The following is a 55,985-nucleotide window of genomic DNA, read 5'->3' on the forward strand; positions in this document are numbered from 1 at the left end:
GCAGCATTGATGAGTTCCGTTTTGATATAACCGCCCTGTATAATGGTATTCCCGAGCATCGATTTTTCTACGCTATCCTCAAAAGCCAAAGTCCCCAAATCATCCTCCACGCTATCTTTTACTTGCTCTATTGCGGGGCTATCTGCTGTAAACCTGATTTTACCGCTAATCTCCCCGCTGTCCAAATCGAAATAAGTCTGCCCGTTTACTGATGATATTCTACCTGTGGTAATTTGTCCGCCGTGCAATATCGTATTGCCATACATAGCCTCTGCACTTCTCTTTCCTGCTACGGGTGTGTAAAGCAGATAGCAGAGAAAATAATAGTGCTGAGGTCTTTCATCGAATTTTATTTTTTCCGTTGTTACATACCAACTGCCGATATTCCCTGTCTTTTCGCATTTCGCATAAACATAATAGACTTGATTGAGTAATCCTGTCTGGTAAAATTCTAATAAGTTCCAAGTTTTAGGATTGTCTGCTATGCTAAAATGTACTAAGTTTCCTGCGGTTATGTGGATATTGGCAGGGTTACCTCTTACATTAGGATTCAGCGTAATATTTTCTAATGCAAACTGCTGGCTTCTTGCTCCTATGGCTATCATATTAGCCTCTATGCTGTTGGGTTTAATATGCTCGGTATCAAAATAGCCGTCTGTATCAAAGATATTTTCTTTTAGTTCTTTAAGGTTGGCATACCCCCTTCGGAAGTTGTCTTTGTTGATCTTCTCTATGGATTTTATAACGGTTTGGTTGTCCTTTATATCGCTTACTATGCTTTCTACAAAAGATATAGAATAGGTGTCGGCTATGTCTATATTGTATTTGTATTCTTGTAGTAAGTCCTCCCTTAGTGTGATAATTCTGCTGGTCTTATCCACGCCCAAAGCCTCGTCTTTAATCGAGATATAATCTCCTACGGAAAAGAATTTTGTCCCTGTATTTCCTTTGTCTTTAAGAAACATAGGGTCTATATCCAAAGCATATTTCAGGTTGTTTACCGAGCGTTTTTCGTACTCTTTCAGCCCCTCTTGCAATAGTTTGTTTTCGGCATTGGTAATATACCTATCAGGCATCGTAATATCAAGGAGCGTAAACTCATCTCCTACATTAAACTGAAAAGCTGTTGCCTTTGCATCGGGGAAGGCTTGCCCTCTTTCGTCTTTGAATTGTTTAAGGCTGAAAGTCTTTGTAGAATGGTCGTATTTTGACAATTCAAATTCGTACCCTGCCAAATTCCCTTTGTTGAAATGCAGTTTAGCGGCTGTTCCCGCAATGAGGTACTTGGTGGTTACTTTGTCTTTTTCCTTTTCGTTAAGGTCAAAATCCATATTGCGGACGACCAACTTTTGCACGCCGTTTTCCAAAGTCCCCACGGCACTTACTATCCCCTTGAAGGTAGGCTTTATATCGTCAAAGGTTTTTATGCCTTCTATTAAGCCGTATTGCTTCACTTTCGCCCCATCTTCTATGTACTCTCTTCCGTAGGAAGTGGGCAGTTTCAGGCGTTCGGAGAAGTTTCGGTAATCTGCTTTCAGGTTTTCTGTGCTTCCGTAAACATACAGTCTTGTGATGACTTCATCGTTCACATTGTCCCTACTCAAGGAGTACAAGCCGTTTCCTTTGCCGTATTCAAAGGTGAAAGGTAGAGTCTCGCCGAATTTCTTTATGTTCAGCACACATCTTTTATGGGTGATGTCTTCTGCTATTTCAAATTCCGTGTCGTATTCTTTACAAATCTTCTGCAACACGGCAAGGCAGTTTTCATCACTGAATGTTAGTGTTTTGGTTTCGCTGTTTTGCGGATATTCACCAAGCGTCCAAGTAAAATCATCTACTTGATTGATATTACTGATGAGTACCTGCAAAAAGGTTTCTATCGTGGAAGTAAGCGGAAAATCCCCCGTAGTCTGGTAGCCCTGTGTATCAAGATTGAAATAAATTTTCTTCCTCAGGCGGTACTGCATCCCCTCAAAGGTTAAGTCATAGGTATAAAAACCCTGCTCCTTTTTCACTTTTGGTGCAGTGTTGAGCGTATAGCGTTTGTTTCTTAAATCTATATAATCATTGATATGAAAATCAAGAACCGTCTTGCTCTCTACCGTCAGCGAGATAGAGTCTTCGCCCAAAAGTGTTTTGGTGTATTCTGCTTTGGTAACGCTTCTGAGTGGATTGCGGTTGTTAAGATTGAGATTGCTCCGTGCTTGTGTAACGATTATTTCTCCCATATTATCTCAGCGTTTGTTTGGAGGTTGGTAATGTTTTCTATATTTCCTGCAATGGTGATGTAGTGGGTTATCCTGTCGGACAAGTTTTCGTTAATGGATATTTGCCCTTTCTGTATGCGGTTTCTGCCATCTATGTTAATCTCTACCCAAGTAGGCGTATTAAAGGACAATTGTAGATTCTCTCCTCTTAACTTCAAAACCTTTTTCACCGGATTAGGCTCTTTTATTTTGAGAGAAAAAGTCCCTACCATGTCATTGCCCTTAAACTGTTTTTTAAGCTCTGTTTTATCCTCTAAATAGACATCATAAACTAAAACCTGACCGCTGAACTCCACGAGCAGCCGTACTGTTCCCTCTTTGTCGAACTCGGAAAACAGGGTGTCAAAATTGCGTTTCATCTCCACCCAGTCGTTGCCCTCTACCCAGCCATTCAGTTTTATTTCCCTTTCTTCATATCTTGCAGGGGACAAATCTATTGCCGTACCGTGATATTCTGCCCAGTCGTACTGCTTCCGCTTCTTGGGTTTTAGCTTATCCAAAAGTCCCTCAGAGGAGGAGATATAGACCTTGCAATCCTGAAAATATTTGCCATTGAGGCTGTATTTAACCATTTCCATTGAGCTGTTTTTTTATGATTTTTAAATCTCCCGTAGTCTGGATTTTTGCCTTGTCCGAATACAGATAAACCGCAACATTGCTGTCTTCTGTACATTGGATTTCTACTTCTGCATTGTCCAGTACATTTACCAACAAAAAGGCATTCCCTTTGGTGGTTATTTCAGCCTTAGAGTTGTGCCTTACGATAAGTGTTGCTACGGCAAAGTCAGAGTAAGTTATTTCAGCCTTAGAGTTTCCAAATAACGCCGTTCTCATTACATTGGATATATTCCCCTCAAAGTCGGTGTAAAGTCCGTATTCTTGGGTTTGAGCTTTAAACTCACGCAGTATTTCCAAAGAGGGAAAGTCTTTACGCATTGCCCAGTCGTCCCCCCTGAAATACATATCGCACAAGGTCGAAAGGGTAGGGGAGTTTTTCATATCCCTTTGCCATTCTTTGCACAAGCCTTTCCGTGCGGCTTCTCTTATTATCTCTTTTATTTCCATTGGTTATATTATTTTAGTTTTTGAAATAATATTTCATTTATTGAAATATTTTTATATCTTTGCACTATGGTTATCATCTCAAAAGCACCCATCAACGAATACCTCCAAAAGTATCCTGCACATAGGGAGGAACTCTTAAGGTGGTATGGCGTTGTCAAAACGGCTGATTGGTCTAACTTTGCCGATATTAGAAAGACATTCAACAGCGTGGACGGCGTAGGAGACGGTTTATATGTGTTCAATGTGAAAGGTAACCATTGCCGTGTGGTAGCGAGGATTATATTTTCGGTACGCACTGTTTTTATAAAATTCGTAGGCACCCATAAAGAGTACGACAAACTAAATATGAGAGAATTATGAAAATCAACAACGAAAAAGACTATCAAAAGTATCTTCACGAGGTGGATGCTTTGATGAAAAAAGGCGAAGAAAATCTTTCTAAATCCGAGCTTAAACGCATTGGAACGCTCTCTGCCAGCTTGGAAGCGTACGAAGACACCGTTTATCCCATTATCAAACCAGAGGGGCTTATCGGTATGGTAGAAGTGAAAATGTTTGAGAAAAAGATGTCTCAAACCGATTTTGCCAAAGCCTCTGGCATAAGCCTTCCGAAAATCAACCAAATCATCAACGGTAAAAGAAAAGCGGACATCCCTTTTGCAAAGGCTGTACATAAAATTCTGGATATTCCTGCGGATTATATACTTTCTCATCTTTAAAGTCCTTTGGGTCTTAGGTCGTTTCTGTCCATTTTTCTGTTCATCTCCGAGAGGTCTCTCCGCATCTGATGGAGATTTCTGGTATTGGCTTCAATCTTTGAAAGCTCAAAAACCATTGATTTTAACTGTGTCTGGCTTTCTATGTTTTTGTTGGATACCTCTTGCATTTGCAGTTTGAGTTTGGTCATATCGGCAAAGGCATTCAGCTTGGTAGTCTCTAAATTCTTTGCAAATTTGTCTAAGCTCTCTTTGTATTCTGCTCCGATGATTGAAGTATTGGAATTTGATTTTCCCCCCTGCATTATTTTCAGGATTTCAGCTACATAAATACGAATGGCGTTAAACTGCCCTGCCAATACTCCTGCCGTTTGCTCGCTCATTCCTTTGATGGCTCCTTGCAGAGAGTTTGCACCTCCGTCCACGCCTGTATCTTTAAAAAAGTCGTCGAGATAATTCAGTGCAGATACAAAAGGCTGAATCTTTTCTTTGACTCTTCTTTTCCAATCCTCTTGTTCCCACTTAGAAAGCCCATCAAAGCTTCCTGTTACCTTACCATCTTTGTCTACCCTAAACCCTAATTTATAGACTAATTCATCAATCAAACCCTGTATATAAGGAGCAAGCAATTTCTGTTTTAGTGCGTTTTTAACGGCATTACGCATCACATCTTCTACAGCTTTATCATATTCCTTTGCACCATCTACGCCTTTGGACCAAGCATCATAAAGGACATCTCCGAGTTTATCCGCCAAGCCCTCAGTCGTAATCCCAACAATGGCGTTTTTCATATTGTCTGTAATGTCTTTTATTTGGTCGTTGATGGCGTTAGCCCTATTTCTGTAATCCGCTATTTTATCTTTATCGGCGTGTTTTTTTCGTGCCTCCTCATCAGCCATTTGGTTAAGCAGTCGTTGTTGGCTTTTCAGGTTGTCGATCATCGCATTTTGCTCTTTATATTTCGCTTCCCCCAAAGTTCTTTTCAGCTGTCTTTCTAAACTACTGTATGCGTTTTCTAAGTTTTTTACTTCTGCCGCCCAAGCTTTGATGTGACGTTCTTTTCTTTTGTCCCCCGATAGAGACTTAAATATAGCCCCTATAAGCTGGATACCCGCTTTAATCATTCCTGCTGTCCCTCCTTGAGCTATTGAAGTGGCAAAATCTAAAGCTGCATTACCGACATTCATAATACCTTCGACCGCATCATTAGTTGCTTCATCAAACCCTCCAAAAGCATCGGCTACATCTCTTACACCGGCACCGAGAGCATTAAATATCTCTTTGGCATCACCTAAATCAGAGATAAGTTTCTTTTTAGCGTCTGCTAATTTCTTATCCGCTATTAGACCACGTTCCTGTGCTTGGTTTAATTTGTCTTGTGCATTCCTTGCTTGTTCGGAATCTGCACCAAATTCCGCAACAGCCTGATTATATTCTTTTTGAGCTTGTTCTACATCCTTATTGGCATTGGTAAAGTCCTCTTTGGCTTCCTTAAAGTGGTCAAAAGCACTGATGAGCTTCTCAAAAGGATTCTTTTCTCCTGCGGATTTTACTTTGTCTATGGCTCCCTGAAGTGTAGCAGCATCCTGTATAGAGAGTGTTCCTTTGGACTTCTCTTGAAATTCCAAAAGCTTATCCAATATGCGTTTAAGCGAGGCATCTGTTATTCCCTCCAGTTCAGAAAAAGCATATTGCCACTCTTGCGATTTCTGAATCATATCCATTGAAAGTTTGTTAAGCTCTTCTTCCATCGCCTTACTCACTTTCCTTTTGGCTTCGCCGTCGTTTTGGCGTTCGGCTTCCTCCCTTAATGCTGCATACTTTTGGATGATTTCCAGTCGTTTTTCTTCATAAGTTTTATGCTCTTCCAACAACTGCTTGTAGCTTTGCTTGAAATTCTCCTGCACCTTTTCTATTTCCCCTTGTAGGTATGCCTTTGCTCCCGCGTCTATCTCTGCTTGGGTCAAGGCTTGCATTTTCTGTTTTAAGTAGTCCAGTTTCTCGGCATCGGTTTTAATGTCGGACAAGTCGTCGGTTACGCTCTTTCTGAACTTGTCCATTACCTCTTTAACCCCGTTAAGCCTGTTGATTTCATCGGTTATTCGGGCTAAATTATTGGCGGTTTCTTCATCGCCTTTGCCGCTTTCTACAACTTCTCTAAGGGCTTTGGCGGTATCTTCCAAATAACCGATATAGGACTTGTCTTTGATTTTCGGAAACATCTGGTCTGTGACTTCTGCGGAATAGCCGTTTGCAAGGAGTTTATCCCTTACTTCTATTTGGCGTTTGGTTTCCTGCATTTGCTCGTCAAAGGATTTTTTCCCGTATGCCTTTTTAACTTCCGCAATTTGCTTTTGCAGGTCTTCCTCCTGTTTTAACAGCCTTGCTATTTCCTTTTTGTTGGTGGTCAGCGTTTTGTTGTTCAACTGCTCCTGTACATCGGACAATTGCTTTTCCAAGTCGCCTAACGAACCTTTTATGGCGTTTTTGATGCCTGTTTTAACCCGTGTTTTAACGGTTTTATGAACGCTGTAATTGTATTTTTCTAATTCTCGGTTAGCCTCTGCTATTTGGGCTAAAAAAGGTTTTGCTGCCGCATTGGTTTTCCCACCAGCCATTGCATTAATAGCCTCCTCTGCTGCGTTTTTTTGGTTCTCCCAGTAGGCTTTGTTTTTAGGTAGGTTCGCCTCAGCATTCTTTGCGTTTTCAATTCCGCTGAGCGTCCTATTTACTTTGTCTAATTCATCTAAAAGAGTTTTTACCGATAGAGAAGCAAGAAGGTCTTTCATTCCGCTTACGAGCTTTAAGCTTTGAACAGATTTCTCATTTGCTTTTTGTATCTCATTCGTTAGTTTACCTCGTAATTTTAATGAGTGAAGTACCGCTGTTTTATAATTCTCATAATATTCTTTTAGCTCTGCACGGTTCATTTTAGACAGCTTATTTTGAATAAGCATATTAGCCTTTTTCCGCTCATTTTTCTTTAATAACTTTTCTTCTATGTCCAACTCTTCTAACTTATCCAAATATCTCTTAGAATGAAACACTGCATTCTCATCCTTAATTTTTTGTGATGCTTGATATTCTATTTCAGCTTCTCTTTTCAGCTCCTCTATTTTCTTTTTAGAATCAGCTATCTGTTTATCATATTTCGCTATTTCTTTATCAAATTTTGCATTGGCAATTAGCTCGTTTACCTTTGCAATCTCCATTTTCTTAAACAATTCAAGGTCTAAGTTTTTGAGATACGGACCGTATAACTCTTGCAGTTTTCGATAAGCTTCGTATTGGTCATATTGGCTGGCGTTTGCATTTCGGATAACAGAGATATATTCCTCGGTTTTACGAGTAAGTTCCTCCATTTCCTTTTTATTCTTTTCGGTTTGTTCATTAAACCTCTTTTGGGCTCTTTCTGCAGCCGTAGAATGGTCCACAAGTTTAACATAAGCATAGACAAGTCCTGTAATAGCAACAATGGCTAATACAATAGGGTTGTTCAGCATCGTGGCATTTAGCAAGGCTTGGGCTTGTGCCAATAATCGTGTTACAGAAAGCCGTGCCATTTGGCTAAGCGTTAATCTCTGCTCGGATAAAGCACTCGCATTTTTAGTAGCTACGGCTAAGGCTTCTTGAGCAGAAGCTACTTTTGTAGTTGCAACATTGATTTCTTTGGTCGCTATTGAGGCTTTCATAAAACCCTCTGCTGTTTTATCAGCTTGGGCAGCTGCTAATTTTGCTTGAGCAGCAGTTAATTCTGTTTGTGCTAATTTTAAGTTGGCTACAGCTTGCCTTTCTGTTACCAACGCTCTTCCTATTACCATTTTCTCGGAAAAGCTCATTGTCTCTATATTTTTAGTGACAACCATATTGCGGTATTGCTCTGCTGCCGCTACTACCACTAATGCCCCCCTGTATGCTCCGTAAGCCAATGTAACCCCCTCTATAACATTCAAGACCTCTTTGTAATGCTCTACCAAGTAATTCAGCCCCTGTATTCCGCTGTTCAATAATCCCTCTTGGCTTTCGCCTATATTGTTGAGCATTCGGTCAAAAGCATCCTGTAAGTTAGAGATTTGACCCGTCAAAGACTTGGACTGCTTCTCCATCAGGTTAAAGAACATTCCACCTTGATCGGTCATATTAAACAAGACTTCTTTCACATCGTTAAAGCCTATTTTTCCAGCAGAGACCATTGCTTGGATTTCAGCCGTATTGGTACGGTATTTATTCGCCAATTCTGCCAATAGAGGGATTCCTGCTTCGGTAAACTGGCGTAAATCATCACCCATCAGCTTGCCTTTGGCTTTTACCTGCCCATAGACCAACAAAATACGATTCAACGGCACACCAAGTCCCGCTGCTATATCTCCCATTCTCCTAAGGGTATCCGTGATTTCTTTTGCGGGTACTTGGTAGGCTAACAACTGCTTTGCTCCGCTTGCTACCTCTTGAAGTGAAAAGGGCGTTTTCGCCGCCAAGGTTACCATATCGCCCATCAGGGCTTTGGCTTTTTCTCCGCTTCCGAGCATCGTGGTAAAGGCTATTTCTATTTGCTGGAATTCGCCCCTTACCCTTATCAATTCTCGTGTGAAACCCATTAACGCCTGTGCAGAGAAATACCCTGCTATCCCTACGGATAGTTTCTTGAAGGCATTGTCTATTTGTCGGGTTTGCTGTTGGGTTTGTTGGGTAAGACCAAGAATATCACGCCTCATCTTGTCAATATCTCTACGCCATTGGGTCATGTCTATTCCAGCTCCGAAATAAAGCCCTCCATTATTGTTATTCATAGGGTTATTAATTTACTTACAAAAATACTTTAAGTAACCACCCTTTACAATAGAAAAATCAATATATTAGATAACTGAACAAAAGTTTTTATTTTAAAAACCGCTTTTTGAAACAAAACAATAAAAGCACCTCGAAATGAAGGTACTTTTGTTAAAATTAAAAAATGGTTTAAGATGCAATTAAATGCTTTTGCAAAATTTTATGTATAAATACACGCCCTTGTTCAGTCCATACGGTTTGCATACTGGTTTGCGTAATGCCGTTGCCGTCGGTGTAAGTGTGGGTTCTGGTCTTTGTATAACCTTTGTTTTGATACTTATGATATAATAACCATGTGCCACCCTGACGATATTGCACTTTTAACCCACCAAATTTTTTATTGTTTTTTTTTAATATTTTTTTCAGAGGTTAGTATTGTCGCATAAAAAAGCCCTGCACTCAAGGCTCAAGAGTACAGGGCAGGGTGTAATTAAAACATAAGAAATTTATATATTTACAATAGGCTTTTGATCTCCTCTGCCTTATGAACAATATAGCAGGCTAAATCTTGTAAATTTTTCTCTGTAAAATCAAAATACAACACTTTGTCTGACAAGCATTTCCGATAACGAATAACGCTTATACCCATTGCCTGTGCTGCAATGTCGGCTTTCATTCCAAAAGCATCGGTAATGCTAATGATTTTTACCTTAATCTCTTCGGGCGTTAGCTCAATATTCTCCATAATATAAAAATTAAAATCCCGACAATCAGTAATAAGGTTTCCAAAGAAATCTCAAAGGAAATAGAGCCCTCAAACTCACTTTCGTAAAACGATTTTATTTTTGCTATGATTTTTTTTAACATAGTTTTTATATATTTGTACCATAAAAGCAATGAAAAAGGGAGGAGGATTTCTCCTCCCGAGTTCCTACAAAAATAAAAGATTGAGTACTCTCTTTACTACTAAAAGGAATTTTAAGCACCATTCCTTTTTCTTCTTTTTGTAGTGCAATTCAAATTTAATTTTCATTGCTTTTTGTTTTTCATCATCATTCGGTGATGTGTCCGAGTAACTGACTTTCAATTACCTTACAAAGATATAGAATATTTTTATTCTATACAAGTTTTTCAGCGACTTTTTTTGTATTTTTTTCTTTCCAGACACGAAAAAAAAACCACCAAAATGGTAGGGCAAAAACATTGGTTTTATTTATAGTAGTGATATTTCTTGAGAAGATTATTTTAAATCTAATAATTCTTTTGCTTTTATGTAGATTGTTTCATAGATTTACTTAAACCACTTTTCTATTCATAACACCGCTTTTTGTAAAGTTTCACGAATAAAAGAATTTAAAGACATCCCTATATTGGTTGCTTTTTCTATCACTTTAGTATGAAGTTCGGGGCTAAGCCAGACATTAAAACTTCCGCTATACGATTTATATAAAGGTAAATTATGCTCTTTGCAATGAGCAATATAATCCTCGACAGCGTTCATAAAATCCTCTTTCAACTCCCTAATGGTATTCCCTTCATAGGTAATCAAAGTGCCTTTCTCTAATCCTAAAATCTTGCCGTAGAGTGTATTGTCTTCATGCTGAATTTCAATACTTCCGATAAATCCTTTATATTTAAGCGTCTCCATTTTCTCTTCGGCTCACTTTTTTGCAACTATTTTTCAGTTATAAATATACAACAAAATTCCTATTGTGCAAATTTTTTATTGATTTTTTTAAATTAAAAATGGTTCACAACATAACTACTTATAGCGTTCCAACATCATCTTCAAATCTTCTGCAGATTGTTCTTTTAAAGAGATTTCTTTTTCTTCTTTTTCCTCAATACCATAGTTTGGTGCGTCTATCAGCATACGCTGCACAATACGCCAATCTACCCCCCAAAGCAAGTAATCTAAGGTCCAACCGAAATGGTGGCATATTTGCCCCATAACGCCATAGATTGATTTTAGTCCTCTATCGGCTTCGCTTTGGTCGGTCTGTTGCCGTTCATCAATGCGATAGAGAGCATAAAATTTGCATAATCGGATTCCTTGATTAAGTTTTGTGCAAAATATTGAATATCTTTTGCCGTAAAGTGCTTCTTCACCTGCCGTTGTATCCACCAAGAAATCAAAATATTGTCTGTAAAACAAATAGCAACTACTTTTGTTACTTTATCCAAATTATTCAATACTGATTGATATTGTAGGGCTAACTGCTCTTGTAAATCATTGGTGTTAAGTGAGTTTTCATCTAAATACATCGTAATGAATATCTTTGATAGTTTAAACAAACGCCCTAAGGTCATTTTTTTTGCTTTATACACTTTCGGTTTTCCCCATAGATTTTTTATCTGGATTTTAAAGCCGTCGTTTGTTAATAATTTTAATTCTTTTTTTTCGGCGTTTAGTTGTTCTTCTTTAGTCATAGGCTGTGCTTAGATTTAGACAAAAATACCTACCCACAATTGCAGGCAGGCATTTTTGACAATTAAAAAAAACAGATTTTTATTTCTCTTGAATTTCAAATCGAGATACTCCTGATTTGGTAGGGTTCAGTACATTGGCTTTTATATCTAAAGCCATTAGGTTTTTCTTCCCAATATCAGAGGTAAATTTACCCGTAATTTGAACTCTCGGAAACCTTAAAATAGCTCCTACTTGATTCTCTATTTGTAAAGATTTTTCAATGGTTACTCCTTTCATAGGTGCTTTATAGACTTTATTGCCTGCCGTTCCTGTTACTGTCCCACCCATAACCTTTGCTACAGTGTCTAAATCATATTCGGGGATTTGAAATTGAATATTGATTGCTCCTTGTTTGGTTTGAACATAGATGGGATTATCGTGCTCTTCCACAAAAAATTTTGTTTCTTCACCATCTTCGAAGTTAATTTTACAAGAATCTTCTGCTGTGTTTCCCAATACTTCAAGATTAGCAGACATTCCTCCGTCTGAGGCAATATCTCCTATTTTAATAGAAGCAATGCCTATTTTTACTTTTGTTGCCATAGTTTATATATTTTTTTTGTTAATTGTTTTTGTTAATAAACAGGGTAAGCCATTAACTGTACCCTGAAATTGTAATAATTTTCGTTTTGTTCTTCAATATCTTGATGCATCTCTACATCAAGAGTATAATCCTCTTCCCAAACATCGCTTATCACTTGATAAACTTTCTCAGCGATTTCCTTTAGTCGGCGGTTGTCTTTGTGATATTGCGTAATCCCACCTATTGTTACAGATTTTTTCGGTACATAGCAATTGATATTAAACACCCCATTCTGCAACAGTCCATTATCCATCGTTAGAGAGTTGATGACAATATCCTCTTTGTTGCCATCAGTTGGGCGGTTGTCTTTGTAAATTCGTCCATTGATGAACTCATTTACTTTTGCTTTCAATAGCAATTCCAGAATCCATTGTTTGCCGTCTAATACTGTCCGTTTCATCTCAATTGTTTTAATAATAATGGCACTTGTATTTTCGCTAATTGCTCGGCACTGGTCAGCACCACACGCCCTTTGCTTTCTACATAGGCTCCGTACTTCATTCCTGCGACAACAACCAAAGCAACACCTCTAAATTTCGGTGCCACTTGATAGGCTAAATCTCTCCCGTACTGCAATGGGTTTTCGTTGCTTGGCACCATCCCTTTAGCGGTCAAATGAAAATCCTCCGTTACCACCTTGCCATCAACCACAATGATAAAACCGATTGAATTTCTTAGGTTCGCCGTTTGGTCTTGGTAGTTTCCATCTTCCTTAGCCTTATTTATACACTTTTCACCTACAAAGCTCAAAACTCTTACAACTTTACGGGAATAGTCTTCCTCTGCTTTTTTTAGAACAGCATCAATATCGCTCATTCTGAATTTTGGCACTAAACCCATATCCGTGTGTGTAATTGTTCTTGGCTAAATCGTTGTACAATCGCTTCTAATCTCATTTCGCTACCATTCCAGACTTGGATTTTAGCCCCTTGCTTGATTTTAGGACAATGTTTAGAGGCATAAATCACCGCTGAATAGGTGTAGGCTTCCCCGTCTGTTTTCGTGATTTTACCGCCTCTACCATTGATTTCGTCTCTACAATAACCCACATTGACCCATTCCGCCTTACCTTGTTCAAACTCGGCGGTGGCTTGGTCAAAAGTACCTTCTAACTCTTGATACACTTTCAATATGTAAGGGTATTGTTTTACCATTCGTTTGAAATGTCTGTAATCGTTGGTTTGGGTAATAAGTTAGGCCTCCCTAATCGCTGTGACAATAGACTATAATAACTCTCCATTGCCTTTTTGTCATACGAAATAGAATATCCTCCCTCTCTTACGTTCTCTGGCATCAATAACATCTCGGGTAGTATATTATAGAAAAACAAATCTACTTTTTCGGCGTTATTTGATGCATATTCTTCCGTTGCTATTAGATTAAGTTTGGATAGTTCCGCTTCAATCAAAGCATCAGAATAAATCACCGACCATAGGCTTAGTTTCTCTACAATATACTCCCCGATAGTCATTAGAACTTGGTTTTAAGAATAAGATTCTTTCTCGTGTTATTTAATACGGGCATCGCAAATGCTGTTGCCTTAGTCGAAATCAAAATAGGGTCTTGGTGCCCAAATGTTTTCACTAAAATAAAATCATCTTTGACAGACTTACTCATCACATCTGCAAAATTTATCGTAAACTCCTGCGTAGTAGTATATTGTGTCGCTCCCAAAATCGGAGATGCCGATAACAATATATTCCCAGATTCCCAGCCATTTACAGATTCTACCGCCCCTGCTTTCGTTTCATACCCCATATAAGACTCCCACAATCTGAAAGTCGGTAGCCCCTTTCCTTGCAATTGAGCATTTAATTGTTCTACAGTAATATTTGGTAACACTGTTGAATTATTTACAGGTACACCAAATACAAACTGCCTTGCACTTTTGTTATCCAATACTTTGTTTAATACATCACGCTCAAGCGTAACAGTTGTATACCGATAGCCTTTTCCTCTGGCTTCCTCCTGCAAGGCTTCCAATTCTTTTATCGGATCTGCATCAGCGGCTGTAAACCAGTTTTTCTGTGCATTTTGAGTCTTGACTTTGAAATCAATAGTAAGGTTAGCAACGCCTCCAGAGTTATTAGCCACTGTCGTTTTGAATTTTCCATTTGAAACCAACTGCTTCGCCATCCATTCCAAGCGAGCATTCACTCCATCCACAACGAAGGTAAGGTCTTCATAGATTTTTCCAATCAATCGGTTTTTAATCGATTGATTATTCGGGTTCAATGCTACGGCATTTCTCAACTGCTGCACCGTATAAAGGTCTTTTTCGTTCATATCCCGTGCAATTTCTATCTTCGGAATTTCACCTTTGATAGACTCTACAAAATCACGCCCTTTTCTCGGTGCTTTAGAACCGATAGCAACGATGTCTGCCATTATCTTTGCTCCTTCAGTTCCCTCTAAGGTACTGTACTGCAGTGTCGTGTTGTATTCCAGCGGCATAAAAGTTCTATACTGCAATTCTCCTAAAGGGTAGGCATTCAAAATAGCTTGCAGATTTGCCTGAGAAAATTCAGGGACTATATTATTAGCATTTATCATAAGTTATTAGTTTTTAGATTGTTAATTTTATTTTATCATTAAATAAAAGAAATTCTCGCAAGAATAGGTTTAATAAATCCTACTCCTGCTTTCTCTTTATCAGGTAATGCATCTTTCCTTGCTGTTCCTGCCATTACTACGGCAACCAAAGGCATATCGTCAATTACCACATCATGAGCTGTTAGCCCAATAGCCCCCACCACATTGGTCGCAGAGAAGACCTCATTCAAAGGCTTAAACTTTCCATCAGTTGCCGGCACTAGTAATGTTCCCGCTGGCACTACGCCATCTGTAAATCTTGCAGAAGCTTCTGTATTATCAATATGCACTCCGCCTGGGTAGGTGGCATCTACTTGGTCGAAGACTACAATTTGTCTTCCTGCTTTTTCAGATTTTTTTACTTGTTTCATTTTTCATTAAAGTTTTGGTTAATATAATTTTGAACATCGGCGTCTATTTGCCCTTCTACTGCTTTATTCCCAAACAAAGGATTTGCTTGGCTTTTAAGCAAATTATTACTCAATGTTTGATTATAAGCGTCTTGGCATTCTTTAAGCTGAGATGCAAACACATTAAGCTGTTCGTCATTATCAAAGGTTTTCCCTTCGATATGTAACTTGTAGAAGTTCTCATTTACCCCCAATTCTTTTAACTTTGAAGTGAGCTTCTCTGCATTAGATTGCTGGATTTTTTCCGCTTGCAACTTTTGTAAGCTATCGGACAATGTCTTGTTGCTTTCCATAAGTGCTTGAGCCCATGCAGGCATTTCGCTATCCTTTGTCCCTTCTTCAGGTTTCTGTTCAGGCTTAGTAGTTAGATTTTTATCATCCCCCTCTTTCGCATTTTCCAGTTCCTGAATTTTCTTTTGCAAAGTTCTATTTTGGTCGGTTAAAGACTGGTAGATACGCAGATCGCTTTCTACATCTTCTACCGCTGTATCGATTTCGCTCTCTTCTTTGACCGTCTTTGCCAGTTTATCCGCAAATACTTTCAAAATGTGTTCCCCTAACCCTAAATCTTTGTATTTAGTTTTAAGCGTCTCAAGAATTTTTTTGTTCATAAATAAATGGTTATTAGTTTTTTAGTATCTTTGTGTTACAAATTTACTTTAAGTAATAATGTCTTACAATAGAAAAATCAGTAAATTAACCATAAAAAACAAAGTTTTTATTTTAAAAACCGCTTTTTGAAACATATCACAAAAACATGAACCAAATTTTACACAAAAGAATCGCAGATATGACCACAATCGAAATGATGGAATCCGCATATCTTATAGAAGTGTCAAAGAAAATAACGATGACACTACAAGAGTTTTGCCAAGTAACAGGCTGGGACAAAAGAAAGGTTTACCAGCGTATTAAAAATAAAATACTTCCAGAACAACTTATCAAAGGTGGCTACGAGTATCGTTCGCAAAGAAAACAACCGATATTCCTAACCAAAGAAGTATTAGACTGGATTAAAAACTAAAACCAATATCATTATGAGTACATTTAATTTTTCAGAGTTCCTTATGGAAAGGGGATTTTCATTTACAAATTACGGCACACACAATCTCTATGAGTTTTCCAAAGACCAGAAAGACTATTGCGTAAACCTGCAAGGTAAAGTAATGACCACAAACGAAAGTAAGACCAGAGATTTAAAGGTAGATATACCTGTTCCGAAGACCAAAGCCGAAGCCGAAAAATGGCTAAAGAAATTTTTGGGATAACTTCCTGATTTATAAATAAAAAAAGACCTAAAAAATAGGTCTTTTTATTTGTACGATTAAGTAAATAGTCGTATATTTGTAAGGTAATTGAAAGTCAATTATGCGAGTTCGCACCTCGCTTTGTTTAACCCAAAAACCAAGCCAATGAAATTCAGATTTGAATTGAGTTTTAAAAGGTTGAAAAAAGGTTTTAAAATCAAGTTGTTAGTAGCAATTAGAGATTTTATTAACCTAATCTTTTAAACTCGGTGGGGGTAGAGCCCCACCTCATTGTCTTTTTAACATTGCAAAGTTATGAAATCTTTTTTAAAACACCTCATTTCTAAGTGGAAAGAAATTAATACGGAAGGCTATGAAAAAACTATTGTCTTTGAATTGTCTTTGGGGCAAATTATTTTGATTGTAATTACACTAATTGGATTATTATGGATAGCAATAAATTAGCAATAAAAAATAGAATCATGGAAATTCTTGATTTGTTTGGTATTACAGGAGCAAGAGCAGCGGAAATAATGGGCGTAAAAGCCTCAACATTTAATTGTAAAAAGAATGATAATAATCCTCGCCATTGGTTCAATCAAAAAAACCTTGATGATTTGGTAAATTTTATTAAAAGGGAAGCGGAGAAATTATAAATCAAATTTTCCTTAACTTATTCTTTAAAAATTTATATGCTATAGAGTATTTTTCAAATCGCTGTAAATCCTTTTCGTTGATATTATTTAGGCGAGATTTATCCATATTATCTTCCAAATCATTTAATTTTACTTTCGTTGCTAAAGGATTTTTGGATATTCTACTAATAAATTCAGAATAAGGCTCATTATCTTTTTTGGTAACGCATTGTAATGCATTGATAATTTCTTCTGAAAAGCCTTCCTTTCTTAAATCGCTAATCGTCCAATTAGTATCTTCTAATAAATCATGAAGAATACCACAAATTTTTTCTTCTTCAGTTTTCCCTTTTTCCATCACCCTTACTAAGTGTAGTATATAGGGCTTCCCTGCTTTATCTGTTTGTCCTTTATGTGCATTAACTGCTATTTGTATCGCTCTTTCTAACATTTTTAAAACTCTTCGTATTGTTCTTTCGTTATAATAGTACCGCCTAAAATCGCCTGCATAGCCAAATTAGTAGAGCAATCTATCTTATAAGGTATTTTGCCTTTGAATTTAACTTCACACAAATTTCCTTTGCCTGTACTTGTGAATTTAAATACAGCATTCTCGTATTCATCTAAAAGATAAATAATACCGTTTTTCAATAAATAATCTAAATTACTCATCTAAAGTTTTTGTAATAATTTTTAGACAGTTCTTCTAATTCTTTCATTCTTTCCAGTTGCTTAGGAATATTCATATCTAATAATCTGTATTCTTCATAATATTTATGCCCCAACCCACCTTTAAGTCCTGTTTCTTTCCGTATTTCATCCCAACGCTTTTTACCTATAATGCGAATTGCATTCGTAGGTTTTTCTTTAGCGTAAATCATTTTTTCTGTGTTGAATTGTATTTCGGCAGAAATACCATTTGTGGCTTTAATATTAGTAAGAATACCACTATACCCCATAAACCTTTCTGGTTTTTGAACCTTTACTCTTTCAAAGATACTACTTTTTTCTAAATATAACTCTAAATTTCGCATTTTTTCTTTAGGCAATATTATCGTTGCTCTAATAGAGTCTTTTATTTGAGAAATATCACCATTAAGTTCTAATTGAAGTTTTCTCTGAATAGATTGATAACTTTTAAAGTTTATAGGCGTAGCGTATCCGTTATGTTTTGGGGTTAATTGATTTATCACTTTTGATACTTCGCTCTCTGATTGCTTTGCTTTTAACATTAAACCCTTAATTTCACTTTTCTCAATCATTCCTTTATTCTCCACCCACCATTCAGGTTTATGCTTCCAGTTCTTAAAACGCTCTCTGTTCTCCGAAACCCATTTATCGAAGTGTTTAGGCGGTTCGCCAATATAGTTTTTTGAAGTATCAGGCGGTAACTCTTGGTTGCTGTTGAGTTCCTTTATAAGCTCCTCATCGGTTTTAAGAATCGTTTTGCGGTGGCACTTACAGCCAATATGCCATTTACTCCAGATGAAATCCTTTGGGTATTTCCCCTTTAGTTCATCGCAAATATCAAAGATGGTATGTTGCGGGCTTAAGCAGATTTCAACCCCCACAATGTCACTGTTCTGTAAAATTCTAAGTTGTTCGCTTTCTCTGTACGCCGTGTTGATTTCATTACTTACCAAACGAAGAGCGTTTTTATGGCTACTTCGGTACACGCCTTGCCCAGGCTTGTAGGCTTTGGCATGCCGGCTTAATACTAAATTGCCGTGCTTATCTCTCACTCTTCTGTAAAGCCGATCGGGTTCATTCAGATACTTTTTCACTTTTCGAGCCAGTTCGTTGGCACTCATTCCCTCCGAAAGACTAACATCAATAGCTAATTCTAACTCAGATTTCATTTGCTTAGTAATATGCCACACACGCTCCGAAATAGTAAATTTCCCCACCTTTCTTTCTTGAAAAACCTTCAATGCCTCTAAGTTGAAGGGGCTCTTAGAAACTTTAGCAAGTTCCCTATAATAGCTTTCTTTGCTGATATGGCTGGCTATGCGTTCTAATGTAGCCACACGCAAAGCGTTGTATTTCTCATTGGCAAATCGCCATTGTTGGTCGGTGCCAGTATAGATAGTTTGTAGGGTTTTGTTGTAATACTCCTTTAAGGCTTCCTCTATCTGTAAAAGCACTTTTTTATTACTTCGAAATTGGTAGATTTTGTCTGTCAATTCTGTTTTTACCGCCAAATACGCAACCCTCGCAATCAAATCGTTGTAGATTTGTTCAAGGGTTCTGATGTGCTTCCGTAGATGTTTCCGATGTATGTTATCAAAGTCCATTATACAGTAAACTCATTGCTGTTGCTTAATTCGTTTCTGCGATTGTTTTCTTCCTCAATTTGTGCCATCATTTCTTTTGGGTTTTTGATGCCTATTTTTTGCATTGAATATTCTTGTGAGTAGAGCGGTTTATTACCATTGGCTTCCATTAAGAATTTGATAAAATCCGCATCATTATTGATAATGAAAGGTGTAATAACTGGCTCTACTTCCAAATCATTTTTTGCGAATTTCACATTGAATTTTTGAAGATACGATTTAATGATGCTTGCCCTTCTTTGTAATGCAGGTATATAAATTGCCATCTTATCCATTACTTTGAGGTGTGCAGATAAAAATAAAAACTCTGCACTACTTCCAGCCAACATATTACCCAACCCTTTCATATTATCAAATGAAATATTAGGTGTTGAAGTAAAATCATGAACATCTCTTTCCAATCGGTCGGTTTCGCTTTCAATACTTTGATTGGCTTGTGGTTGGTTGGCAAATTCAGCATTAGCTCCTTGCTCCAATTGTAAAACCCTACCAGATTTATCTTTGGATAATTGTCCTTCTACTTTCCCTATTAGCTTAAGAATTGGGAACGAAAAGCGGTCGTTGCTTTCTGCTATGTTTGAGTAAATAAATTCTAAGCGTTCGATAATAGTTTGAACATCTGCCCACTCAACATTTTCCTGCTTATAGTAAACGATTGGTATTTTACCAATAACATTTGGTTTTTCCTCTACTTTCTTCCACTCGTCATCTCGTTCATAGCGGATAATCTTTTCTGCGGTATAAACCTCGAAAATAGTTTTATCCCCATTTTTAAACTCTCTTCCGAATGAAATCAAATCATCGTTTTCATTGAATTTTGGGTACAAATTATACTTATCAGGCATCAATACCTTTACCTTTAATCTAAATTGAGAATCAAAACCGTAATGATTATTAGCCTCATTGGTAGGGTACCAATACTCTGCACACTCTGTAAAACGCCCCACGGCAGTAACGATTTCCTTATCAACAAACTTCATTTTGTTTTTCTCAATTACTTTCTGAAAGGCGTTGTATAAGTCCTCTTCTTCAAGGCTGTTGGTGTATTTAATAGGCGTTCCACACAAAAAAGTTGTAGCAATATTGACGATTTTCTTTTGATAGGGTAGTCCTATTCGGTTCAGTGCGATAGTTTCTTCTTTTCGTTCTTTTTTACCATTGCTGTCTATGTAGTCGGTTGTTACCTTGCGATCTGGGTATTTAATCAGATTGGTAAAAATCTCATGTTGCTTAACTTCATATTGCTTATTGTAATCTCCTATCTTAGGCAGAGTTCTACCGCCTTTATATTCTTCTATTTCTTTTGTTATAATACTCATAGATTTATATATTGATAATCACAAAATTAGCATTATAAAAGCACCATAACAATAGGTAATTAAACGATTTAGCCCCAAAAACAAAGTTTTTAATTTTAAAAGCGTGTTTTTGAGCTATAAGATACTTGCAATATCTTGTAAGTTGTTACGGATAGGCTTTTTAAAATCAAAATACCCACGCATTAATATAAAATCTCGGTAGTCAGGTGAGCGTCCTATATTTTGCTTGATAGTTGCTTTATCTACCAGAGTTATCACATTCGTGTCAGGTATGCGTTCGATAGTATCCAGTTCTTCATTAACTGCCTCTTTCTGTTCCTCTGACAAATCTGCTGAAATCCGCATCTTGTTCTTGTTGATAATCTCTTCTGCAAGGTACACTAGCAATTGCGTTTGCATATTTTTATAACTCGGCGTGTCTTTTTTACCCTCGCTTAATTCCTCTTCAAATGGTCTGGCATTGTTTACAAAACCAACAATATTTAGATTATCTACAACACCACCACCGACACCATCACTATCGGCAATACAATTACTGCTTGGAATTCCATGTTTAGACTGCATGGCTTGAATACAGGCTTGTATTTCGGTAGTCTTACTAATTTCAAAAGTGTGTACTTCTACCAAGTCCCAATCTTCCCAAACGCCTACTATAGCTAAATCAGAGCCAAACCTCGCTACATCGGCAGTAATATATTTCTCTCTACTTTTGGTAATATGGTCATTGGTGTAGAGTTGCAGTATCTTGTCATAATCACAAAGTTTGTAAGGGTTATCGTCGTACTCCCAATTCCCTTTTAGTAATCGTTCTCTTTTGGCTTTATCGGTAGTGTTTTCTAACTGCTCGATATAGTCTTTGGCGATAAATGGATTATCTTGTACAAAGGCTTGATGAAACACTTGGTAAGGTTTCAATCTGTTTTCCATTGCTGGCTTGTAGAAATACGAATACATCCAGTTTTTCTTTGGGTTACAAGTGATGAAGATTTTAGGAGTAATATTAAACTCATCATTCATGTGTCGTCCAACCCTTGTTTTAAGCGTATCAAACGCCCCAAAATTGACCTCTCCACCTTCTTCGATCCAACCGCCTGTATATTCTACTGAACCGTATCGCTCGTAAAAAGGGTCGCTGGGTTTGTATCGCAAATCCAACATGTCAATTCTTGACCCATTTGTAAATTGAATATAATTGTCTTGCCCATTGTACTTATAGAAATCCTTTGGCACTCCGTAAGCTTTACAAACTTTCCAAAAGGTAATCAATGTAGAATCCCGCAATCGTTTTAATTCTTCTCGCCCGATAAACCATTTAGAGCCTGGATAATTCAATGCCATAAAAAGCAACCAAGAGGCACCAGTCCAAGACTTAGCACCTCCTGCCGCACCACCGTAAATAAACTCTTTTGTTTTGTTGTCTGTTAGGATTTTTAGGGCTTCTTCTTGTTTTATGTGTTTCTTGCCCTTGTGCGTGGTAATGAAATCAAAATTTCCTCGCTTAAAAAGTTCTTTTCTAAGTTCTAACGGATTATGTACTTTCTTGCTCTTCATCTACCTCTGCATTTAGTATCTCTTTCAACGCATCGTCCGACAATTTTGAATAATCGATTGTGCCTGATTTATGAGTGACCTCGATTTGGTCTTTGATACCTATACTCCCTTTAAACAAATTCTGTTGGTTTTGAATTACTTGAATGCGTGTTTTATAGTCCACCAATACATCTCTAAATTGTTCTGTTGGGTTTCCTTCTTCATCGAGGATGGGCTCTTTTATCGTCCCTTTCAAAGCAATTTGCATTGAAAGATTATCTAATATCTGATAAGCCCTTGCCCTTTCAGCCTCTTGCACTTCCAACAATTTAGGGTTTTGGCGAATTCGTCTATACACCTGTACATACGACACATCCAACGCTGATGCAACTTTAGTCGGCTGTCCGTTACATTTAATCAATAATTCCTCAATTTGTTCATCTGTAAAGGTTGGTTTACTCATATTACATCTTGTTACCAAAACTATCCTATTCTTTCTACCATTTCCGATAAGGTTTCTCCCTTAATCATCTTAAATTCAGGGTCAAATCCCATTCTAATCATAAAGGCTTCTTTGTTTTTCCAGTTGTCAAAAGAAAGGGTTACATACGAGTCAAGGTTTTTGGCTTTCTCTTGGGCATCTTCCATTATTTTTTGTTTGGTTTCCTTTATCTTTTGTTTTTTCTCTTCGGCGGATATTTGTTTCTCAACCTCTTTCTGTTGTTTTACAGGCTGGTAAAGTTCTTCAATGGCTTCTACTACATTTTCGCTTTCCTCTGCGTTTAACTCTATTCCATAGTAACTCAAATCATAATCATCAAGACCTGCATTTTCATAGTCAATTTCTGGAATTAAATTTCTCATCAATTCATCATCTAATTCCGACCTTGACCGAGTATGCCAAATATTTTGTTCCTTTTCTGTCTTTTCATCTAATTCTAATACCTCTACTTTGATTTCGTAATCGGTTTCTGGTGTACCGTCATATTTGTAGTAAATATCTTGTGCCATTACCCTTTTATGTCCATCGATAAGATTACCAGATAAAGCATTCCAAACGACCCCTCCAGCAAAAGCAATACGCTTGAAGTTTTTCAGCATATCTTTTACCGATTGTTGTGTGTGGTTTTTAGGGTTATAGGGTGCAAATTTTATTTGACTTCGCTTAATTACCCTTGTTTCGCTTTCTTTTAATTTTTTGGTCATAATCAAATGAGTATTTTTTGTGATAACGGATAAGCCGTTAATATCTTCTCTAAATCCTGTGGATAATGTTCCCTTAGCCACACAAAGCAATCTTCGTTAAAGCCCATGCCATTACTCCGTTTGTTATTTCCATAACTTATCGGCTTGGGCAGTTTTTTGCGTCTGATATAATTCAGCACATCTGCATCTTTCCAATGGCTTAATGGGTATATGTTATTTGTTGTAGAAATGGCTTCTAACTCGTAACCTCTTAACTTCAATCTTCTATTGAGATTATCCGCTTGTTTTTCGCCTATAAATGCGTAAGGTATGCCAGTCTTTAACTTCATTGCTTGTATCACATCACCAAACATCAACTGTCTTACTTTCTTGGGCTGGCAGAATAACCCTGCTCGGTGTATTTTAGTCAAATTCCAATGAGGTATTTGTATAAATTGTACATTGCTATAATGTTTTTCTGAAAAACGAATAAAGCGGTCAATATGCTCTAACCCCTCTACGAAATACATAAATACACATACAACTTCATCAAATTCTTTTGCGAGCAAATCTAATAAGCAAATGCTATCTTTACCCGCCGAATAGAAAAGCAAGGCACGGTTTGACTTCTGCCTTACCGTGCTGATTACTTTTTCTGCGTGTTGTAGTTTATTCATAACGATTACCCACTTGATAAACCGAAAGCCCTACGCAAATCACCGTATCGCTGTCTTCTCGTTATAAATTTGCCATTTCTACCAAGTTTCCCGCCTGATTCTGTAGAAGCGGCTTTTGAACCACCTCTATATCCACTTGTAGCACTCGTTGTTCTAATTTGGTTTTTTGCCATGGTTTTAAGTTTTAATGATTATTGTTTTTACTTATGTTTAAATATTTTTTCTTTCTAATACCTTACCCAATTGATATACCATGCAACAGATAGGGTAGATGGTGCCGTCTTCCATTTCCCATTCTATAACTCCTTCTTCGTCCACTTCAAAATCAACAAAGGCGTTTTTAATCTCAATTAACACTTCAGGTCTATCTGTCTTGTAGCCGTTAAAAAAACGAATAGCATCGTATTTAACTACTTCTGTAACTTCGTAAGTATTGTCATCTTCGTGTAATACGATTTTACAATACTTCTTTTCATTTTTTGGTAAAATATCTCTAAATTCATCAGTTTTTTCACCAGATAAGATTTGTTCTAAAAAATGTCTTTTAATTTGTAATGTTAATACTTTCATTTCTCTATTTTTTTAATTGTTTTTTCATTCTTTCTATGAGTTCTATAAGCATAATTCTATCGTGCTTGTAGTGGCTAATATACGCCATTTTCTCTAATTGCTCAAATCGTTTTTTGCCTATCTTTCTGATAAGTCTTTCTCGGTAGGGTATAAGGTTACCATGCTGGTGTAGATTACACTGAATACACTGGCTGTGTATATTATCCAAATCAAATCTTACGCTTGGGTAATTGCCCCTACTGAAATAATGCCCTGCATTACACTGGTGTTTTGGCTTGTACTTACCGCAAGAAATACACACAAAATCGCCTTTGTCATTTATCGCATCACGCTCACGCACAAAAGCATTTACTAACTTCTGGGCTTGCTCTACAAGTTGCCCCTTTGTCTTAGCTTTGTATTTCAGTATGATTTTTGCATCTATCACCTCACAAAGATAATCATATGTTTCTTTTAATCAAATAGATAAAAGCGGTCTTTTGGTCGAAAAACAAAGTTTTTGCATTTAAAAACCGCTTTTTGAAACATATTACGCCAAATAAACAAGGTTAAACTTCTTAAAACATCTAAATCCTTGTTTTTCTGTGTCGAAATACACCTGTGTGGTGGGGTTAGGCTTTCTTTCAGTGCCTTTGGGCTCTGGTATTAGATTTGGTGCGAGAGTGCCCCACGCCTCACGAATTTCGCCATTTACTTTTTGAAAATAGAATTTAACTATTTCCGTTTGCATAGCTCTTTTTAGTTTGAAGTTTGCCCACGCTTTTTTTAGGCATTCACTAAATTTAATGCCTGTTTGCTTGAAAAACTGCCAAGCTAACTTCATAATTTGTTTTAAATCTTGAGTTTTCATAATATTCTTTTTAATCTATTTGATAATATACATTCACATCAAGTCCTCTACTTGTTAATTCATCGTAAATAAATTTTACATGGCTTGCTCTTCTATCTGCTTGCCCTGCGTAATCATAAGCAATGATATATGCACCTCTATAGTAAGGGTGATGATAGAGTTCAAGACCTGTAATATCTTGTATCAACTTAATAAAAGACTTTCTTCTACCTTTCAATTTGATATACACACTATCAAGGTTGCAAGTGCCACCATCTTCTACATTGTTAAATAACACATCAGAGTGTACTACACTCATCAATTTCATAGCAATATCAAAAGCCTCTACATTGCTTTTTGTTGCTGGTGTATTCATATTGAAGAAGTAGTCTTCTCTTGCTTCTGTTGATAATAAGTCGCCTAATGTTTTCATAATACTTTCTATTTGTTAAACCTCTATTTTAATTTTCACTTTGCAAATATAGTAGTTACTTACAATATAAGTAAATTTTAATAGTATTTTTTTACAATATTTCTTCAGTTGATATTGTAATTATTTGATATATAAAAGTTTAGAGAAAATAAATTTTACAATATTTTCTCAGCATTATTACGTATATTTGCAATATTAAAAGAAAAGTATATGAACGAAACACGAATAAAAGAAGTGGCTAAAATGAAAGGCTATTCCTTGCAAGAGCTTTCTACAATGATAGGTATAACTTACACATCTTTTTTTAGACGAATACAAAACCCTAAGCTATCAAGTCTTCAAGAAATAGCCAAAGCGTTAGAATGTCAAATTGCGGAACTTTTACCTGCTGGCAATGGTTTTTCTCATTTCTATGATGACCAAACAGGGGAATGGCTAGGTATTAGGCGAAAAAATTAAATTTATCAATAAATGTAACTTTTGCTTATCCGTATCCCCCGTAAAACGAGATAAGGTATGGTTGTAACGAAACTTTTGCACATTTTGTTTTAGAAAACTACACATCTCGTTTTGCGGGGTATAGGTTTATATGATTAATAACTAAATCAAAAACTTTTAGGGTTTTGTATTATTCTTTTATGAAATTATTCCATATCAACAATATAGAAATAATAAATAAAAGAGTCGAGTATATTTTTTAGTTCTAAAACTAAGTCCTTGTAATTTTTAGGAATATATATTTGAGGTAGATACCTCCTGCTGTGGCTTAATTTTATTTGACCTTAAAAATCAATTCAAATACTTTCAAAAATTAAATACTTGAATCTGGAAGGTAATTAGATTTTAGACAACTATTAACCTATTTAGGCATCGCAATTTTATTTTGGATCTTAGCCCAAATAAATTATTGTTATTTAATAAATACACTCCCCAAAAAGCAATATCTATTGATCATTAAAAATATCTAATGTGTAATCGGGGATTAAAAGGGCTTTAAAACTGTGTTAAAGTTTCATAAATACTAAAGGTTTAGCAAAAAAGTTTTATTTTTGCAACATACATACTAAAGTTTACAGATGAAAAAATATATCTTATGTATTGGGGTTGCCTTAGTGGCGGCATCTTGTAATAAACAATTCGATGACGCTATGAAGAGTGCGGATAAGGATCTTATCATAAAGGTTGCCGACGATATGTATGCCAAAAAAAAATGGAAACAGGTTTTATCTCTATATGAGCATGTCCAGAATTTGGTTTCAGGAAGTGAAGAGGCTTCTGATATTCTATTTAAATCGGCATACGCAAATTATTACGATAAGCAATACCGCCTTGCAGGGCATCAGTTTAAGCAGTTTGCAATCAATGACGGGCTGTCTGATGACCCTCGTAGAGAAGAAGCTGCCTATATGTCTGCAATATGCTATTATCAAGGTTCTTTAGATTACAATTTGGATCAAACAAGTACAAGACTTGCCATCACAGAATTGCAAAATTTTCTGAATACTTATCCTAATTCGGATAGAGCTAAAAATATTAGAAACTTGATAGATGAGCTGGAATACAAATTGGAATACAAGGCATTCCAAAATGCAAAGCAGTACTATAAGATGCTGGAATACAAATCTGCAATTATCAATTTTAATAATATGCTTGATGATTTTCCGGCAACAAAGCTTCGCTCTAAGGCAGAAAATTATTTACTTAACGCCAAAGCCCAGCTGGCACTCAATTCTAAATTTGATTTAAAGGGAGATCGTCTGCAAGATGCTATTGCTTACACTAAGTATGTTGAAAAAAAGTATCCGGATAGTAATATGTCTAAAGATGCATTGGCTCTTAGAGATGAATTAAATGCGGCTTACGAAAAGTATACTAAATTGAAACAACAGATAGATACAGATAAAGCCGATTACGATAAAAAAATGAAAGAGAAAGAAGAACAAAAAGAAAATAAAGATAATTCTTAACTTTCATATTTTTAGTTTGATAAAAATACTTATCTTTGCACTTAGAAAAAATAATAATATAAAATGAGTATAAAGGATTCAAAAGCGGAAACAAACACTATAACCTATGATAGAGACAAAATAGAAGAAAAAGTAGGCTCTATCTACGAGGCTATCGTAATAATGGGTAAAAGAGCAGAGCAGATAAACAGCGAGCTTCATACAGATTTGCGTAATAAATTGGATGAGTTTGCAGTTTCTAATAACTCGCTGGAGGAAGTTTTTGAGAATAGAGAGCAGATAGAAATCTCCAAACTTTATGAAAAATTACCAAAGCCGACTTCTATAGCTATTAGAGAATGGTTAGATGATGATATTTATTTCAGAAAAACAGAAGAATAAAGTGTTTTTTATAATATACAAAAAGGTCAGCAAAATAATTTTGCTGACCTTTTTGTATTTTTATTCAGTCAATCCTAATGGATATGCTTTTCTGCGTGGTACGAACTTCTTACCAAAGGAGAACTTTCTACATGCCTAAATCCTAAGCTTCTTGCAAAACTGCCATATTCCTCAAATTCTTCAGGGGTAATGAACCGCTGCACGGGAAGATGCTTCTTGGTAGGTTGCAGGTATTGTCCCAGAGTAATCACATCTACCTCTGCATTCCTAATATCCTCTATGGTTTGGAATACTTCGTGTTTTTCTTCTCCTAAGCCTAACATTACGCCCGTTTTGGTGCGGCGTTGTCCCGCTTTTTTAAGGTAATGAAGTACCTCTAAGCTTCTCTCGTATTTGGCTTGGATACGAACTTCACGAGTAAGTCTTTTTACGGTTTCCATATTGTGAGAAATCACTTCTGGTGCTACCTCCACAAGACGGTCTAAATGCTTTGTAATACCTTGGAAATCGGGGATAAGGGTTTCCATTGTCGTTCCCGGGGAAATCCTTCGTACGGCGTTTACTGTTTCGGCCCAGAGTATAGAGCCCATATCTTTTAGGTCGTCTCTATCCACGGAAGTCAGTACGGCGTGTTTTATTTTCATCAGCTTGATGGAACGGGCCACCTTTTCGGGTTCGTCCCAGTTTACCTCCATAGGTTTACCGGTCTTTACCCCACAAAAACCGCAGCTGCGGGTACAAATATTTCCCAAAATCATAAAAGTAGCGGTACCCTCTCCCCAGCATTCGCCCATATTAGGGCAAGATCCGCTCTGGCAGATGGTGTTCAGTTTATATTTATCTACCAGAGTTCTTAGTTCTCTATAGTTTTTTCCGGTAGGCAGTTTTACCCTAATCCATTTGGGCTTTTGTGTTACAGTATTGTCCATATTCAGCTGCAAAGGTAAAGAAATGTTTTTTATTAGTAATAATTGTTTTTAAGAAGCTCTGCCAAAAGTTTCTTAGCTCGCATAATTCTCACTTTTGTATTAGAGACAGAGATACCGAGTTTATCCGCAATTTCTTTTATACTTAGTTCTTCAAAAAATCTAAGTCGTATTATTTTTTTGTATTTTTCGTCAAGAGCCTCTATGGTTTGTATAATTTCTTGTTGTTTCTCTTGCGATATCATAAGTTCTTCAGGGGAACACTCCAAGTGGTTTTTCAGAACACTCATATTTTCCGTAGAAGTTTCGTTGTTTAGATTTTGTTTTCTATGGAAATCTATTATGGTATTTTGGGCAATCGTCAGTATCCAAGTTTTGAAAGAAAAATCAGGATTGTAGCTATCCAGCTTTGCCAAGGTCTTAGAGAAGACTCTCACCGTAATGTCATCAGTAATGTTTTTATCTTTTACTTTCTGCATTACAAAAGAAAACACATCTATCCAAAGCGTGTTGATGAGCTTAGTCTGAGCCTCTCTATCTTTGGTTTTAGCTTCCTCTATGAGGGATAATAGATTGTTTTTTTTAGGCATAAATCAAAAATTAGCTACGAAAAAATTCCATTAAATCTTGATAGTTTTTTTGATTAACTCCGTGCCCACTCATATATTCTCTGAAAGTAAAATAGGCACCTATATCGTAAAGCAAATCAGCTGCTTTTCTCGCCCATTCCAGAGGTATTACAGCATCATCGGTACCATGGGAAATGAAAAATCTTAGCCGTTCTATTTTCTTTTTGTCTTTTACGATATTGGTTAATATTTTCATTTCGGGATAGCCGCTCAGGCAGGCTATTTTTTGGAACATATCGGGGTAGGTGAGCGCCATAGCGTAAGAGAGTATAGCACCTTGGCTGAAGCCGCATAAATGTATGTCTCCTTCGGTATTTCCATAGCGTTCTCTCACTTGTTTTACGGTTTGGATAATCGCTTGGATAGAGAGGTTCGCTTGTTCGGTATTGATGAATTTTTCGGAATTTACGAAATCTATATCGTACCACGCATATCCTCCATAGACTGTTGTTTTTGGTGCTCTTAGGCTAATAATCAGCCATTCCTCCGGCAGGGTAGGGACAAAGGAAAAAAGATCTTCCTCATTGCTTCCGTATCCGTGTATTAGCACCAGCAGAGGGGTGTTTTTATTGATAATATTAGGCTCTTTTATGAGGTATTGTATATCCATAATTGTTTTTAGATTTAATTAAATTCCAAAAGCCCTTTTCAGTAGGCTTTCTACTTTTGGCTCTCTTCCTCTGAAAGCGATGTAGAGTGCCATAGGGTCTTTGGTACCGCCACTTGCGAGCAGTATTTTATATTTTTTTGCCGTTTCTTCGTCAAAGATGCCGCGTTCTTTGAAATACTGAAAAGCATCAGCATCTAAGACTTCTGCCCATTTGTAAGAATAGTATCCTGCGGAATATCCGCCTTGGAATATATGGGAAAAACTCGTACTAATGGCAGATTTTGGATTGTCGGGGTAGAGGGTGGTTTTCCCGATGGCTTCTTTTTCAAAAGTTTTTACTTCAAAATCATCGCCTATTTCATTGGTGTGATAAGTCATATCCAATAGTCCAAAGCCCAGCTGCCGCATCGTCTGATAGCCTTCCATAAAGTTTTTGGATAATGCCAATTTTTCTATTTTCTCGTTGGGGAGTACTTCTCCCGATTGATAATGTTTAGCAAAAGTTTTTAGGAACGAAGGTTCGTAGCAGTAGTTTTCCAAGAACTGAGAAGGTAGCTCTACAAAATCCCATTTTACTGAAGTTCCGGATAGATTAGGGTACTGGGTGTCTGCTAAAACGCCGTGTAGAGCGTGTCCGAACTCGTGGAACAGTGTGGTTACCTCTTGGAAGGTGAGTAGGCTCGGTGTTCCTTGTGTAGGCTTGGAAAAATTACAAACCACCGAAATATGAGGCCTATTATTTTCCCTATTTTTTTTGAATTGATTTTTGAATACCGTCATCCAAGCGCCGGCTCTTTTACCTTTTCTCGGGTGGTAGTCTGCATAGAGCAAAGCCTTGTACGCGCCGTTTTCCGTTATTTTGTAAGTTTTTACATCGGGGTGGTAGGTTTGCACATCTTTTATTTCTTCAAAATCTAATCCGAATAATGTTTTGGCTAATCCAAATACTGCCGCTTGTACCTTTTCCAATTGAAAATAGGGTTTAAGCTCTTCGTCGGTCAAGTCAAATTTTTCTTTTCTAAGTTTTTCGGCATAGTAGGCGTGGTCGTAGCTTTGTATAGTTTCTATGCCCTCTTTTTTCGCAAGAGTTTTTAGTGCTTCCACATCTTTTTTACCGTAAGGCATTGCCTTGTCTAATAATTCATTCAGAAAGCTAAATACCGCATCAGGACTTTTTGCCATTCTCTCCTCTAAGACATAAGAGGCAAAATTTTTATATCCCAACAGATGGGCTTTCTTTTGTCTGAGCTGTATGATATCTTTAATGAGGTTTTGGTTGTCATAATCTCCGCCATCAAAAGCTTTGATGCCGTTTGCTAAGGCTAATTCTTTTCTTAATGCTCTATTTTCAGCATAGGTCATAAACGGAATGTAGCTCGGGTATTGCAGCGTTACTACAAATCCTTCTAAGCCTTTTTCTTTGGCTTCTTCGGCATATTGTTCTACGATGGCTTCCGGGATTCCTTTTAAGTCCTCTTTGTTTGTAATGTGTTTGTAATAAGCATTTGTAGCTGCCAATACATTTTGTCCGAATTGTAAAGATTTTAGAGCTAAATTTTTATTGATTTCCTCCAAAACTTTTTTGTCTTCTTCACCGAGAAGTGCCCCATTTCTCACAAAGCCTTTGTAAGTTTCTTCCAGAAGTGTTTTTTGCTCGTCATTGAGGGCTAAGTTTTCTTTGTCGTCATAGACTTGTTTTACCCTTTGGAAAAGTGCTTGATTTTGAAATATTTTTGCAGTAAATGTTGTAAGCAAAGGCGAAACTTCTTGGGCTATTTGCTGAAGTTCATCATTTGTTTCTGCGGAATTAAGATTAAAAAATATGTGCGAGACATTATCCAAATGCTCTCCGGAATAGGCGAGGGCTTCTATTGTATTTTCAAAATTCGGGGTTTGAGGATTATGAGAGATTGCCTCTATTTCTTTTTCGGAATTAGCAATAAGTTCCTTGAATGCAGGGAGATAATGTTCGTTTTTTATTTCAGAAAAAGGAGCGGACTGATATGGCGTCTCAAAAGACTTTAACAATGGATTTTGCATAATAATTTTATTTTTTTTTAATATAAAAAAGAATAAGATAGATACTCTAATTTTTACTTTCTTTCAGCTGTCCTTCCCATTTAGATACGGCAGTAGTCGCAAGGGCGTTCCCCAAAACATTGGTCATACTTCTTCCCATATCGCAGAAATGGTCTATCGGGAGAATTAGAGCGATGCCCTCAGGCGGGATATTAAACATAGAGCATGCCGCCACGATAATCACAAGACTTGCACGAGGAACTCCCGCAATACCTTTTGAGGTAAGCATTAGCACCAGAAGCATTGTGATTTGCTGTTGTAAAGACATATCCACCCCATAGATTTGAGAGATGAATATTGATGCAAAGGTCATATACATCATACTTCCGTCAAGGTTAAAAGAATAGCCCAGTGGTAATACAAAAGAAACAATTTTTTCATTACAGCCCATATCTTCCAATTCCTTTACCAATTTTGGGAAAACGGCTTCGGAACTTGTAGTAGAGAATGCTATGAGCAGCGGTTCTTTTATTCTCCTAAGCACCTCAAACAAGCGTTTGCCTAAAACTAAATAGCCCCCAAAACATAAAACTAACCAAAGAACCACTAATGCAAAGAAAAAGTCTTTGAGGTAGACGGCATAGACGGTAAATATTTCAAAGCCGTTAGTCGCTACAACAGCGGCTACCGCCCCCAAAACACCAAGAGGAGCTACCCACATAATATAGCCTACCATTTTTAGAATAGCGTGTGCACAAATGTCTAATCCCTTAATAACTGGTGCCGAATATTTTTCACCCAATTGGGATAATGCAATACCGAACATTATAGAGAAAACAACGATTTGTAAAATCTCATTAGTAGCGAATGCTTCAAATAAACTTTTTGGGACAATGTGTTTTACGAAATCTTCTAAGGAAAATTCTTTACTGGAACCTACTAATTCGATTGCAGAAGAAGGATCTTGTATTGGGAGTTTGGTAATGTGCCCCGGCTCCAGCCAATTAACCAATACCAAACCAATGAACAGCGATACGAAAGAAGCTGTAATAAACCATAGCATTGCTTTGATGCCCACTCTTCCAATCATACTGGTATCAGACATTTTGGAAATCCCTGCAACTAAAGTGGTAAACACCAATGGGGCTATAATCATCTGTATCAGCCGAATGAAAAGAGTTCCTAAAACTTTTATATTTTTGGCAAAAGAAGCCGCAGTATCCCGATGCTCTATATGCACATATCCACCAATGGCAACACCCAAGATAAGAGAGGCTGCGATGGCTAAAAATAGTTTATTTTGTCCTTTCATATATTTTTATTTCAATGGAATTATTTTTTGAGAACAGTCGTGGAGTATTTTCCAAATTTTATCTTTCAGCTCTTGTAAGCCCTGTCCCGTAACGGCAGAGAAAAACAGCGGCTGCATATGCTCCGGGAATTCGGCAGCGATTTCCTCTTCTAATTTTGCGTCTAATAGATCGGACTTGGATATGGAAACAATGAATTGTTTATTCAGTAGTTCGGGATTGTATTCCTTGAGCTCGTTTTCCAAAATCTTAAACTCCTGAAAATGGTCTTCCGAGTCTGCGGGAATGAGAAACAGCAAAATGGAATTCCGCTCTATATGTCTTAGGAATCTATGGCCTAAGCCCTTCCCTTCGGCGGCTCCCTCTATGATTCCGGGGATATCCGCCATCACAAAAGATTTGTAGTTCCTGTAATCTACGATACCGAGGTTGGGTGTAAGCGTTGTGAAGGCATAATCGGCAATTTTGGGTTTCGCCGCAGATACTGCCGATAGCAGAGTAGATTTACCCGCATTGGGGAACCCTACCAATCCTACATCAGCTAAAATTTTCAGCTCAAAAACGATGTAACCTTCCTCACCAGGAAGTCCCGGCTGTGCGTATCGTGGTGTTTGATTAGTTGCGGATTTGAAATGCTCGTTTCCCAGACCGCCTTTTCCTCCGTGCATTAGAATGACTTCTTGTCCGTCTTCTAAGATTTCGCCTATGACATCGCCGTCTTCATTTTTTGCAATCGTTCCCACGGGTACTTCTATATAGACATCTTCTCCAAAGCGTCCTGTCAGCTGGTTTTTGCCTCCGGGCTGTCCGTTTTCAGCTTTTATATGGCGTGTGTACCTTAGTGGTAAGAGCGTCCATTCGTGGGCATTACCTTTCATAATGATATGTCCGCCTCTGCCTCCGTCACCGCCATCAGGTCCACCTTTGGGGATATATTTTTCTCTTCTTAGGTGTGCAGAGCCGGCACCGCCGTGACCGGATTTGCAGTGGATTTTTACATAATCTACAAAATTCGACATATCTTCTGTTGGATTTTTAGGAAATATTATTTTCCTTTATTGATTACTTTTTCTACTTCTGCAAAGAGTTTTTCTGAAATTTCATTGATCTCTCCTACGCCGTTTACTTCTACATATTTCCCTTGTTCTTTGAACAGCTCTGCCACCTCTGCGGTTTTAGCATAATATTGTTTAATTCTGTTTCGGATAATGCTTTCGTCGGCATCGTCTGTTCTTCCGCTGGTTTTACCTCTTTCTAAAATTCTTTGTACCAAAATTTCATCTTCTACCACGAGAGAGAGGCATAGGTCAATTTCTTCATTCAGTACATCTTTTACAATGTTTTCTAATTCCAAAGATTGTGCCGCAGTTCTTGGGAATCCGTCAAAAATAAGTCCTTTTGCATCGGTGTGCTTTTTCACCTCCTCGGTCAGCATATTTATGGTAACTTCATCGGGAACCAAATGTCCTTGATCCATATAAGATTTTGCAAGTTTTCCGAGCTCTGTGCCGTTTTTAATGTTGTATCGGAAAAGATCTCCGGTAGAGATTTGGATTAAATCGAATTTTTTTATCAGGTACTCTGCCTGAGTTCCCTTGCCGCTTCCCGGAGGGCCAAATAGTACAATGTTTATCATTTTTTTTGTTTTTACTTTATATCAAGATTGTTTAGTTTCTATTAGTGATTTATTCTTCCGTCTTCCAGTTGGTATAGGTCTGGGAGGTTTCTGCCTAATTCGTCGTAATCTAAGCCGTAGCCTAATACGAATTTGTTAGGGATTTCTTTTGCTACATAATCTATTTTGAAATCTTTTTTGAAAACATCCGGTTTTAGCAGTAGAGAAGCTACTTTTAATGATTTTGGTCTCTGTGTGTTCTTGAAGTATTCAAAAAGACTTTCAATCGTATTACCTGTATCTACGATATCTTCCATAAGGATAATGTGCCTGCCCTCTACATTTTTAGTGAGCTCCATCTTCTTGTAAACGATACCCGCAGATTGCAATCCTCCGTGGTAAGAACTCATTTGGATAAAGGCGATTTCGCAGTGTCCGGGATAGTGTTTCAGAAAATCCGTAAAAAACATAATCACTCCATTCAGTACCCCTACGAATATAGGCACTTCATCTTTGTAATCCTCATACACTTTATGGGCTAAATCTCTTATAGCCTCTTGCAGTTCCTCGTTTTTCAGATAAGGAACAAAGGTCTTGTCGTGAATTTTTATTTTGTCCATCTTTACATTCAAAGGTACAAAGCTAATAAAAAAATAGAGTTTTTTTGTTATTTGAGACTAAAATATTGATGGAGCAGAGAGGATATTGTTTAAATAAAATAATTTTTACCATAAATTAAACCGTTGAAAAAATTGGGGCAAAGTCTCTTTATGTTTCCGAAATAAGACTTAATCATAATCAAGTCTGTGGTTTTCGGGGCTAATTGTTTTTTGAGCGTTGTTCTGCTTGTTCTAATTTTGAAGCGTACTCGGCTGTGAATTTTTCCTTGTCTTTGTTGAGTTCTTGTATTGTTTTAGGAAGATGATAATCAAATAACACTTTTTCATCTTCTGTCAAAAAGATAATTTTCTTTTCTTCGCCATCTATCATCTGTGCAAAAATTTCCCACATAGAGACATTTTTTAGTTTTAATAAATCGAAAAATTGAGCGGCTTTTATTTGAATGTTTTTCATTTTAATTGTATTTGATAGCTGTAATAGGTGATATTTTACTAATGAGATAGCTCGGCAGAATTAGTGATAATGCAGACACTCCTAAAATTCCTATAGAAATCATTAGGATATAAACAGGGTTGAGATCCACAGGAACTATGCTTACATAATAATTTTCGGGATTAAGTCTAATGACTCCGAAAAACTTTTGAATGAGTAGTAAACCCAAGCCTACCATATTTCCGATGACCAGCCCAGGTATCATTATCATTAAGGTGTAGTTGATAAATATAGACCGTATTTGTCCATTTGTGGCACCGAGGGTTTTCAGCATTCCTATGGAGTTGGTTCTTTCAATGATTAAGATAAGTAAAACCATAATGATATTGATCACCACTACGATGAGCATAATCCCTATAATCAATGTGATATTGGTGTCAAAAATATTTATCCAGCTTACGATTTGAGGATATTTTTCAGTGACTTTTTCAGCATAGTTTTTATAGCCGATATTATTTTCTATTTTTGGGAAAATTTGGTCTAAATCATTAAAGTCTTTCAGAAAGATTTCTAACCCGCCGATATCATCTTTGTTCATTCCCTGTATCCGTCGTACTTGGTTGATATCACCGATGATGAAAATATCGTCCATTACTTTGATATCCGTTTTATAAATACCTTGTACTACAAATTTTCTGTAAATAGGCTTTTGATCTTCTTTTGAAAAAATAGCGACAATGCTGTCCTTAGATTTTAGGTGGAGTTCATTGGCAATTTTTTCGGAAATGATGATATGGTTGTTAAGTTCTTTTTCGTTGAAATCGGGGACGCTGCCACTTACTAAAAACTTCTGAAAACGCTCTTTGTTGAAGTCTTTGGAGACTCCTTTTAAGATGATGCCAGAAAAATTGTCTTTGGTTCTTAGAATACCGCTCACAGTGGCATAAGACTGTGCTCCGTCTACTTCCGGGAGGCTCTTTATATTGTCAATATTTAGCCCTTCGCGGCTTAGTACGGTAGTGTTATAAGAAGAATTGGAACGCGTAGATTTAACAATGATGTGCCCACTAAAATCGCCCATTCTGTTTTTTATGGCTTTTTTGGAACCAAGTCCTGTAGCTACAGTGATTAGAGAAACTATTATTCCCAAGGCAACAGATAATCTTCCTATAAATACGATGACTCTCGAAAGATTATTTTTATTATCTTTGGAGAATGCTATTTTTTTAGAAAAGTATAACGGAAATTTCAAGCTTATGAATTTAGTTTTCAAAATTAAAAATTTACTTTTTATCTGCCTAATTTATTTGGGTTTTTACACAAATTTTTATGCGCAAGCCCCTTATGAAGATGGCTTTAAAGCGGGTGCAGACCGCCCTGGACTCTACCTGCGGTTGCTCAAAAACAAAACGATAGGAGTGGTAACCAATCAGACCGGATTGATGAAAGACAGTACCCATATCGTGGATTTTTTAATCCAAAATCATATCCGCATCAAAAAAATATTTGCACCTGAACACGGTTTTCGTGGCGATGCAGACGCAGGAGAGTATGTAAAAAATGGTGTGGATACCAAAACAGGGATACCTATTATTTCTCTTTATGGTAATAATAAAAAACCGACTTCACTACAGATGGAGGGCTTGGATATTATTCTTTTTGATATTCAAGATGTAGGGGTAAGATTTTATACTTATATCTCTACCTTGTCTTATATAATGGAAGCAGCAGCAGAGAATAATATACAAGTAATAGTTTTAGATCGTCCCAATCCCCACGACGGATATATTGACGGACCTGTGTTAAAAAAAACTTGGAAGAGTTTTGTAGGCCTACATCCTATTCCTATTATCTATGGGCTAACAATAGGTGAATATGGGCAAATGATACGCGATGAGGGTTGGCTGAAAAATGGTAAAAAGCCTAAATATACGGTGATACCAATGAGAAATTATCACAAGCTGAAACGCTATCCGATGATGCAAAGACCTTCACCTAACTTGCCTAATGATAAGTCTGTAAATTTGTATCCTTCACTTTGCTTTTTTGAAGGAACTGAGGTCTCAGTAGGGCGTGGCACGGATTTCCCTTTTCAGACCTATGGTTCGCCTTATCTTGTACGGATGGGGTTTCATTTTGTACCGAAGCCTAATTTTGGAGCAAAGAATCCACCTTTTGAGAGGCGGATTTGCTATGGAGAAGATTTGAGAAAATATCCTAAAGATTTACGCAAATTGGACTTGCAGTGGGTGATAAAAGCTTATAAGCATTATAAAAACAAAAAAGAACCTTTTTTCACTAAAAATTTTTGGTTCGACAAACTTGCAGGAACTGATGAGCTTAGAAAACAGATAATAGCAGGGAAAAGCGAGAAAGAGATTAGGGCTTCTTGGCAAAAAGACCTCGCGGACTTTGAAAAAATCAGAACAAAATATGTCATTTATCCACAATGATAGATGCTATATTTTTATTTAATAATTTACTGTTTTGAGTTATTAAGACATAAGTTTATGTATTATTTCGTTTTATAGACATACTTTATAGTTGTAGTCTTTAACAAAGAGTATTTATATTTCTTGAGCAATGATCGTTTGAGGTTTAGTTGTTTTTTTGTACTGTTTTATCAAAAAAACATGTATATTAGAGTTTATTTTTGTGAGAAAATTTATTGATTCTAAAACGATGTGTAATACTAAGAATGTGCTTCCTGTGGCAATTAGTTTCTTGTTTATGCCGTCTTTATTATTTTCACAAAGTGCAATGCAGCTTTCAAAAATAAAGAAAGCAGCTAATGTGAAAGAACTAAGTACTTTAAGTAAAAATATAAAAAGTTCTACGCTTAATGTAAAAGAGCTCAAATCCAAAGCTTGTTCCTTAAACATTCCTTCTTCCGGAGTAGTAGGAAAAAGCTTATCAGCTTCAGGGATTTAGTAAGTCTGGAGTACCTCTCTATTATGTAACATTCAATACAGGAGCCGCACAAGGGTACCGGAGCAGATAAGCTGAATTCTACAGGCGGTTATTTTAACCTTGATGGAGAAGGAATGAAAGTGTATGAATGGGACGCAGGTTTTTTATTAACTACATATCAGGAATTTGGAGGAAGAGTGATACAAAAGGATCGTCCATCCGAATTTAGTGATCACTCTACCCATATGGCGGGGACTATGGTAGCATCAGGTGTTAATGCCAAAGCTAAAGGAATGGTCCCAAAAGCCGATTGGGATAATGATAAAGAAGAAGTGACGGAAGCCGTGGCTCAGGGTCAATTTTGTCTAATCACTCTTATGGTTACCCCGGTGGTTTTGAACGAGGAGATTGGTCGGAACATCAAGGCTGGCATTGGTTAGGAAGCCAGGGAGATACTATATAAGAGATTTGGACAGTATAGCGATAGAGACCAGCTTAGAGATTTAATTGCTGTAAATGATCCTTATTATTTACCCATAGAGGCAGCAGGAAACTCCAGAGGAGGAGATCCTCAAAAAGGTCAGATATATTATGTATACAGCACAAAAAGTAAAAAGTGGGTTACTTCATACAATATCAAGTCTAAGAATGGAGGGACAGATGGATTTGATTGTATAAATTTTTCCTCTACCGGTAAAAATGTGTTGGTAGTAGGAGACGCCGAAAAAATAAATGGAGGATATAAGGCTACTAGTGATGTGAAAATGGCAAGTTTTAGCTCATTTGAACCTGTATTAAACCTGATATTACAGGAATAGGAGTAGGGATTTTTTCCACAAGTTCTACAGGAAATGATGCTTATACTACAATGAATGGAACTTCTATGGCAACTCCTAATGTTACAGGGACTTTATTACTGATACAAGAACATTTCTCTAAACTTAATGTAGAAAATACAATAAAGGTTGCTACTCTGAAAGCGATAGTAATCAATACATTACATGAAGCAGGAGATAATCCTGGTCCTGATTATAAATCTGGATGGGGATTATTAAATGGTTTTGGAGCAGCTAAAGCAATTAATTTCATTGAGAAATAAATATATCCTTATTGAAAAAAAAAGACACTTAATAACAGGGAGGTATAAGAAATTCCCGTGATAGCTTCTGGAAAAGAACTACTTAAATTAACAATCGTTTGGACAGATCCGGTGCCTACTACGCTTAGTAAAGAAAATGAACTCAACGATCGTACCAAAATGTTAGTTAATGATCTAGATGTTCGTGTGTACAAAGACAATGCTGAAGTAGGATTGCCTTGGCGTCTTGATCCTGCTAACCCGGCTCAAGCAGCTGCCAAAGGGGATAATAATATAGATAATGTAGAGCAAATCGTTATCGATTCACCAGAAGCTGGAGCTGTTTATACCATAAAGGAACTCTGAAAAAGAATGAAATAAAAAATAAATTGATAAGTCTTATAGACGCAGATAGCCAGGATTATTCTATTGTAGTTTCAGAAATCAATACGGGAGTAAAGAAAGATTTAGAAGCCACTTCCGTGACAATAACCGTACCACCTGTACAATATACAGAGACTACTCCAGTGGATTTCTTAGTTGCGAATAATGGAACAAAGGATTTTTCAAATGCTAAACTCAAAATAAAGCTTATTAATAAAGATGATGATAGAGTAGAATATGAAAATTTAGTAGATATCCATCCCTACAATATCAGCGGGAAGCTCCCAAACTATAAACCATAATTAGATTTGTCTAAGTCGTTTATTAATTATTCTATCTCTGCAGAAGTAATATCATCATATGACGAAGTAGCTATAAATAATAAAATTGATACAGAGGCATTTGGTATTATTTCTGATTTGATTTCTAATCAATCAATGAGTGAATTTGGGTTTGAAGAAGATTTGAAAAAATATGGTTGGACCGCAGAAGATAAAAATAATAATGGACAAACATGGCTGGGATACACACAGCCGCAATTTGCTCACACAGGGAATGGTCTTGCCATCAATATCCCTAATAACAAGATGAATGTAGATGACTGGATATTCTCCAATCCATTGAAACTTAGAGCTAATACTAGATATCGTGTTGTTTTCTATCTTAGAAAGTTTAGTGAGAAGCCTGAACTTTTAGATATTTATTTAGGAAATAATGCTACTAGCAGTGCTATGTCTACAGTAGGGGCATCTAAAATAGAGGCCAATCCAGATGGTAAATATCATAGATATGCATATGAATTAGTTCCTCAGGCTCAGATTGCTTATATAGGTTTTGCTCATAAAGTTAAAGGGAAAAAATGGCTTATGCTTTGGCTTTGGATGATGTTAGATTTGAGTATGCAGTTATAAAGCCCTATCCAATATTCACCGCTGATAATCTTAGAACACACTCTTATAAAAATATAGAGTTTAAAAATAATACAGATGCTCCGGAGGAATATCCGGTAACAAAATGGGAATGGTCTTTTATTCCCAGTACAGTATCTTACAAAATGGAACTAATGCTAACTCTAAAAATCCTATAGTAAGACTCAATGGAAATGGAAAATATACAGTAACATTGAAGGCTGTAAATGCTTTAGGAGAGTGAATTTTGACAAAAGCAATTATATAGATGTGTTTAATATCCCTACTGAAGCAAATTTTGAAGTGAGTAGTGTGGATATTAACGAAGGAGAAGCAGTTGTGTTTAAGAATACTTCTGCCGGCTATCCTGCGCCTACGGAATTTCAGTGGGAAATTACGCCATCCGACCGTGTAGAATATATTTCAGGAGACTCTGCTTCTAAAGATTCAAATGTTAAATTTAACACACCTGGTAAATATACCGTTCAGCTAAAAGCTAAATCAGAGTACAACGAAGATGTTATTAAGAAAGAAAAACTTATCAATGTTGCTTCTTACTACGAAAAAGTGAAAAACCTTACTAAATCTCTTGATGGTAAAGAGCTTACACTTAGCTGGGAAAAACCGGATATGAAACCTATATATACAGAAGATTTTGGTGGAAATGGAGAGAATGTTCCGGCAGATATAACCGTTATAGACAACAATAACGATAACTTCAAATGGTTTGTTACCGACTATAATGCAAACTCTGGTAGATTTTCTGCGATGAGTTATTCTTTTGGCTCTGGATATGATGCTGTTGATACAGATGATTTCTCTTATTAACTCCAAAATTGAAAAAGAGTGCAGAAGTGCTAAAATATGTTTATCAAAATGAATTCCCTGAAAGATTTGATGTTTATATAGTAGAAGCTCCGGAGGATGGAAGCGTACCAACAGTAGAGCAAGTGAAGGTGGGGCATAAGGTCTATACGAATGAGATGGAAGATGGGACAAACCCGTACAAAACGAATATTCATAATATTAAGGATTATACAAATAAAAACTTCTTTATAGCGATTCATCACAGAACTAAAAAAGAAGATTTTGGATTTGCATTGTTGATTGATGATATAGAAGTAGGATATGATAATACTGTTTCTACGACTAATAAAATAACAGAAAAATCTGTTTATAAGGTAGATATGGAAACAGAACTTCTTAGAAATTCACAAAAATTATTAGCCAATAACAAAGGGCTTCAGAAGAGCTTGTCTTCTAAAAATTCATTCTCCTATTAACTTTGGAGTCGTTAATACGCCTTATTTGGTAGGATATGAAGTTGTTAAGGACAATATTTTAGTTAAAATAACTGATGATATTAGAGATAAGACTTATCAAGAAACACTTACTAAAAATGGAGAGTATACTTATGATATTTACGCTGTATATTCAGATGGTATGAAATCAGAAAAATCAACCATCAAAGTAGTGCTAAACGATAGTACATTATCAACTTCAGAAGCCAATAGCAAAGTGGGAATCGAAGTTTATCGGTAGATTTGTAGTAGAAACCAATAGCGAGGTAAATAGCTTAAAAGCTAAGGTTTACTATATATCAGGAAGGGAAATTATGTCCAAAACATATGAAGGAAACCGTTTTGAATTGAATTTTACAGGTTATTCAAAAGGTGTTTATATATTAAATATTTTGGATGACAAGGGAGCTAAGTATAATGTTAAATTAATTGTTAAATAAAGTTTTAGATTTAAATAATTAAAGGAAAATATTATAAAAAATGACTGTAAAAGTCGTTTTTTATTATTATATATTATTTTTTTATTAATATAGTTCTGTAAATTGTAAAAAAAATAGGATTGTTTTTGTGATATGATTGGTTTATTTGTTATTCAATAACTATATATGTGAAATATTTGTGAAAATGAAAAAATCTCTGTTTGATTTTGTTTAACTATATTTTTTTTGAAATAAAAGAAATTTATTATTGCTTGATGGGTTTGTTCGTAATTATTGATTGTGTATGTTTTTATTTTAAACGTTTTTTTGTTATTATTTTTACATTGCTATATCTTGGTCGTCATTTTGGTCGTTATTTTCTCTATTCTTTTTTTGTTTTAGTTTTACTTCATTACCTTGTTTGAATTTATAGGTAAAAGACAGAGCAAACTGTCTCGGCTGAAACTGCATATAACCAGAGCGTGTGAAACTATTGGTAATGGTAATTCTTCTCATAGCTTGAGAATTAAACAAATCTTGAACATTAAAAGCTATATTACCGTTGCCTCCCCAAATCGCCCTGCTAAATCCTAAATTTACAGAATACATAGATTGTCTAATGTAGCTTTCTGTTCTCTCTCTTCCTCTGTATCTTGCTTGTATTTGGATGTTGGTGTTTTTATCAGGGCGGAATGTCCAGCTTACTTTCATTTTTGTAGAGAAGCCTTTGCCGTTGTAGTTCATATCTTTGTATTGGCCTTGGGTTTGGTAGCCGTAGAGTTCTATGTTGGTCATAATTTTCCACCACTTGAATAAGTCGAAACTGGAGTTTATTTCTAATCCATATTTGCTCTCGCTGCCTATATTGTAAGGGGTGGAAGATATGGCTAGTTGTCCATTGGTATCTATTTTTCGCTCGTTGTATATTTGTATTTCATTATTTATTTCCTTATAGTATAGAGACGGATTTATAGTGATGCTTTTCTTTTGGTAGCTGTATCCCAGTTCGAAAGAATTGACGTAAGATGGATTTAAATTCGGATTTCCAAGAAATAAATTGGTATTGTCACTTAAAGATCTGAACGGAATAAGGAAAAATGAACGCGGTCTTCTTATTCTTTTGGAATAGTTCAGTAGTAATTGATCGTTTTTGTCAAAGTTGTAACTGAAGAAAGCGGTAGGAAAGTAGTTGATATAGTTTTTGTCAACATTTGTTTTTGATTTTTGAAAATTATCAAAACTTAGATTGATGATAGTATTTTCTGCCCTAAGCCCGATCTGGTAACCAAAATTCTCACCGATTTTACTTCTAAATTGTGCATATGCCGAGGCTATTTTTTCATTGTATGTTGTATTGCTGGTATAGTCCGGAAGTACCACGAAAGGGCTTCCGTTTTGGCTTTCATCTGCAGAATAGTCGTAAATATTTTTATTCTCGTCAAACCTTGTGCCAGCTTCTATTTTGTTGTTGTCGTTAATAGGAAGTTCGTAGTCTAATTTTGCTAAAATAGTTTGGCTTTTGGATATGGTAAAAACTTTATTTTCAAAAATATTATTTTCAGAATTACTTTCTTTGATATTTTCATCTCTATCTTCATTGTTTTTTTGAAAACTTGCGGAGAAAGATAAAAGATGTCCTTTGTTATTAAATTTGTGATCTAGTCCGGCGTCTATTTGATACGAAAAATCTTTACCTGTGGAATGGTTTATTCTGTCTCTTCGGAAGTCTTTCAGAATGTTGTTTTGAGCTTTGTTTTGTATAAAAATATTATCCCCATTATTTGTATTGGAAAAAGTTCTCAGCATTCCGGATAGATTTAGAGAAGTCTTTTTATTAAAATCGTAAACAAATCCGGTATTTACATTATAATATTTATTTTCGGATTTATAAACAGCATTTTGGTCATAGTAAGTGATGGTTCCATCTGTCAAAACGGGTGGGATTTCGTTGAGGCTGTACAAATTTTTTTGTGTAAATTGTCCACGATTGTACCCGCCACCGCCATTGATATAATAAGTGAGGTTCCCTTTTCTCCAGCTGAGGTTGGTATTTAGTCTTGTGTTGGGCAGGTAGCCCAAAGTACCCGACACACTGCCGTTAAAACCATATTTTTTATTTTTTTTAAGAATGATATTTAAGATGCCTGCCGTTCCTGATGCTTCGAATTTTGAGGAAGGATTGGTAATGACTTCTATTCGTTCTATATCTTCTGCGGGGATAGATTTCAGAGCATTAGAGTCGTCTATTCCGAGTATAGAAGAGGGTTTTCCATCGATAAGGAACTTCACATTAGAATTTCCCCTCATAGAAATACTGCCGTCTGTATCTACATCTACCGAAGGAACATTGGTGAGTACATCTTGCAGATTTCCCCCTTTGGAAACCACATCGGATTCTACATCATAAACTTTTTTATCCAGTTCCACTCTGTATGGGCGTTTACTTTGCACAGTCATTACTATACCTTCTATGGTACGCGTTGGTTTATTGGTAGCTGTGGCTTCTTGTTCTATGTTTATAGGTTCAAGAGTGCTTATCCCCGAAACAATATCAATGTTTTGTTTGAAAGATTTGTAATCAACAGCGGTGATATTAATGAGATAGCTTCCGGGAACTAAGCTAATCGTGTAATTACCATTTTCGTCGGTAATGGCTGCATCGCTATTAAGTTTATTGCTTTTATGGATAAACTCTATAGAGGCATAGGGTACGGGCTGTTTGTTTTGGTCTAAAATTTTACCGCTAATGCTTTGTTTTTCTTGGGCATTAGTCATTATCGCCATTCCAATAAAAAATCCGAATGCTATATTTTGTTTATTTATTGGTGCTAAAATTTCTATAAGGTGTTTCATTCTAATTTTCTTCTGTTATTTTATCTGTTTTTTATTAAGCCATTGCTGGTATGCTTTGGCATTTTCTGCGTGTTCTTTGTCGCTGTCCGTAAATTTATGGTGTCCCGGTCTTTCAGGGTCTGCACACATATAGATATATTTATTGTCTTCTGCATTCAGAACGGCTTCCAGAGTGTTTTTATCCACAATGCAGATAGGTCCCGGCGGCAGTCCTGCAAATTTGTAAGTATTGTACGGCGAATCTATCCCTAAGTATTTGTAATAAACTCTTTTTATTCGTTTTTTTTGGAAGTGGTTTTCTTTATCTATCGCATAGATTACGGTAGGGTCAGACTGTAGTTTCATTTGTTTTTTGTAGCGGTTCAGGTAGAGTCCTGCTATGGTTTTTTGTTCATTGGGAGCTCCGCCGGACTCTTTATAAACGATAGAGGCTAAGGCGTAAATTTGAGCTCTTGTAAGCCCCAGAGCATCTGCTTTGGCTTTTCTTTCAGGTGTCCAGAATTTGTTATATTCGTTCCAGAAAAGGTTAAAAAATTTGGAGGGCTTTACTGTCCAAAAAAACTTATAGGTATCCACGAAAAAATAAGGTTTTAGGTCTTCTGCATTCAGTAGTCCTTTACTTTGAGCGATACTATCCAGAGTTTTTACAAATTTGGCGGAATCTATTTCGGTTTTTTTTGTTACCCTGCCCACCATTTCGTAAACGCTGCCATAGTCTATTATCCTAAAATTTTCGGGTGTCTGTTGGCCCAATTTAATGAGCTGTACAATGTTGTAATTGTTGTCATTTTCATTGATTTTATACCGCCCTGGTTTTATTCTTCCTTCCAGACGGCCTTTTAATGCAGCTTTTTGAAATCGAGATATATTTTTGACAAAAGGTTTTAAAGAATCTGATACTTGCTCTAATGTAGCTCCGTGAGGAATATAAATATAACCAGATTTTATAATATTGGAAGTGAAGAAATTAACATACACTTTGTAGCCGAAAAAAGCAGCAAAAGCGATAAATAAAAGGTAAATAATTTTTTTTAATTTTTTCATTTTTTCAATTTAATCAATAATCCCGGAAAATACTTTTTCAGTGGGACCTTCGAGCCAAATATTTTTAAATCCCTGCTCCGATTTTTGAGCATAAACTTTCAGGTTTCCTCCGTAAGTTTTTATCTTCAGAAAACTTTCGTTTTTATGAATTAGTATAGAAAGAGCGGCGGCTGTTACACCTGTTCCACAGCTATAGGTTTCGTTTTCTACGCCGCGTTCGTAGGTTCTTACAAACAGAGTTTCATCAGGTAGTACTTCTACAAAATTCACATTGATACCTTCTGCTTTGTATGGGACGGTATTTCGGATAGATCTCCCCAAAGTGAAAATATCCAAAGTTTCTACATTTTTTACGAATTTTACATAATGCGGCGATCCGGTATTCAGGACAAAGTCTTTTCCGTTTTGTTTAATCTCTTTTACATCTATCATTTTGAGTTTCACGATGCTGTCTTGTTTCATCTCGGCTTCGTGTTTGCCGTCAATAGCACTAAAAGTACACTTGTCCTTAAAAATACCCAATTGGTAGGCAAAAGCCACGATACATCTGCCACCGTTTCCGCACATCGTACTTTCGGCACCGTCTGAATTATAATAAATCATTCTAAAATCGTTCTCTGCATCGTTTTCCAATAATATCAATCCGTCTGCTCCAATGCCAAATCGTCTGTGGCAGTAGCGTTCTATTTCCGTTTTGGTTTTTTTGAAGGTTCCGGTACGATTATCCACCATAATGAAATCGTTCCCTGTACCGTGATATTTATAAAATTCCATTTTTAATATTTATTTTAATGTAATGAGTGACTATACAAAATCTATGCTAATTTCTGTTTTTTAGAAGAATCCAGCCTTGTCGGCTTTCTGTTTCGCCTGTACTTGGGTCTGTCCATTTCGCGGCATACCAGTAGGTGCCGGTAGGCAGTGGTCTCCCGTTGAGCTTGCCATTCCAAATCAGATTGTTTGTGTCCGAAGAATTGAAAACCACTATGCCGTATCTGTCCATAATGGTAAGGCTTACCTCTTTCATTTTATCAAGATATTCTACTTGCCAAGTATCATTTTTTCCGTCATCGTTAGGGGTGATGGTATTGTAGAATTTTAGGAAGTAAACCTTTTTAGGCGCCCCAAAACATCCTGTGGCAGAACTCACTTGGATGGTATATTCATTATCTGTAGGATTTATGAGAATGTTAGACGATTGTTCCTTGCCATTAAAAATATAGGTGTAAGGCTTGTCGCCATCTTGGGCAATGACTTCTATTTTTGTATTGTCCCTTATTATTTTGATGATTTTCGGCTGGTGCTCATCGGATACGGCGAAAGATTTGGTAGAGATACAGCCTTTTCCATCGGTCGCTTCCACTCTGTAAGTTCCGAACGAAACTTCATTATAACGAAGCTCAAGCCTTGGCAGGCTAACCACAGAGCTATTAGGCAAAAACCACTTTACGGAACGATAATCGCTTTCATTACTCAGACTCATACTCAAGGGTTCTCCGTAGCATAGGTATTGGTCGTTTATTCCTTGTATTTCCACAGGGGTATTGACTTTAATTTTGAAAGAAAAAGACGTAGGGCATTTTTCGGGATTAGAAGCCACGCCATAGATGGTCTGCTCCGCCGTATTGTTTATGAAACTTTCGGGATTGCTGATACGGTTGCTGCGAAGCGAATCGGTGTAAAACAATAGTTCGGCATTCGCATCATCTGTGATTTCATTTCGATAATCATTTAGGTTAAAAGTGGTTTTCCCATCGTCGGGATTGGTATCTTGGTCGCATTTCTCAAAAGTTCCGATAGTGTTTTTTACCGCTGTGGGATTGCCTTGGTAGAATTTCATCTCTTCTGAGAATATGCATTCGTGCGCTTTGTTTTTTAGCTTAAACTTAAATGTATAAGGTAGTGTACTCAGTGTAATATCTTGGGCTAAAGGATTTCCGTTTTCATTTAAAAACTCATAATCTTGATTATTGCCAAGCACTAATTTTTTGAAAGCCTCTAATGGATAGCTTGTTTCTGAGCATATTTTGATATTATCGGTCAATAGATGCGGGGCATCGTAGTTGGTTAGATTAAAATAAACCGTATTGTCACAAGTAGCATTATAATAGAGTTTTATAAATGGTCTGTTTCCGTGTACAGCGGTATCGTAGTGTTCAATATCGTGGTCCGAGAGCTCAATGTTATAGCTATCGTAATATTTTATGTCTAATTGGATATTTTGGTCCAAAGGGGATTGGAAAAAATTATCATCAATAGTCTGGCGAAGATTGTAAACGGTATTCCCCGGACAAGTTTCTAAGGTTATGTTATCTGTTTTAGGCTTTGGTTTGGAATAAACGATAAGGGTAACGATAGGGTAGGTGTCCGAAACACAACCGGTAGTTTTATCCTTTACCCTTGCCCAAAGTGTTGTAGTACCCATTCCTGAGCGATAGGCGCCCTTATTCACTGGGCTTCTGCCGTTTTTGGCATCGGCTTCGCTTTCGTAGTAGGTGATTTCTACATTAGGTGAATTATTGATAAGGTTATCAAATTGGCTTAAATCAAAACTTTCGGTTCGGCTGGCACATTGCTGAGCTTCCCTAATGGCACTAAAATAGGGCTGATTAGCCGTAACTTTCGGATTAAATACAAATTCTAAATTTACAACGGAGGTACAGTTCACATCGGGGTGTTCTATTTTTACCAATACCTTAGAATGGATGTGCGGGTCTATTACTTTGGCTGCCATGAAGCTTTGTCCATTATCCAAAGAATAAGAGTATTTATAATCTTGTCCTCGGAGATGGTCTTTAAAATTCTCTAAATCATAGCTATGAATATTATCGCAAAGCGTGTCTTTATAAATGTTTCCGGCTTTTGGTAAAGAAATATAGAGAATAGAGAATGTCCCCTCCGCAGTTTTGCACGGCGATGCTATCCCGTCTTTCACTTTCACATGGATATGGTAGGTCTTTTTCTCTCCGGATTTTATGGTCGCTTGGGTAAGGGTATTGCCCTGCTCGTCTGTAAAGTAGAATGAATACTTGCTTTCATCTTTGGGATAATTAACAAGGCTTTCAAGGTCAAATTTTTTTTTATCAAGACCTTTATCATCACATTCATTGAAAGTTTTTTCATTAAAAGTGATGGTAGGGATTACAGAAAAATCAATATTTACGGATACTTTTTTAGAGGCTAATCCGCAGTTTTTAAGGATGTTGAGCATCTTTACAAAATAAGTTCCGCTGTCTATATTTATCTCTGTGCCTATACCTATGGGCGTGTTTTGTCCATCTTTGTACCACTCGTAGATAGCGTCTTCAACAGGATTTTTCACTCTCAAGGTTGCGGGTTTCCCACAGTCGCCGTAAATAGGACCTTCTATCTCCGGCTTTTTGACTTTAACGAAAGTGATGGTGTCTTTTTTTATGTCGGCATTTTCATTAAAACGAATGTCAAGATATAGTTTATCCGTATCCCCCGAAGGCGTGAAAGTGATGTCCTTAGTCGTAGTATGAAATCCGTTGTCAGATTGCCATTGGTAGTTTGGGGTAAGCGTCTGCCCTGTAGTAAAGGCATAGGCTTTGGTAGGAGTGCTGCTCCATTTTCCGTTATTGTATTCCGTATTTCCATTAGGGATAAAATATTTTGTGCCATCGGCGTTTTGAATCCCTAATATCGCATTGTAGCCAGCTCGTTGTTTGTTTTTGGTATAGAGGACTACTTTGTCATTGGTGCTGTCGTCTATTAGTAGGATATAGGCATTGCCGTTGGAATCACCATTGAGGTGCACCATATTCGAGAAAGAGATCAGAATGGCATTTTTCGTATTTATTGTAAGGTATTTGTATTTATAGGCAAGACCTGCGCCTGTGGCTTGGGTATTGGTATTCAGGTCGGTATAAGAAGCAAAGATTTGAGCCAAACCTACTGGAAATTTTTGAGTGCTGTTTTTGTAAACTTCGTTGTATCGGTCTGAGGGTAATTGTACTCTTGGGTGTACTGCATCTCTATCCGAAAAAGTGCGGTCTTCGTACTTGGCTTTATCGTGAAGGTTTTGCAGTTCGGCATTATTGCTGAAAACTACTCTTCCATTTGAGCCTACAACCAATTGGGTGTAAGTCTCTCCAAAGAAATTAAAACTAAAACCAATATCAATAGGCTGGCTAAAAATATTAGCCCCACCATCACCATCAAAAATCACATTTTCACTCCCTTCTACAAATTGGCTAATGTCTGTATAGTCGGTAACCTCTTGTGTACCCGATGGGAAATCTTTCCCTTGCAGCCGGAAAGTTTTACCCTCACAATAGAAAATTTTGTGGGGCAGGGGAGTGTCGTCTTGGCTGAGTATATATTGCGTGTTCTGGGCATTTAGCCTAACGATGATATTGATGAGTAAGAGTAAAAATAACTTTTTCATACGACAAAGATGCTAAAAAAATATTTTATTCGTAGTAAAGAACGGGATATTAGGTTTGTTATTTTGGAGTTAAAGATAATTTAAACAGATTTATTTATAGTGGATTAAAAAAAACACTACTGTTATTATTATATTTACCGAACCAAATAAATTAAATATTAAAAAACACCGGATTAACCTTAACAATATGAAATCATCTTAGTACCTATCTCTCCCCGTTCTTTTGCGGCTTCTGTTTATGGACAAAATGTCGTAGTGGCAGTCAAAATACATACAGAAGACAGCAGCTGCATAGCGGATACCCTCCAAAAATTATTAGTCTTAAAAATAAAAAAAGCCAGCGACTACGAAAATATAAAAACTTTTACGCTGAACAAATGTCCGTTTTACTTTGCCATTCCAAGACAAAACGGCTTATGCAAAGCCATTGTAGATGTCAAGGGCTACCTAAGGCAAGAGCGAAACTTTGAAATAAACCATCTTACCAAAGATACACTGGATATTGGAACGCTCTCCTTAGCAAAAGAGAGAACGGTACATATAAAAGGGGTAACCATCACCGGCGTGGAAAAAGAATTCATCAAAATAGATGCTGATAAAACAACTTGTCAAGTCAAAAATAATGATATTCTATCCAACAGCTCTGTCTATGAAAGCATCACAAAAATGTCCGGTATCATGTGTTTCCCAATGGGGGTATTACGATGAACGGAAATCCCGTTACCATTCAGATAGACGGTATTACCAGTAATCTATCGGGGCAAAATCTAATCAGTTTTATACAAAGCCTTCCGGCTAATGTATTAGAAAAAATGGAAATAATAGATAATTCCAGAGTATCTTTTGAGGCTAATACCAGCAGAGAAATTATAAATCTCATCACACATAACGAGGGTATAAAGGAACTATCTGGAACTGTGAATTATAGATATAGCGTAAATAAATACCAAAAGACACAACCTTTGGTAGTACTTAATGGAAGGATTAAGAATAGTAGTTTTCCAACTAATCACCGGGTATTCTTATTAGAAAGATGAGAATAGAACCATTACCGATAGAAAATTCAAAAGCTTGATGCCAATAGAATTTTTAGGCTTGATCAGCTTAACCAAAATATTTCAAGATATTTCTATGCACGCCCGTACATTAGCGTAAAACTTTCGGAGAAGCTCAGTCTAAAAGCCAATTACAATTAATAGTATCAGCTATAATGACAAAAATATTAGCGGGAGATTATAGTGAACTAACGAATACGCCTGAAAATTTACTAATCAACCACTCATTTTTTAAGTCTAAAAGCCAAAGCTAAAGCGAGGTCGTCCAGCTAAATTATGATCTGGATGCTCTCTAAAAAAAAAAGAAATAGTAGGCTATTATTTCGATTTTACACAGAACTCTCTCACTATTCCGGAAACATTATTCTCCTGTGTATACAAAAAACAATTACCCAAAAATAAAACAAGTAGGAATGTCAGTTTTTTCATTTAATTAAAGTTTCTTATGATTGACTTTATAGCCCAAAAATGAAAGGATAAACAAATACCCCAAACAAACGGCTAAATATTCATAATGAAAAGGCTCTGAAAACAAATGTGTAAAACTACTTTTAGGAAGATATTTTGCGATAGGATATTTGATGAGGTATATGATAGTGTCCTCAAAAAACCAATAGCCCATAGCCAAGAACAATGCCCATATCGTATAGCTTAAAGACATTAGACAAAAAGACAATAAGCAGAGAAACATTTGATAAAGGATAAAAAATATTCCGAACTTAAAAAAATAAATAAAGTCAATGTCTAAACTTTGATAATAAATAATGGTCGTAGAAACATAGACTATCATATTCAGTAACACCCCTATGAATACTATTGCCAAAAGATTTTTCACCTTATAATCCGTGAATCTCTTAAGAGAGAAGTTTAGAGCAATAAATCTATAATAGCCACTATGGATGATTTTGTGAAAATAAAACAGATAAAAAGACAAGCTGAAAAAAGAAGTAATATCTGAGGCAAAGAAATAATTATTTTTCCCGACGGTATCCTCCGAAATTTTCAGGTAAACATAACAAAAAAATATGGTCAAAATCATTGTGATGCTTAATGATATGATATTGTACCACGACTTAAAAAACAAACTAAAATGCTTCATAGGGAGCCAGAGTATTTTGAGTAATCAAAAGATGTTTATGACAAGTTTTTTCTAAAAAAACTTGTCATGAGAAACAATAATAAACTGATAGTCAGATTTTTCTATAAAATTTGCCAAGCCGGCAATAGATGCTTTATCCAGATTTTCTGTAGGTTCATCCAGAATATACAGCATTCTGTCCAAAGACAGTACAAAGATGAGATGTGCCTTTACCTTGTTTCCTTGTGAGAGTTTCTTTATCTTTACATTCCGGAAATTTTCAAAATTCAACACTTCAATAAGCGTATGGAAACGGCTTAAGTTCAATTCTTGGTCAAAAAGCACTCTGTGATCTGCGAGAGTCCATTCCGAATTCAGATGAGCCTCTTTGCCATAGTACCCCATAGATGGAAGCCCCTCTATCTCTATATCGGACTTTAGTTTTCCACAAATCAAATTCAGCAATGTAGATTTGCCACTGCCATTTTCGCCGGATATTGAGATTTTATCCTGTCCCCCCATCTCCAATCGGATATTTTGTAAAATCAGCTGTCTTTTGTAGCTAAACTGTTTCAGCTCTATTTTCATTATTTTTTATTCTTTGTTAATCTTACTCTTGTATGTATTTCAGATATCCTTCTTCGGTAATTTTAGTCCCCTCGGTGGGGAAAGCAATACTCCCTACATTGATATCTTGTTCCATATTTTTCATCAAATAAGTTTCGTGATTGTAGTTAAGCAATATTATAAATACCGGAAGCCCCGAAAATATAGAAGGTCCCACATGTATGGGAATATCTGGAGTAAACCACGCTGTCACCACATTATTAACGATTTTATCATCTATTATGCTTATTTTCATACCAATAGCTTTGTAGCAATTATATTTCCCAATCGTATGTTGCTCTTGAGTAATATTCCATTTTAGATTTTTAGGTCATGTTTTAAAAAGTATGATGATATAAAAGTTTGACAATCAGGGAATAAAATTGTATTTCTATTGAATGTTAATAACAATTAAACTCCACTGCCCCAATTGTCAAGGTACAAGGATAGTCAAAAACGGAAACAAACAGAACAAAAAACAAAACTATCTTTGCAAAACCTGTAAACGCCAATTCATCGGCAACCATAATCTAACCTACAAAGGCCGGGCTTCGCATATGGCTGCAAAAATTCTCTTGCTCTTGGCAAGAAATGTAGGTATTCGTGATATTACTGAAATTGGGAATGTTAGCACCAAAAAAGTACTTTCCGTTTTGGTAAATTTCAATCAAGAAATCAGCCCCAAACAAAACAAATACAAATCGTTACAAGTTGATGAACTTTGGACTTTTGTAGGCTGATTTACGCTTATTCTTTTGAAACAAAGGAAATTGTGGCGTGGGTGTGGGGCAAACGAAACATAAAAACAGCTCAAAAACTTCGTGAAAAATTGAAGAAATTGGGTGTGAGTTTTGATGAGATTTGTACGGATAATTGGGAGGCTTTTGTTTCTGTTTTTCAAGAATGTAGGTGTAAAATTGGTAAAAAACACACCACCGATATTGAGGGAAACAATACTCTTTTAAGGCATCGAATACGTCGAGCGGTTCGGAAAACTTTCTGTTTTTCAAAAAAGTTAGAAAACCATATCAAAGCCTTTGAAATCATCTTTTTCTACATCAATTTTGGATGGATTTGAATATCATACTTTGGGAAGCACGAGCGATTTTTATTATTCAAAGAAACTAAAAAATCATTACTATCATAACACATTGCTTGAATTACCTTGCCTGTTTTTAGGTTCGTAGTAAAAGTTCTCATCTTCTTACTTATTATTTGAGACAAAATGAACTTATATTCAGAAACATCTGTATACTTAAAAGACGACATATCCCATTTACCAAGAGTTCTATAGAAATAGATTTATGCTCCTTATTATCTTTATCCAATAATTTTTTTAAAAAATAATTAGGGTATTTTTTCAGCAGGATTATTTTTCTTTACGCCATCTACTTATTCTTTGCTTGCGGAGATATTATAAGAAAACCGATAAGTCACTTTTACTTTCTGAGCAAAGTAAAAACTACGTAAAAATACAAATAAATATTTCAACTTTATTATTGTATAATATTTAGATGGATTGAGAAATAGCAGAGTAATTGAATGCTCTGCTAATTATTGAATTTTTAATTTTTCTTTTCGTTACCAAATATTGCATTACCTCCAGCCTTTAGAATCTCTCTTATTCCTTCAGCGTATGTAGGATCTATTTTAATAACCCTTACTTCTATTTTAGTAGCTATTCCTGCCAACTTACAATACCATCCTTCTTTCATTATAGAAAGATTGCTATTCACAACTTCGGTGTTTGAATTGTTTTTACTACATTCAATACTTTAACCTTTGTGTTACTTACACTCT

The 55,985-nt window shown here is 36.4% G+C and carries 67 protein-coding genes and 4 pseudogenes; 23 read left to right on the forward strand and 48 right to left on the reverse strand.

Going from position 1 to position 55,985, the window contains the following annotated elements:
* The 3 genes from BLS89_RS03120 to BLS89_RS03130 all read right to left on the reverse strand — a co-directional run.
* Positions 1–2,228 (reverse strand): phage tail protein (locus BLS89_RS03120; RefSeq protein ID WP_092736057.1); only part of this gene is annotated, 2,228 nt, incomplete at its 3' end.
* Positions 2,216–2,845: a phage tail family protein gene (locus BLS89_RS03125; RefSeq protein ID WP_092736058.1), complete on the reverse strand. Its 630-nt coding sequence runs from the start codon at positions 2,843–2,845 to the stop codon at positions 2,216–2,218. The genes BLS89_RS03120 and BLS89_RS03125, both read right to left, overlap by 13 nt.
* On the reverse strand, positions 2,832–3,332 hold the full coding sequence (locus tag BLS89_RS03130; protein ID WP_092736059.1) for a hypothetical protein: 501 nt from the start codon (positions 3,330–3,332) through the stop codon (positions 2,832–2,834). The genes BLS89_RS03125 and BLS89_RS03130 overlap by 14 nt, the downstream gene beginning before the upstream one ends.
* A 66-nt stretch (positions 3,333–3,398) precedes the next feature.
* On the opposite strand from BLS89_RS03130, the gene BLS89_RS03135 reads away from it, so the two are divergent.
* Together BLS89_RS03135 and BLS89_RS03140 are read left to right on the forward strand one after the other, a co-directional pair.
* Positions 3,399–3,692, forward strand: a complete 294-nt coding sequence (locus tag BLS89_RS03135) for a type II toxin-antitoxin system HigB family toxin (protein WP_092736060.1) — start codon at positions 3,399–3,401, stop codon at positions 3,690–3,692.
* Positions 3,689–4,051, forward strand: coding sequence for a helix-turn-helix domain-containing protein (locus tag BLS89_RS03140; protein ID WP_092736061.1), 363 nt, complete (start codon positions 3,689–3,691; stop codon positions 4,049–4,051). Before BLS89_RS03135 ends, BLS89_RS03140 begins: the two co-directional genes overlap by 4 nt.
* Here the strand turns inward: BLS89_RS03140 and BLS89_RS03145 are convergent.
* From BLS89_RS03145 to BLS89_RS03210, 14 genes and pseudogenes are all read right to left on the reverse strand, one after another.
* Complete coding sequence (locus BLS89_RS03145) at positions 4,048–8,838, reverse strand: tape measure protein (RefSeq protein WP_092736062.1); 4,791 nt, start codon at positions 8,836–8,838, stop codon at positions 4,048–4,050. The two genes, BLS89_RS03140 and BLS89_RS03145, sit on opposite strands and share 4 nt — an antisense overlap.
* Positions 8,839–9,007: 169 nt before the next feature.
* A pseudogene (locus BLS89_RS03150) lies at positions 9,008–9,220 on the reverse strand (phage antirepressor KilAC domain-containing protein); the annotation flags it as partial.
* Positions 9,221–9,332: 112 nt separating this feature from the next.
* Positions 9,333–9,563, reverse strand: coding sequence for a hypothetical protein (locus BLS89_RS03155; protein WP_092736064.1), 231 nt, complete (start codon positions 9,561–9,563; stop codon positions 9,333–9,335).
* Positions 9,564–10,130: 567 nt separating this feature from the next.
* Positions 10,131–10,466 (reverse strand): type II toxin-antitoxin system HicB family antitoxin, encoded by a 336-nt coding sequence (locus BLS89_RS03160; RefSeq protein WP_092736065.1) that lies wholly within the window; start codon positions 10,464–10,466, stop codon positions 10,131–10,133.
* Between the two features lie 114 nt (positions 10,467–10,580).
* On the reverse strand, positions 10,581–10,769 hold the full coding sequence (locus BLS89_RS03165; RefSeq protein ID WP_092736066.1) for a hypothetical protein: 189 nt from the start codon (positions 10,767–10,769) through the stop codon (positions 10,581–10,583).
* A 17-nt stretch (positions 10,770–10,786) separates the two neighbouring features.
* Complete coding sequence (locus BLS89_RS03170; RefSeq protein WP_092736067.1) at positions 10,787–11,248, reverse strand: hypothetical protein; 462 nt, start codon at positions 11,246–11,248, stop codon at positions 10,787–10,789.
* A gap of 79 nt (positions 11,249–11,327) precedes the next feature.
* Positions 11,328–11,831: a phage tail tube protein gene (locus BLS89_RS03175; RefSeq protein WP_092736068.1), complete on the reverse strand. Its 504-nt coding sequence runs from the start codon at positions 11,829–11,831 to the stop codon at positions 11,328–11,330.
* Between the two features lie 32 nt (positions 11,832–11,863).
* Positions 11,864–12,271, reverse strand: a complete 408-nt coding sequence (locus BLS89_RS03180; RefSeq protein WP_092736069.1) for a hypothetical protein — start codon at positions 12,269–12,271, stop codon at positions 11,864–11,866.
* Positions 12,268–12,687 (reverse strand): hypothetical protein, encoded by a 420-nt coding sequence (locus BLS89_RS03185; RefSeq protein WP_245688811.1) that lies wholly within the window; start codon positions 12,685–12,687, stop codon positions 12,268–12,270. Before BLS89_RS03185 ends, BLS89_RS03180 begins: the two co-directional genes overlap by 4 nt.
* Positions 12,688–12,701: 14 nt before the next feature.
* Positions 12,702–13,025: a hypothetical protein gene (locus tag BLS89_RS03190; RefSeq protein ID WP_092736071.1), complete on the reverse strand. Its 324-nt coding sequence runs from the start codon at positions 13,023–13,025 to the stop codon at positions 12,702–12,704.
* Positions 13,019–13,342 carry a DUF6706 family protein gene (locus BLS89_RS03195; RefSeq protein ID WP_092736072.1) on the reverse strand — a complete coding sequence of 108 codons (324 nt, stop codon included), beginning with the start codon at positions 13,340–13,342 and terminating at the stop codon, positions 13,019–13,021. The genes BLS89_RS03190 and BLS89_RS03195 overlap by 7 nt, the downstream gene beginning before the upstream one ends.
* On the reverse strand, positions 13,342–14,424 hold the full coding sequence (locus BLS89_RS03200; protein WP_092736073.1) for a major capsid protein: 1,083 nt from the start codon (positions 14,422–14,424) through the stop codon (positions 13,342–13,344). Before BLS89_RS03200 ends, BLS89_RS03195 begins: the two co-directional genes overlap by 1 nt.
* 38 nt (positions 14,425–14,462) lie before the next feature.
* Positions 14,463–14,834 carry a hypothetical protein gene (locus tag BLS89_RS03205; RefSeq protein WP_092736074.1) on the reverse strand — a complete coding sequence of 124 codons (372 nt, stop codon included), beginning with the start codon at positions 14,832–14,834 and terminating at the stop codon, positions 14,463–14,465.
* The gene (locus BLS89_RS03210) at positions 14,831–15,484 is read right to left on the reverse strand and encodes a hypothetical protein (RefSeq protein ID WP_092736075.1); all 654 of its coding nucleotides are present in this window, start codon (positions 15,482–15,484) and stop codon (positions 14,831–14,833) included. The genes BLS89_RS03205 and BLS89_RS03210 overlap by 4 nt, the downstream gene beginning before the upstream one ends.
* Before the next feature lie 179 nt (positions 15,485–15,663).
* Here BLS89_RS03210 and BLS89_RS03215 point away from each other — a divergent pair, with 179 nt between their 5' ends.
* From BLS89_RS03215 to BLS89_RS03225, 3 genes are all read left to right on the forward strand, one after another.
* Entirely contained in the window at positions 15,664–15,897 is a 234-nt protein-coding gene (locus BLS89_RS03215; protein WP_245688814.1) for a hypothetical protein, read from the forward strand.
* Positions 15,898–15,910: 13 nt separating this feature from the next.
* Positions 15,911–16,141 carry a hypothetical protein gene (locus BLS89_RS03220; protein WP_176763230.1) on the forward strand — a complete coding sequence of 77 codons (231 nt, stop codon included), beginning with the start codon at positions 15,911–15,913 and terminating at the stop codon, positions 16,139–16,141.
* 425 nt (positions 16,142–16,566) lie between these two features.
* A complete protein-coding gene (locus tag BLS89_RS03225; RefSeq protein ID WP_092736078.1) occupies positions 16,567–16,776 on the forward strand; it encodes a hypothetical protein in 210 nt (69 codons plus the stop codon).
* 1 nt (position 16,777) lies between these two features.
* Here BLS89_RS03225 and BLS89_RS03230 read toward each other — a convergent pair whose 3' ends face one another.
* From BLS89_RS03230 to BLS89_RS03285, 13 genes and pseudogenes are all read right to left on the reverse strand, one after another.
* On the reverse strand, positions 16,778–17,206 hold the full coding sequence (locus BLS89_RS03230; RefSeq protein WP_092736079.1) for a phosphohydrolase: 429 nt from the start codon (positions 17,204–17,206) through the stop codon (positions 16,778–16,780).
* Positions 17,207–17,208: 2 nt separating this feature from the next.
* Positions 17,209–17,427: a hypothetical protein gene (locus tag BLS89_RS03235; RefSeq protein WP_018675737.1), complete on the reverse strand. Its 219-nt coding sequence runs from the start codon at positions 17,425–17,427 to the stop codon at positions 17,209–17,211.
* Between the two features lie 584 nt (positions 17,428–18,011).
* A pseudogene (locus tag BLS89_RS11280) lies at positions 18,012–19,049 on the reverse strand (hypothetical protein); the annotation flags it as partial.
* Complete coding sequence (locus BLS89_RS03245) at positions 19,049–20,407, reverse strand: phage portal protein (protein ID WP_092736080.1); 1,359 nt, start codon at positions 20,405–20,407, stop codon at positions 19,049–19,051. The gene BLS89_RS03245 and the pseudogene BLS89_RS11280, both read right to left, overlap by 1 nt.
* Before the next feature lie 114 nt (positions 20,408–20,521).
* Positions 20,522–21,958, reverse strand: coding sequence for a phage terminase large subunit (locus BLS89_RS03250; protein WP_092736081.1), 1,437 nt, complete (start codon positions 21,956–21,958; stop codon positions 20,522–20,524).
* A complete protein-coding gene (locus tag BLS89_RS03255) occupies positions 21,936–22,400 on the reverse strand; it encodes a hypothetical protein (RefSeq protein ID WP_092736082.1) in 465 nt (154 codons plus the stop codon). Before BLS89_RS03255 ends, BLS89_RS03250 begins: the two co-directional genes overlap by 23 nt.
* 20 nt (positions 22,401–22,420) lie before the next feature.
* The gene (locus BLS89_RS03260) at positions 22,421–23,143 is read right to left on the reverse strand and encodes a ParB N-terminal domain-containing protein (protein ID WP_092736083.1); all 723 of its coding nucleotides are present in this window, start codon (positions 23,141–23,143) and stop codon (positions 22,421–22,423) included.
* Between the two features lie 2 nt (positions 23,144–23,145).
* Entirely contained in the window at positions 23,146–23,799 is a 654-nt protein-coding gene (locus BLS89_RS03265) for a phosphoadenosine phosphosulfate reductase domain-containing protein (RefSeq protein ID WP_143017715.1), read from the reverse strand.
* Positions 23,800–23,804: 5 nt separating this feature from the next.
* Entirely contained in the window at positions 23,805–23,972 is a 168-nt protein-coding gene (locus tag BLS89_RS10570) for a hypothetical protein (protein ID WP_176763231.1), read from the reverse strand.
* 37 nt (positions 23,973–24,009) lie between these two features.
* Positions 24,010–24,369, reverse strand: a complete 360-nt coding sequence (locus BLS89_RS03270; RefSeq protein WP_092736084.1) for a hypothetical protein — start codon at positions 24,367–24,369, stop codon at positions 24,010–24,012.
* A 4-nt stretch (positions 24,370–24,373) separates the two neighbouring features.
* Positions 24,374–24,796 carry a recombination protein NinG gene (locus BLS89_RS03275; protein ID WP_092736085.1) on the reverse strand — a complete coding sequence of 141 codons (423 nt, stop codon included), beginning with the start codon at positions 24,794–24,796 and terminating at the stop codon, positions 24,374–24,376.
* Positions 24,797–24,898: 102 nt separating this feature from the next.
* Positions 24,899–25,219, reverse strand: coding sequence for an SH3 beta-barrel fold-containing protein (locus BLS89_RS03280; protein ID WP_092736086.1), 321 nt, complete (start codon positions 25,217–25,219; stop codon positions 24,899–24,901).
* A 10-nt stretch (positions 25,220–25,229) separates the two neighbouring features.
* Positions 25,230–25,631 (reverse strand): hypothetical protein, encoded by a 402-nt coding sequence (locus tag BLS89_RS03285; RefSeq protein ID WP_092736087.1) that lies wholly within the window; start codon positions 25,629–25,631, stop codon positions 25,230–25,232.
* A gap of 210 nt (positions 25,632–25,841) precedes the next feature.
* Here BLS89_RS03285 and BLS89_RS03290 point away from each other — a divergent pair, with 210 nt between their 5' ends.
* The 3 genes from BLS89_RS03290 to BLS89_RS03300 all read left to right on the forward strand — a co-directional run bounded on the left by BLS89_RS03290 (position 25,842) and on the right by BLS89_RS03300 (position 27,979).
* Positions 25,842–26,090, forward strand: coding sequence for a helix-turn-helix domain-containing protein (locus tag BLS89_RS03290; RefSeq protein WP_092736088.1), 249 nt, complete (start codon positions 25,842–25,844; stop codon positions 26,088–26,090).
* Between the two features lie 617 nt (positions 26,091–26,707).
* Positions 26,708–27,598 carry an outer membrane protein assembly factor BamD gene (locus BLS89_RS03295; RefSeq protein WP_092736089.1) on the forward strand — a complete coding sequence of 297 codons (891 nt, stop codon included), beginning with the start codon at positions 26,708–26,710 and terminating at the stop codon, positions 27,596–27,598.
* A 63-nt stretch (positions 27,599–27,661) separates the two neighbouring features.
* On the forward strand, positions 27,662–27,979 hold the full coding sequence (locus tag BLS89_RS03300) for a DNA-directed RNA polymerase subunit omega (protein WP_092736090.1): 318 nt from the start codon (positions 27,662–27,664) through the stop codon (positions 27,977–27,979).
* A gap of 74 nt (positions 27,980–28,053) precedes the next feature.
* Here BLS89_RS03300 and lipA read toward each other — a convergent pair whose 3' ends face one another.
* The 10 genes from lipA to BLS89_RS03350 form a co-directional block, all read right to left on the reverse strand.
* Positions 28,054–28,908, reverse strand: a complete 855-nt coding sequence (gene lipA, locus BLS89_RS03305) for a lipoyl synthase (RefSeq protein WP_176763232.1) — start codon at positions 28,906–28,908, stop codon at positions 28,054–28,056.
* Positions 28,909–28,940: 32 nt separating this feature from the next.
* Positions 28,941–29,495, reverse strand: a complete 555-nt coding sequence (locus BLS89_RS03310) for an RNA polymerase sigma factor (RefSeq protein ID WP_092736092.1) — start codon at positions 29,493–29,495, stop codon at positions 28,941–28,943.
* A 10-nt stretch (positions 29,496–29,505) separates the two neighbouring features.
* Positions 29,506–30,144 carry an alpha/beta hydrolase gene (locus BLS89_RS03315; RefSeq protein WP_092736093.1) on the reverse strand — a complete coding sequence of 213 codons (639 nt, stop codon included), beginning with the start codon at positions 30,142–30,144 and terminating at the stop codon, positions 29,506–29,508.
* An 18-nt stretch (positions 30,145–30,162) separates the two neighbouring features.
* Entirely contained in the window at positions 30,163–32,184 is a 2,022-nt protein-coding gene (locus BLS89_RS03320) for a M3 family metallopeptidase (protein ID WP_092736094.1), read from the reverse strand.
* Positions 32,185–32,230: 46 nt separating this feature from the next.
* Positions 32,231–33,475 carry a dicarboxylate/amino acid:cation symporter gene (locus BLS89_RS03325; protein WP_092736095.1) on the reverse strand — a complete coding sequence of 415 codons (1,245 nt, stop codon included), beginning with the start codon at positions 33,473–33,475 and terminating at the stop codon, positions 32,231–32,233.
* Positions 33,476–33,481: 6 nt separating this feature from the next.
* Positions 33,482–34,492, reverse strand: a complete 1,011-nt coding sequence (gene obgE, locus BLS89_RS03330) for a GTPase ObgE (RefSeq protein ID WP_092736096.1) — start codon at positions 34,490–34,492, stop codon at positions 33,482–33,484.
* Positions 34,493–34,518: 26 nt separating this feature from the next.
* Positions 34,519–35,109: an adenylate kinase gene (locus tag BLS89_RS03335; RefSeq protein ID WP_092736097.1), complete on the reverse strand. Its 591-nt coding sequence runs from the start codon at positions 35,107–35,109 to the stop codon at positions 34,519–34,521.
* 41 nt (positions 35,110–35,150) lie between these two features.
* Positions 35,151–35,708, reverse strand: a complete 558-nt coding sequence (gene hpt / locus BLS89_RS03340) for a hypoxanthine phosphoribosyltransferase (RefSeq protein ID WP_092736098.1) — start codon at positions 35,706–35,708, stop codon at positions 35,151–35,153.
* A gap of 199 nt (positions 35,709–35,907) precedes the next feature.
* Positions 35,908–36,162, reverse strand: a complete 255-nt coding sequence (locus tag BLS89_RS03345; protein WP_092736099.1) for a hypothetical protein — start codon at positions 36,160–36,162, stop codon at positions 35,908–35,910.
* A gap of 1 nt (position 36,163) precedes the next feature.
* Positions 36,164–37,393: an ABC transporter permease gene (locus BLS89_RS03350; RefSeq protein WP_092736100.1), complete on the reverse strand. Its 1,230-nt coding sequence runs from the start codon at positions 37,391–37,393 to the stop codon at positions 36,164–36,166.
* A gap of 4 nt (positions 37,394–37,397) precedes the next feature.
* Here BLS89_RS03350 and BLS89_RS03355 point away from each other — a divergent pair, with 4 nt between their 5' ends.
* The 12 genes from BLS89_RS03355 to BLS89_RS10980 all read left to right on the forward strand — a co-directional run bounded on the left by BLS89_RS03355 (position 37,398) and on the right by BLS89_RS10980 (position 43,162).
* Positions 37,398–38,594 (forward strand): exo-beta-N-acetylmuramidase NamZ family protein, encoded by a 1,197-nt coding sequence (locus tag BLS89_RS03355; RefSeq protein WP_092736179.1) that lies wholly within the window; start codon positions 37,398–37,400, stop codon positions 38,592–38,594.
* A gap of 202 nt (positions 38,595–38,796) precedes the next feature.
* Positions 38,797–39,072 carry a hypothetical protein gene (locus BLS89_RS10930; RefSeq protein WP_245688818.1) on the forward strand — a complete coding sequence of 92 codons (276 nt, stop codon included), beginning with the start codon at positions 38,797–38,799 and terminating at the stop codon, positions 39,070–39,072.
* 113 nt (positions 39,073–39,185) lie between these two features.
* Complete coding sequence (locus tag BLS89_RS10935) at positions 39,186–39,491, forward strand: hypothetical protein (RefSeq protein WP_245688820.1); 306 nt, start codon at positions 39,186–39,188, stop codon at positions 39,489–39,491.
* 386 nt (positions 39,492–39,877) lie between these two features.
* Positions 39,878–40,150, forward strand: coding sequence for a S8 family serine peptidase (locus BLS89_RS10940; RefSeq protein ID WP_245688831.1), 273 nt, complete (start codon positions 39,878–39,880; stop codon positions 40,148–40,150).
* A 159-nt stretch (positions 40,151–40,309) separates the two neighbouring features.
* Positions 40,310–40,495 (forward strand): hypothetical protein, encoded by a 186-nt coding sequence (locus BLS89_RS10945; RefSeq protein WP_245688822.1) that lies wholly within the window; start codon positions 40,310–40,312, stop codon positions 40,493–40,495.
* A gap of 23 nt (positions 40,496–40,518) precedes the next feature.
* Positions 40,519–40,815, forward strand: a complete 297-nt coding sequence (locus BLS89_RS10950) for a hypothetical protein (protein WP_245688824.1) — start codon at positions 40,519–40,521, stop codon at positions 40,813–40,815.
* A gap of 6 nt (positions 40,816–40,821) precedes the next feature.
* The gene (locus tag BLS89_RS10955) at positions 40,822–41,424 is read left to right on the forward strand and encodes a hypothetical protein (protein ID WP_143017716.1); all 603 of its coding nucleotides are present in this window, start codon (positions 40,822–40,824) and stop codon (positions 41,422–41,424) included.
* Entirely contained in the window at positions 41,373–41,600 is a 228-nt protein-coding gene (locus tag BLS89_RS10960) for a hypothetical protein (protein WP_092736102.1), read from the forward strand. The genes BLS89_RS10955 and BLS89_RS10960 overlap by 52 nt, the downstream gene beginning before the upstream one ends.
* Positions 41,601–41,661: 61 nt before the next feature.
* A complete protein-coding gene (locus BLS89_RS10965) occupies positions 41,662–42,249 on the forward strand; it encodes an immunoglobulin domain-containing protein (RefSeq protein ID WP_092736103.1) in 588 nt (195 codons plus the stop codon).
* Between the two features lie 8 nt (positions 42,250–42,257).
* Positions 42,258–42,704 carry a hypothetical protein gene (locus BLS89_RS10970; protein WP_092736104.1) on the forward strand — a complete coding sequence of 149 codons (447 nt, stop codon included), beginning with the start codon at positions 42,258–42,260 and terminating at the stop codon, positions 42,702–42,704.
* Positions 42,705–42,729: 25 nt separating this feature from the next.
* A complete protein-coding gene (locus tag BLS89_RS10975) occupies positions 42,730–42,963 on the forward strand; it encodes a hypothetical protein (RefSeq protein ID WP_092736105.1) in 234 nt (77 codons plus the stop codon).
* A 55-nt stretch (positions 42,964–43,018) separates the two neighbouring features.
* Entirely contained in the window at positions 43,019–43,162 is a 144-nt protein-coding gene (locus BLS89_RS10980) for a T9SS type A sorting domain-containing protein (protein ID WP_245688833.1), read from the forward strand.
* A 318-nt stretch (positions 43,163–43,480) separates the two neighbouring features.
* On the opposite strand, the gene BLS89_RS03395 is transcribed toward BLS89_RS10980, so the two are convergent.
* From BLS89_RS03395 to BLS89_RS03410, 4 genes are read right to left on the reverse strand one after another with little or no spacing between them, the layout of a single operon-like run.
* Positions 43,481–45,994 (reverse strand): TonB-dependent receptor domain-containing protein, encoded by a 2,514-nt coding sequence (locus BLS89_RS03395; protein WP_092736107.1) that lies wholly within the window; start codon positions 45,992–45,994, stop codon positions 43,481–43,483.
* Between the two features lie 15 nt (positions 45,995–46,009).
* A complete protein-coding gene (gene mltG, locus BLS89_RS03400; protein WP_092736108.1) occupies positions 46,010–47,038 on the reverse strand; it encodes an endolytic transglycosylase MltG in 1,029 nt (342 codons plus the stop codon).
* Positions 47,039–47,047: 9 nt separating this feature from the next.
* Positions 47,048–47,812: a diaminopimelate epimerase gene (dapF, locus tag BLS89_RS03405; RefSeq protein WP_092736109.1), complete on the reverse strand. Its 765-nt coding sequence runs from the start codon at positions 47,810–47,812 to the stop codon at positions 47,048–47,050.
* A gap of 46 nt (positions 47,813–47,858) precedes the next feature.
* The gene (locus tag BLS89_RS03410) at positions 47,859–51,446 is read right to left on the reverse strand and encodes a T9SS type B sorting domain-containing protein (RefSeq protein WP_092736110.1); all 3,588 of its coding nucleotides are present in this window, start codon (positions 51,444–51,446) and stop codon (positions 47,859–47,861) included.
* Between the two features lie 255 nt (positions 51,447–51,701).
* On the opposite strand from BLS89_RS03410, the gene BLS89_RS03415 reads away from it, so the two are divergent.
* Positions 51,702–52,154 (forward strand): hypothetical protein, encoded by a 453-nt coding sequence (locus tag BLS89_RS03415; RefSeq protein WP_092736111.1) that lies wholly within the window; start codon positions 51,702–51,704, stop codon positions 52,152–52,154.
* Complete coding sequence (locus tag BLS89_RS03420; protein WP_092736112.1) at positions 52,151–52,483, forward strand: hypothetical protein; 333 nt, start codon at positions 52,151–52,153, stop codon at positions 52,481–52,483. The genes BLS89_RS03415 and BLS89_RS03420 overlap by 4 nt, the downstream gene beginning before the upstream one ends.
* 451 nt (positions 52,484–52,934) lie before the next feature.
* Here BLS89_RS03420 and BLS89_RS03425 read toward each other — a convergent pair whose 3' ends face one another.
* The 3 genes and pseudogenes from BLS89_RS03425 to BLS89_RS03435 all read right to left on the reverse strand — a co-directional run.
* Positions 52,935–53,600: a hypothetical protein gene (locus tag BLS89_RS03425; RefSeq protein ID WP_143017718.1), complete on the reverse strand. Its 666-nt coding sequence runs from the start codon at positions 53,598–53,600 to the stop codon at positions 52,935–52,937.
* A 51-nt stretch (positions 53,601–53,651) separates the two neighbouring features.
* Positions 53,652–54,167, reverse strand: coding sequence for an ABC transporter ATP-binding protein (locus BLS89_RS03430; protein WP_245688825.1), 516 nt, complete (start codon positions 54,165–54,167; stop codon positions 53,652–53,654).
* Positions 54,168–54,189: 22 nt separating this feature from the next.
* Positions 54,190–54,501, reverse strand: a pseudogene (locus BLS89_RS03435) (GLPGLI family protein); the annotation flags it as partial.
* An 82-nt stretch (positions 54,502–54,583) separates the two neighbouring features.
* Between BLS89_RS03435 and BLS89_RS03440 the strand changes: the two are divergent.
* A pseudogene (locus tag BLS89_RS03440) lies at positions 54,584–55,263 on the forward strand (IS1 family transposase).
* Between the two features lie 487 nt (positions 55,264–55,750).
* On the opposite strand, the gene BLS89_RS10580 reads toward BLS89_RS03440, so the two are convergent.
* Complete coding sequence (locus tag BLS89_RS10580; protein ID WP_176763233.1) at positions 55,751–55,921, reverse strand: hypothetical protein; 171 nt, start codon at positions 55,919–55,921, stop codon at positions 55,751–55,753.
* Positions 55,922–55,985: the final 64 nt, after the last annotated feature.

This window comes from Riemerella columbipharyngis, assembly GCF_900101995.1.
Classification (GTDB): domain Bacteria; phylum Bacteroidota; class Bacteroidia; order Flavobacteriales; family Weeksellaceae; genus Riemerella; species Riemerella columbipharyngis.

Excerpts from the sequence above, each read along its gene's own strand:
- BLS89_RS03125 (WP_092736058.1), bottom strand. The coding sequence starts at position 2,845 with ATGGAAATGGTTAAATACAGCCTCAATGGCAAATATTTTCAGGATTGC.
- BLS89_RS03130 (WP_092736059.1), bottom strand. The coding sequence starts at position 3,332 with ATGGAAATAAAAGAGATAATAAGAGAAGCCGCACGGAAAGGCTTGTGC.
- BLS89_RS03135 (WP_092736060.1), top strand. The coding sequence starts at position 3,399 with ATGGTTATCATCTCAAAAGCACCCATCAACGAATACCTCCAAAAGTAT.
- BLS89_RS03140 (WP_092736061.1), top strand. The coding sequence starts at position 3,689 with ATGAAAATCAACAACGAAAAAGACTATCAAAAGTATCTTCACGAGGTG.
- BLS89_RS03145 (WP_092736062.1), bottom strand. The coding sequence starts at position 8,838 with ATGAATAACAATAATGGAGGGCTTTATTTCGGAGCTGGAATAGACATG.
- BLS89_RS03155 (WP_092736064.1), bottom strand. The coding sequence starts at position 9,563 with ATGGAGAATATTGAGCTAACGCCCGAAGAGATTAAGGTAAAAATCATT.
- BLS89_RS03160 (WP_092736065.1), bottom strand. The coding sequence starts at position 10,466 with ATGGAGACGCTTAAATATAAAGGATTTATCGGAAGTATTGAAATTCAG.
- BLS89_RS03165 (WP_092736066.1), bottom strand. The coding sequence starts at position 10,769 with ATGGGGCAAATATGCCACCATTTCGGTTGGACCTTAGATTACTTGCTT.
- BLS89_RS03170 (WP_092736067.1), bottom strand. The coding sequence starts at position 11,248 with ATGACTAAAGAAGAACAACTAAACGCCGAAAAAAAAGAATTAAAATTA.
- BLS89_RS03175 (WP_092736068.1), bottom strand. The coding sequence starts at position 11,831 with ATGGCAACAAAAGTAAAAATAGGCATTGCTTCTATTAAAATAGGAGAT.
- BLS89_RS03180 (WP_092736069.1), bottom strand. The coding sequence starts at position 12,271 with ATGAAACGGACAGTATTAGACGGCAAACAATGGATTCTGGAATTGCTA.
- BLS89_RS03185 (WP_245688811.1), bottom strand. The coding sequence starts at position 12,687 with ATGAGCGATATTGATGCTGTTCTAAAAAAAGCAGAGGAAGACTATTCC.
- BLS89_RS03190 (WP_092736071.1), bottom strand. The coding sequence starts at position 13,025 with ATGGTAAAACAATACCCTTACATATTGAAAGTGTATCAAGAGTTAGAA.
- BLS89_RS03195 (WP_092736072.1), bottom strand. The coding sequence starts at position 13,342 with ATGACTATCGGGGAGTATATTGTAGAGAAACTAAGCCTATGGTCGGTG.
- BLS89_RS03200 (WP_092736073.1), bottom strand. The coding sequence starts at position 14,424 with ATGATAAATGCTAATAATATAGTCCCTGAATTTTCTCAGGCAAATCTG.
- BLS89_RS03205 (WP_092736074.1), bottom strand. The coding sequence starts at position 14,834 with ATGAAACAAGTAAAAAAATCTGAAAAAGCAGGAAGACAAATTGTAGTC.
- BLS89_RS03210 (WP_092736075.1), bottom strand. The coding sequence starts at position 15,484 with ATGAACAAAAAAATTCTTGAGACGCTTAAAACTAAATACAAAGATTTA.
- BLS89_RS03215 (WP_245688814.1), top strand. The coding sequence starts at position 15,664 with ATGACCACAATCGAAATGATGGAATCCGCATATCTTATAGAAGTGTCA.
- BLS89_RS03220 (WP_176763230.1), top strand. The coding sequence starts at position 15,911 with ATGAGTACATTTAATTTTTCAGAGTTCCTTATGGAAAGGGGATTTTCA.
- BLS89_RS03225 (WP_092736078.1), top strand. The coding sequence starts at position 16,567 with ATGGATAGCAATAAATTAGCAATAAAAAATAGAATCATGGAAATTCTT.
- BLS89_RS03230 (WP_092736079.1), bottom strand. The coding sequence starts at position 17,206 with ATGTTAGAAAGAGCGATACAAATAGCAGTTAATGCACATAAAGGACAA.
- BLS89_RS03235 (WP_018675737.1), bottom strand. The coding sequence starts at position 17,427 with ATGAGTAATTTAGATTATTTATTGAAAAACGGTATTATTTATCTTTTA.
- BLS89_RS03245 (WP_092736080.1), bottom strand. The coding sequence starts at position 20,407 with ATGAGTATTATAACAAAAGAAATAGAAGAATATAAAGGCGGTAGAACT.
- BLS89_RS03250 (WP_092736081.1), bottom strand. The coding sequence starts at position 21,958 with ATGAAGAGCAAGAAAGTACATAATCCGTTAGAACTTAGAAAAGAACTT.
- BLS89_RS03255 (WP_092736082.1), bottom strand. The coding sequence starts at position 22,400 with ATGAGTAAACCAACCTTTACAGATGAACAAATTGAGGAATTATTGATT.
- BLS89_RS03260 (WP_092736083.1), bottom strand. The coding sequence starts at position 23,143 with ATGACCAAAAAATTAAAAGAAAGCGAAACAAGGGTAATTAAGCGAAGT.
- BLS89_RS03265 (WP_143017715.1), bottom strand. The coding sequence starts at position 23,799 with ATGAATAAACTACAACACGCAGAAAAAGTAATCAGCACGGTAAGGCAG.
- BLS89_RS10570 (WP_176763231.1), bottom strand. The coding sequence starts at position 23,972 with ATGGCAAAAAACCAAATTAGAACAACGAGTGCTACAAGTGGATATAGA.
- BLS89_RS03270 (WP_092736084.1), bottom strand. The coding sequence starts at position 24,369 with ATGAAAGTATTAACATTACAAATTAAAAGACATTTTTTAGAACAAATC.
- BLS89_RS03280 (WP_092736086.1), bottom strand. The coding sequence starts at position 25,219 with ATGAAAACTCAAGATTTAAAACAAATTATGAAGTTAGCTTGGCAGTTT.
- BLS89_RS03285 (WP_092736087.1), bottom strand. The coding sequence starts at position 25,631 with ATGAAAACATTAGGCGACTTATTATCAACAGAAGCAAGAGAAGACTAC.
- BLS89_RS03290 (WP_092736088.1), top strand. The coding sequence starts at position 25,842 with ATGAACGAAACACGAATAAAAGAAGTGGCTAAAATGAAAGGCTATTCC.
- BLS89_RS03295 (WP_092736089.1), top strand. The coding sequence starts at position 26,708 with ATGAAAAAATATATCTTATGTATTGGGGTTGCCTTAGTGGCGGCATCT.
- BLS89_RS03300 (WP_092736090.1), top strand. The coding sequence starts at position 27,662 with ATGAGTATAAAGGATTCAAAAGCGGAAACAAACACTATAACCTATGAT.
- lipA (WP_176763232.1), bottom strand. The coding sequence starts at position 28,908 with ATGGACAATACTGTAACACAAAAGCCCAAATGGATTAGGGTAAAACTG.
- BLS89_RS03310 (WP_092736092.1), bottom strand. The coding sequence starts at position 29,495 with ATGCCTAAAAAAAACAATCTATTATCCCTCATAGAGGAAGCTAAAACC.
- BLS89_RS03315 (WP_092736093.1), bottom strand. The coding sequence starts at position 30,144 with ATGGATATACAATACCTCATAAAAGAGCCTAATATTATCAATAAAAAC.
- BLS89_RS03320 (WP_092736094.1), bottom strand. The coding sequence starts at position 32,184 with ATGCAAAATCCATTGTTAAAGTCTTTTGAGACGCCATATCAGTCCGCT.
- BLS89_RS03325 (WP_092736095.1), bottom strand. The coding sequence starts at position 33,475 with ATGAAAGGACAAAATAAACTATTTTTAGCCATCGCAGCCTCTCTTATC.
- obgE (WP_092736096.1), bottom strand. The coding sequence starts at position 34,492 with ATGTCGAATTTTGTAGATTATGTAAAAATCCACTGCAAATCCGGTCAC.
- BLS89_RS03335 (WP_092736097.1), bottom strand. The coding sequence starts at position 35,109 with ATGATAAACATTGTACTATTTGGCCCTCCGGGAAGCGGCAAGGGAACT.
- hpt (WP_092736098.1), bottom strand. The coding sequence starts at position 35,708 with ATGGACAAAATAAAAATTCACGACAAGACCTTTGTTCCTTATCTGAAA.
- BLS89_RS03345 (WP_092736099.1), bottom strand. The coding sequence starts at position 36,162 with ATGAAAAACATTCAAATAAAAGCCGCTCAATTTTTCGATTTATTAAAA.
- BLS89_RS03355 (WP_092736179.1), top strand. The coding sequence starts at position 37,398 with ATGAATTTAGTTTTCAAAATTAAAAATTTACTTTTTATCTGCCTAATT.
- BLS89_RS10935 (WP_245688820.1), top strand. The coding sequence starts at position 39,186 with ATGAAAGTGTATGAATGGGACGCAGGTTTTTTATTAACTACATATCAG.
- BLS89_RS10945 (WP_245688822.1), top strand. The coding sequence starts at position 40,310 with ATGTTAGTTAATGATCTAGATGTTCGTGTGTACAAAGACAATGCTGAA.
- BLS89_RS10960 (WP_092736102.1), top strand. The coding sequence starts at position 41,373 with ATGGCTTATGCTTTGGCTTTGGATGATGTTAGATTTGAGTATGCAGTT.
- BLS89_RS03395 (WP_092736107.1), bottom strand. The coding sequence starts at position 45,994 with ATGAAACACCTTATAGAAATTTTAGCACCAATAAATAAACAAAATATA.
- mltG (WP_092736108.1), bottom strand. The coding sequence starts at position 47,038 with ATGAAAAAATTAAAAAAAATTATTTACCTTTTATTTATCGCTTTTGCT.
- dapF (WP_092736109.1), bottom strand. The coding sequence starts at position 47,812 with ATGGAATTTTATAAATATCACGGTACAGGGAACGATTTCATTATGGTG.
- BLS89_RS03410 (WP_092736110.1), bottom strand. The coding sequence starts at position 51,446 with ATGAAAAAGTTATTTTTACTCTTACTCATCAATATCATCGTTAGGCTA.
- BLS89_RS03420 (WP_092736112.1), top strand. The coding sequence starts at position 52,151 with ATGAACGGAAATCCCGTTACCATTCAGATAGACGGTATTACCAGTAAT.
- BLS89_RS03425 (WP_143017718.1), bottom strand. The coding sequence starts at position 53,600 with ATGAAGCATTTTAGTTTGTTTTTTAAGTCGTGGTACAATATCATATCA.
- BLS89_RS03430 (WP_245688825.1), bottom strand. The coding sequence starts at position 54,167 with ATGAAAATAGAGCTGAAACAGTTTAGCTACAAAAGACAGCTGATTTTA.